Origin of the sequence: Rhodoferax sp. (assembly GCF_010365055.1) — a bacterium.
Taxonomy (GTDB): Bacteria; Pseudomonadota; Gammaproteobacteria; order Burkholderiales; family Burkholderiaceae_C; genus Rhodoferax.
Window position 1 is genome coordinate 1 of sequence record NZ_JAAFHA010000023.1, and the last position, 44590, is coordinate 44590.

34 protein-coding genes and 1 pseudogene are annotated in these 44590 nt (G+C 59.8%); 16 read left to right on the top strand and 19 right to left on the bottom strand.

The window, feature by feature from the left end; genetic code table 11:
- From GZ093_RS07595 to GZ093_RS07610, 4 genes are all read left to right on the top strand, one after another.
- Window positions 1-645 (top strand): molybdopterin dinucleotide binding domain-containing protein (locus GZ093_RS07595; RefSeq protein WP_296484319.1); only part of this gene is annotated, 645 nt, incomplete at its 5' end.
- Entirely contained in the window at window positions 642-986 is a 345-nt protein-coding gene (gene fdxA / locus GZ093_RS07600) for a ferredoxin FdxA (protein ID WP_296484321.1), read from the top strand. The genes GZ093_RS07595 and fdxA, both read left to right, overlap by 4 nt.
- Entirely contained in the window at window positions 983-1756 is a 774-nt protein-coding gene (locus GZ093_RS07605; protein WP_296484324.1) for a ferredoxin--NADP reductase, read from the top strand. Before fdxA ends, GZ093_RS07605 begins: the two co-directional genes overlap by 4 nt.
- Window positions 1757-2250: 494 nt before the next feature.
- The gene (locus GZ093_RS07610) at window positions 2251-3984 is read left to right on the top strand and encodes an FAD-dependent protein (RefSeq protein WP_296484325.1); all 1734 of its coding nucleotides are present in this window, start codon (window positions 2251-2253) and stop codon (window positions 3982-3984) included.
- 13 nt (window positions 3985-3997) lie between these two features.
- Here GZ093_RS07610 and asnS read toward each other — a convergent pair whose 3' ends face one another.
- The 9 genes from asnS to GZ093_RS07655 all read right to left on the bottom strand — a co-directional run bounded on the left by asnS (window position 3998) and on the right by GZ093_RS07655 (window position 12975).
- On the bottom strand, window positions 3998-5419 hold the full coding sequence (gene asnS / locus GZ093_RS07615; RefSeq protein ID WP_296484328.1) for an asparagine--tRNA ligase: 1422 nt from the start codon (window positions 5417-5419) through the stop codon (window positions 3998-4000).
- A gap of 300 nt (window positions 5420-5719) precedes the next feature.
- Window positions 5720-6349 carry a LysE family transporter gene (locus GZ093_RS07620; RefSeq protein WP_296484332.1) on the bottom strand — a complete coding sequence of 210 codons (630 nt, stop codon included), beginning with the start codon at window positions 6347-6349 and terminating at the stop codon, window positions 5720-5722.
- 10 nt (window positions 6350-6359) lie between these two features.
- Window positions 6360-7235: a protease HtpX gene (gene htpX / locus GZ093_RS07625; RefSeq protein ID WP_296484335.1), complete on the bottom strand. Its 876-nt coding sequence runs from the start codon at window positions 7233-7235 to the stop codon at window positions 6360-6362.
- A gap of 104 nt (window positions 7236-7339) precedes the next feature.
- Window positions 7340-8149 (bottom strand): DUF3025 domain-containing protein, encoded by an 810-nt coding sequence (locus GZ093_RS07630; RefSeq protein WP_296484338.1) that lies wholly within the window; start codon window positions 8147-8149, stop codon window positions 7340-7342.
- Entirely contained in the window at window positions 8146-8958 is an 813-nt protein-coding gene (locus GZ093_RS07635; RefSeq protein ID WP_296484341.1) for an NYN domain-containing protein, read from the bottom strand. Before GZ093_RS07635 ends, GZ093_RS07630 begins: the two co-directional genes overlap by 4 nt.
- On the bottom strand, window positions 8955-9998 hold the full coding sequence (gene pyrC / locus GZ093_RS07640) for a dihydroorotase (protein WP_296484342.1): 1044 nt from the start codon (window positions 9996-9998) through the stop codon (window positions 8955-8957). The genes GZ093_RS07635 and pyrC overlap by 4 nt, the downstream gene beginning before the upstream one ends.
- Window positions 9999-10034: 36 nt before the next feature.
- Window positions 10035-11033, bottom strand: coding sequence for a LysR substrate-binding domain-containing protein (locus tag GZ093_RS07645; RefSeq protein ID WP_296484344.1), 999 nt, complete (start codon window positions 11031-11033; stop codon window positions 10035-10037).
- A 216-nt stretch (window positions 11034-11249) separates the two neighbouring features.
- Entirely contained in the window at window positions 11250-12260 is a 1011-nt protein-coding gene (locus GZ093_RS07650; protein ID WP_296484347.1) for an aldo/keto reductase, read from the bottom strand.
- A 109-nt stretch (window positions 12261-12369) separates the two neighbouring features.
- Entirely contained in the window at window positions 12370-12975 is a 606-nt protein-coding gene (locus GZ093_RS07655) for a hypothetical protein (RefSeq protein WP_296484355.1), read from the bottom strand.
- A gap of 194 nt (window positions 12976-13169) precedes the next feature.
- On the opposite strand from GZ093_RS07655, the gene GZ093_RS07660 reads away from it, so the two are divergent.
- On the top strand, window positions 13170-13808 hold the full coding sequence (locus GZ093_RS07660) for a hypothetical protein (RefSeq protein ID WP_296484359.1): 639 nt from the start codon (window positions 13170-13172) through the stop codon (window positions 13806-13808).
- Between the two features lie 90 nt (window positions 13809-13898).
- Here GZ093_RS07660 and GZ093_RS07665 read toward each other — a convergent pair.
- Window positions 13899-14171: pseudogene (locus tag GZ093_RS07665) on the bottom strand (metal ABC transporter permease); the annotation flags it as partial.
- A gap of 99 nt (window positions 14172-14270) precedes the next feature.
- Between GZ093_RS07665 and GZ093_RS07670 the strand changes: the two are divergent.
- Both GZ093_RS07670 and GZ093_RS07675 read left to right on the top strand, forming a co-directional pair.
- Entirely contained in the window at window positions 14271-15083 is an 813-nt protein-coding gene (locus GZ093_RS07670) for a 5'-3' exonuclease H3TH domain-containing protein (RefSeq protein WP_296484361.1), read from the top strand.
- A gap of 201 nt (window positions 15084-15284) precedes the next feature.
- On the top strand, window positions 15285-16472 hold the full coding sequence (locus tag GZ093_RS07675) for a hypothetical protein (protein ID WP_296484363.1): 1188 nt from the start codon (window positions 15285-15287) through the stop codon (window positions 16470-16472).
- A 313-nt stretch (window positions 16473-16785) separates the two neighbouring features.
- On the opposite strand, the gene GZ093_RS07680 is transcribed toward GZ093_RS07675, so the two are convergent.
- On the bottom strand, window positions 16786-18603 hold the full coding sequence (locus tag GZ093_RS07680; RefSeq protein WP_296484365.1) for an ABC transporter ATP-binding protein/permease: 1818 nt from the start codon (window positions 18601-18603) through the stop codon (window positions 16786-16788).
- A gap of 35 nt (window positions 18604-18638) precedes the next feature.
- Between GZ093_RS07680 and GZ093_RS07685 the strand changes: the two genes are divergently transcribed.
- Window positions 18639-19076 (top strand): acyl-CoA thioesterase, encoded by a 438-nt coding sequence (locus GZ093_RS07685; RefSeq protein ID WP_296484368.1) that lies wholly within the window; start codon window positions 18639-18641, stop codon window positions 19074-19076.
- Window positions 19077-19170: 94 nt separating this feature from the next.
- On the opposite strand, the gene GZ093_RS07690 is transcribed toward GZ093_RS07685, so the two are convergent.
- From GZ093_RS07690 to GZ093_RS07700, 3 genes are all read right to left on the bottom strand, one after another.
- Complete coding sequence (locus tag GZ093_RS07690; protein ID WP_296484373.1) at window positions 19171-20442, bottom strand: MFS transporter; 1272 nt, start codon at window positions 20440-20442, stop codon at window positions 19171-19173.
- 18 nt (window positions 20443-20460) lie between these two features.
- Entirely contained in the window at window positions 20461-21417 is a 957-nt protein-coding gene (locus GZ093_RS07695) for an aldo/keto reductase (protein ID WP_296484416.1), read from the bottom strand.
- Between the two features lie 284 nt (window positions 21418-21701).
- Window positions 21702-22517, bottom strand: coding sequence for a crotonase/enoyl-CoA hydratase family protein (locus GZ093_RS07700; protein WP_296484375.1), 816 nt, complete (start codon window positions 22515-22517; stop codon window positions 21702-21704).
- A gap of 131 nt (window positions 22518-22648) precedes the next feature.
- Between GZ093_RS07700 and GZ093_RS07705 the strand changes: the two genes are divergently transcribed.
- From GZ093_RS07705 to GZ093_RS07730, 6 genes are all read left to right on the top strand, one after another.
- The gene (locus GZ093_RS07705; RefSeq protein WP_296484378.1) at window positions 22649-23524 is read left to right on the top strand and encodes a branched-chain amino acid ABC transporter permease; all 876 of its coding nucleotides are present in this window, start codon (window positions 22649-22651) and stop codon (window positions 23522-23524) included.
- Window positions 23521-24597 (top strand): branched-chain amino acid ABC transporter permease, encoded by a 1077-nt coding sequence (locus GZ093_RS07710; protein WP_296484381.1) that lies wholly within the window; start codon window positions 23521-23523, stop codon window positions 24595-24597. The genes GZ093_RS07705 and GZ093_RS07710 overlap by 4 nt, the downstream gene beginning before the upstream one ends.
- Window positions 24598-24605: 8 nt before the next feature.
- Window positions 24606-25442 (top strand): ABC transporter ATP-binding protein, encoded by an 837-nt coding sequence (locus tag GZ093_RS07715; RefSeq protein ID WP_296484384.1) that lies wholly within the window; start codon window positions 24606-24608, stop codon window positions 25440-25442.
- Window positions 25439-26236: an ABC transporter ATP-binding protein gene (locus tag GZ093_RS07720; protein WP_296484386.1), complete on the top strand. Its 798-nt coding sequence runs from the start codon at window positions 25439-25441 to the stop codon at window positions 26234-26236. The genes GZ093_RS07715 and GZ093_RS07720 overlap by 4 nt, the downstream gene beginning before the upstream one ends.
- Window positions 26237-26327: 91 nt before the next feature.
- Window positions 26328-28184, top strand: coding sequence for a long-chain fatty acid--CoA ligase (locus GZ093_RS07725; RefSeq protein ID WP_296484388.1), 1857 nt, complete (start codon window positions 26328-26330; stop codon window positions 28182-28184).
- 119 nt (window positions 28185-28303) lie between these two features.
- On the top strand, window positions 28304-29482 hold the full coding sequence (locus GZ093_RS07730; RefSeq protein ID WP_296484391.1) for an ABC transporter substrate-binding protein: 1179 nt from the start codon (window positions 28304-28306) through the stop codon (window positions 29480-29482).
- A 122-nt stretch (window positions 29483-29604) separates the two neighbouring features.
- On the opposite strand, the gene GZ093_RS07735 is transcribed toward GZ093_RS07730, so the two are convergent.
- The 3 genes from GZ093_RS07735 to GZ093_RS07745 form a co-directional block, all read right to left on the bottom strand.
- Window positions 29605-30228, bottom strand: coding sequence for a hypothetical protein (locus GZ093_RS07735; protein ID WP_296484394.1), 624 nt, complete (start codon window positions 30226-30228; stop codon window positions 29605-29607).
- Window positions 30229-30317: 89 nt separating this feature from the next.
- Complete coding sequence (locus GZ093_RS07740) at window positions 30318-38600, bottom strand: filamentous hemagglutinin N-terminal domain-containing protein (RefSeq protein WP_296484397.1); 8283 nt, start codon at window positions 38598-38600, stop codon at window positions 30318-30320.
- Window positions 38597-40273, bottom strand: coding sequence for a ShlB/FhaC/HecB family hemolysin secretion/activation protein (locus GZ093_RS07745; protein ID WP_296484400.1), 1677 nt, complete (start codon window positions 40271-40273; stop codon window positions 38597-38599). Before GZ093_RS07745 ends, GZ093_RS07740 begins: the two co-directional genes overlap by 4 nt.
- A gap of 401 nt (window positions 40274-40674) precedes the next feature.
- Here GZ093_RS07745 and GZ093_RS07750 point away from each other — a divergent pair, with 401 nt between their 5' ends.
- Entirely contained in the window at window positions 40675-41277 is a 603-nt protein-coding gene (locus GZ093_RS07750; protein ID WP_296484403.1) for a response regulator transcription factor, read from the top strand.
- Window position 41278: 1 nt separating this feature from the next.
- Window positions 41279-43069 (top strand): hybrid sensor histidine kinase/response regulator, encoded by a 1791-nt coding sequence (locus GZ093_RS07755; RefSeq protein ID WP_296484406.1) that lies wholly within the window; start codon window positions 41279-41281, stop codon window positions 43067-43069.
- A gap of 104 nt (window positions 43070-43173) precedes the next feature.
- On the opposite strand, the gene GZ093_RS07760 is transcribed toward GZ093_RS07755, so the two are convergent.
- Window positions 43174-43662, bottom strand: coding sequence for a thioesterase family protein (locus tag GZ093_RS07760; protein ID WP_296484410.1), 489 nt, complete (start codon window positions 43660-43662; stop codon window positions 43174-43176).
- A 10-nt stretch (window positions 43663-43672) separates the two neighbouring features.
- Window positions 43673-44590 (bottom strand): acyl-CoA dehydrogenase family protein (locus GZ093_RS07765; protein ID WP_296484411.1); only part of this gene is annotated, 918 nt, incomplete at its 5' end.

The following is a 44590-nucleotide window of genomic DNA, read 5'->3' on the forward strand; positions in this document are numbered from 1 at the left end:
ACATGGCCCTTGGCGGCCAGCCGCATATTCAATCTCTTTGATTCCCAGACACAGCCACTGCGCTGTGGTCAAGATGGGTTGGCCGCGTGCTTACTCATCTTTGCCCTGAGCAAATATTCCGATAGCTGGAAGGCGGTGCGCCTGCCGGACAACAAAGTCAATCTCTGCATTGAAGAGATGCTGGCAGAGCTCGAAAGCCTGGACTCCAAGCTACCGCACAAGGACCCGCTCTACCCGTTCATCCTGTCTTCCGGTGAGCGGCGCAATGACACCAGCAATACATCCATCCGCAATCCGGACTGGCACAAGAAAGGTGATTTTGGAATTTTGCGCATACATCCGCACGATGCCGGCGCCTTGGGTTGCGGCGAAGGTGATTGGATCACGCTCACGACGCCACGCGGAAGTGTGCAAGCGCCAATTGAACTCACCGACGAACTCCAGAGCGGCCACGTGTCCCTGCCCAATGGACACGGCATTGACTACCGCCGCGCCGATGGAACGCTGGACCGGCGGGGCGTTTCGCTCAACGAACTGACCAACACCGCCGACAGGGACCCGTTTGTAGGAACCCCTTGGCACAAGTACGTGCCGGTGCGCCTCGAAAAAGCAATCAACCCAACAAATGAAAGGAGCGTCGCATGACCCTCGTCGTGACTGAAAGCTGCATTCGGTGCAAGTACACCGATTGCGTGGACGTGTGCCCCGTGGATTGCTTCCTGGAGGGCCCCAATTTCCTAACCATTGATCCCGATGAATGCATCGACTGCGCGGTCTGCATTCCCGAGTGTCCGGTCAATGCCATCTATTCCGAAGAGGACGTGCCCGCCGACCAACGCCACATGACCGCACTCAACGCCGAACTGACCAAGCTACCCACCTGGAAGCGCATCAGCACGCGCAAGGCACCGCTGCCAGATGCACCAGAGTGGAAAGACAGGACCGGCAAGCTCTCACAACTGACCTACGAACACACACAAACATGAGTGCGTTTCTGGAAGAAACCGTATTGAGCGTTCACCACTGGACAGACCGGCTGTTCAGCTTCACCACCACGCGGGACACGAGTCTGCGCTTTTCCAACGGGCATTTCACGATGATCGGCTTGCGGGTCAATGACAAGCCGCTACTGCGTGCCTACAGCATCGTCAGCGCCAACTACGAAGAGCATTTGGAGTTTTTGAGCATCAAGGTGCAAGATGGTCCACTCACCTCGCGCCTGCAGCACATCCAGGTGGGCGACAAAATTATCGTAAGCCGCAAGCCCACTGGCACCTTGTTGATTGACTACCTGCTGCCCGGTAAAAACCTGTACCTGCTGGGCAGTGGCACTGGATTGGCCCCGTTCCTGAGCGTGGCGCGCGATCCCGAAACCTATGAGCACTTTGAAAAAGTCATTGTGGTGCACGGTGTTCGCGAAGTCTCCGAACTGGCCTACCACGCGTACTTGAAGACCGAGTTGCCTCAGCATGAAATCCTGGGTGAGATGGTGTCCAACCAGATGTTGTACTACCCCACGGTGACCCGCGAGTCCTTCGAGCACCAGGGGCGCATCACCACATTGATGGAAACGAACCAGATTTCCAAAGATTTGGGCTTACCACTGCTGGACCCCACTCGGGATCGCATCATGATTTGCGGTAGCCCTGACCTCAATAAAGACATGCGGGCCATTCTCGAAGCCAAGGGCTTCAAGGAAGGTAGCACCACCACGCCGGGCGACTACGTGGTGGAACGCGCCTTTGTCGAGCAGTAGGGGACTCCGTGCTACCGTTTCATTACACCCATGTCCAAACAGCGTCGACCGGATAGGCTTTCAGCGAACGATCCATGGTTACCAAGACATCACTCCGTTGCAGGCAGCGCAGTGGTGCGTGCAAAGTGCGCCGAAATTTTGGCCTGAATTTCGGCTGTAGGTGATCGCCATGTCCGGTATCGAGCGATTCTGCGAGTGGCCGGAGTTGACCCATTATGTGAGATCACTTGGGCCAGTCCAATGGCCGCAAACGCAGCGAAGGAGCTGGTCAAGGCGGAGCCTCACCGGCCACAATGGGCACCAAAAGCCAGTGAAATTTGTAGCCAAGGGCTTTTACAGCCCCCCGACACCGCAACGAATAGGGGGGCTTGGGCTGGGGGCCGATTTCTGGGCCTTTGACAGTATGAGGTTCCCGGCCCAAGACTGCGTGGCCGACGCAGCTCTTAAAATCTGCACCCTCTGCTTGATAAACACAAGCCAAAAGGCGCTGCACCATGATCCGACTCTCCGAACTCAAGCTCGCGCTTGACCACACGCACGACGGCCTCAACGCGCTGGTACTCAAAACCTTGGGCGTGGCAGCGACTGATGTCACCGGTTGGCAGATTTTCAAACGCAGTTTTGATGCCCGCATGGCGCAAGTGCGGGTGGTTTACCTGGTTGATGTGACGCTGGCCGACCCGGCGCTGGAACAGTCGCTGCTGCAACGCAACGCCAGCAACCCGCACATCCAGCCGACACCCGACATGGCTTACCACCTGGTCGCCCACGCGCCAGCCGATCTGCCACTGCGCCCGGTGGTGGTGGGCTTTGGCCCCTGCGGCATTTTTGCGGCGCTGTTGCTGGCGCAGATGGGCTTCAAGCCGATCGTGCTGGAACGCGGAAAAAAGGTGCGCGAACGCACCCAGGACACCTGGGGCCTGTGGCGCAAGCATGTGCTCAACCCAGAATCCAATGTGCAGTTTGGCGAAGGCGGGGCCGGCACCTTCTCCGACGGCAAGCTGTGGAGCCAGATCAAAGACCCGCGCTATTTGGGCCGCAAAGTGATGGAAGAGTTCGTCAAAGCCGGCGCGCCGTCCGAGATTCTGGTCGATGCGCACCCACACATTGGCACCTTCAAGCTGGTCAAGGTGGTGGAAAACCTGCGCGCACAGATCATCACGCTCGGTGGCGAGATTCGCTTTCAACAACGCGTCACTGACATGCGGGTGGAGAACAGCGCACAAGGCCGTCAGGTGCGCGGCCTGACCGTGTTGGACCAGGCCACCGGCCAAAGCTACGAGCTACGCGCTGACCAGGTGGTGCTGGCGCTGGGCCACAGCGCGCGCGACACCTTTGCCATGCTGCATGAGCGCGGTGTGACGATGGATGCCAAGCCGTTCTCGGTCGGCTTTCGCATTGAGCACCCGCAAAGCGTGATCGACCGTGCCCGCTGGGGCCGCCACGCTGGCCACCCCAGCCTGGGCGCGGCCGACTACAAACTGGTTCACCACGCGCAAAACGGCCGCGCGGTGTACAGCTTCTGCATGTGCCCCGGCGGCACCGTGGTCGCCGCCACCTCCGAGCCAGGCCGGGTGGTGACCAACGGCATGAGCCAGTATTCGCGCAACGAGCGCAACGCCAACGCCGGCCTGGTGGTGGCCATTGAACCCCTGGACTACCCGCAGGACGATGCCGCATTCATACAGGCCTTTGGGGCTGTAGCCGGCGCCGCGTATGCACTTGAAGCTATTGAATTAAGAGCAACGAATGCGCAGGCTGTGCATCCGCTGGCCGGCATCAACCTGCAGCGCCAGCTTGAATCAGGGGCCTATGTGCTGGGTGGCAGCAACTACGAAGCGCCCGGTCAACTGGTGGGTGAGTTCATTCGGGGGAAGGCATCGAGCACCTTCGGCTCGGTGCAGCCGTCCTACCAACCGGGCGTGAAACTGGGTGACTTGCACCCCGCCCTGCCCCATTACGCCATTGCGGCCCTGCGCGAGGCGCTGCCGGCGTTTGGGCAGAAGATCAAAGGCTTTGACATGCCGGACGCTGTGCTGACAGGGGTGGAAACGCGCACCTCGTCGCCCTTGCGCATGCCGCGCGGCGACGATTTCCAGAGTGTCAATACGCGCGGACTCTACCCAGCTGGCGAAGGCGCCGGCTATGCCGGGGGCATCTTGTCGGCCGGTGTCGACGGCATCCGGGTGGCCGAGGCTGTGGCCAGGCGCCAGCACAGCGCTCAGTAGCTCTCCGTCACGCTCAGTAGCGCGCGTGGCCCGGCGTTCTGGGGAACGGAATCACATCGCGGACATTGGACACGCCGGTGATGTAGGAAACGGTGCGCTCAAAACCCAGGCCGAAGCCCGCGTGCGGCACCGTGCCATAACGCCGCAGGTCACGGTACCAGCCGTAGTGCGCCGGATCGAGCCCGCACTCCACCATGCGCCGGTCCAGCACGTCCAGGCGCTCCTCGCGCTGCGAGCCGCCAATGATTTCGCCAATGCCGGGTGCCAGCACATCCATCGCCGCAACCGTTTTTTCATCGCTTGATAGCCGCATGTAAAACGCCTTGATCTCTTTCGGGTAGTTCATCAGCACGGTCGGGCCGTTGACGTGCTTTTCAGCGATGTAGCGTTCGTGCTCGGACTGCAGGTCGATGCCCCACTTGACCGGGTAGTCAAACTTTTCTTTGGTGTTCTCCAGCACGCGGATCGCCTCGGTGTAATCCATGCGCACGAATTCGGATTTGACGATGTGCTCCAGTTTCGCAATCAGGCCTTTTTCGACCCGCTCCTCGAAGAAAGCCATGTCGTCAGCGCGCTCAGCCAGCACCCGCGTGATGATGTATTTGAGCAGTGCTTCGGCCAGCGTGGCGTCGTCGGCCAGATCGGCAAAGGCGATCTCCGGCTCGATCATCCAGAATTCGGCCAGGTGGCGTGAGGTGTTGGAATTCTCGGCGCGAAAGGTCGGGCCAAAGGTGTAGACCTTGGACAGCGCCATGCAGTAGGTCTCTACGTTGAGCTGGCCCGACACGGTCAAGAACGCCTCCTTGCCAAAAAAGTCCTGCGAAAAATCAATCTTGCCGTCGGGCCGCTTGGGCAGGTTCATCAGGTCCAAGGTGGAGACGCGAAACAGCTCGCCGGCTCCTTCAGCGTCCGAGGTGGTGATGATCGGCGTGTTCACCCAGCAAAAAGCCTGCTCGTCAAAGAAGCGATGAATCGCCGACGCAATCGTGTGGCGCACCCGGGTCACTGCGCCAAACACGTTGGTGCGCGGCCGCAAATGGGCGACCTCGCGCAGGAACTCCATGCTGTGCGCCTTCGGTGTGATCGGGTAGGTGTCGGGATCGTCCACCCAGCCGACCACCTTGATGGCGCTGGCCTGCATTTCAAAGGGCTGGCCCTTGGCCGGTGAGGGCACGATCACGCCCGTGGCTTCAAGCGCGCAGCCGGCCGTGAGCCGCTGCACCTCGTCGGCGTAGTTGGCCAGCGTGTTAGGGGCCACCACCTGCACCGGATGAAAGCAGGAGCCGTCAGACACATTGACGAAGGACAGGCCGGCCTTGGAATCGCGGCGGGTTTTCACCCAGCCTTTGATGGTCACTTCGGCCTCGGCCGGCCCCAGGGACGCTTTGCCGGCGAGGACGTCGTGACAGCTGACCGAAGGCGAAGAATGAGACATGTTGGAGCCCTGCAAGAATTCGTGGTGAGGTGGTCAATGGTACCGGCCTTCGACCCACCCGCCCAGCCAGCCTGCAAAGAATGCAATGCCATTCTGACAACCTGGAAGCCATGGGTCACCCGCGCATCACCCTGGCTTGCCGCTCAAAACTTCAGAGACAAATCAGGCTCTAGCCCGCGTGCCATAAGCGTCATTAGCTATCACTATTAATAGCCCATGAAGTCTTTGCTTGAACAAGATCAGGCATGGATCAGGACGCTGGCTCTGGCGCTAGCGCAGTCCCGTCGGCGTGATGCCCCCTCAGCCGGCCCGTTTGAACAGCGCCAGCAGGGACCCCGCCAGCACAAACAAACTGCCAAAGGTGCGATTCATGGCGCGAATGTGGGAGGGGTCTTTCAAGGCACCCAGCACCCTGGCTGCCAACGCGGTGTAACCCGCCATGACCACCATGTCGGTGAACGCCAGCGTGGCACCAATGGTCAGGTACTGCGGCAGCAGCGGCTGTGACAGGTTCATGAACTGCGGCACCACCGCCAGCAGAAACACGGTGCCCTTGGGGTTGACCACATTGATCATCCAGGCCCGCAAAATCATCGAGCGCTGACTGACCGACATGCCGGAATCAGACACTGCCACCATGGGACGCGCCGGGGCGCGCCACTGCGCAATGCCCAGCCACACCAGATACGCCACGCCCAGCCACTTGACGACGGTAAACGCGGTGCTGGAAGCCGCCACCAGTGCACCCAGGCCCACACCGACGATCAGCAGTTGCGTCCAGATGCCCAGCACCAAGCCAAAAATGGTGACATAGCCGCGCTTGAAACCATGGTTCAAGCCGGCGCTCATCGAGGCAATCGCGCCCGGCCCGGGCGAGATACTGATAGCCCAGGAAGCGGCGAAAAACGCCAGCCAGGTGGAGAGTGCCATGCGGCCCGGCTCAGAGCGGTGCGCTCTGCAGCGCCGCAATGCGCTCTTCGATCGGCGGGTGGGTTGAAAACAGCTTGCCGATGCCACCGGCGATGCCCATGGCCGACATGCTCTTGGGCAGTTCAGCGGGCACCATGCCGCCCAAGCGCGCCAGGGCATTGATCATCGGTTGCTTGCGGTTCATCAGCTTGGCGGCACCCGCGTCGGCGCGGAATTCACGGTGGCGCGAGAACCAGGCGACGACCATCGCGGCGGCAAAGCCGAGCACGATGTCCAGCACAATCGTTGTCACCATGTAGCCGATGCCGGGTCCGCTGGAGCGCTCGTCGCCCTTGCGCAGGAAACCGTCAATGGCGTAGGCGATGACGCGGCTCAGGAACACGACAAAGGTGTTCATCACCCCTTGAATCAGGGCCATGGTGACCATGTCGCCATTGGCCACGTGGGCGATTTCATGGCCGATCACGGCCTCAATCTCTTCCCGCGTCATGCCCTGCAGCAAGCCCGTTGACACCGCCACCAGCGCCGAGTTCTTGAAGGCACCGGTGGCAAAAGCGTTGGGCGCACCGTCAAAAATGCCGACTTCCGGCATGCCGATGCCAGCGGTGGTGGCCAGTTTGCGCACGGTCTCCACAATCCAGGCTTCGTCCACGTTTTGCGGCTGCGTGATGATGCGCACGCCCGTGGTCCATTTCGCCATCGGCTTGCTGATCAACAGCGAGATGGTGGCGCCACCAAAGCCAATGACCATGGCGAAGCCGAGCAAGGAACCCAGGTCGAGTCCGGCCGGGGTCAGGTAACGGTTGACGCCCAGCAGGCTGGCCACGATGCCCAGCACCGCCACCACCGCCACATTGGTCAAAACAAACAAGAGTATCCGTTTCATGATTTTTTCTTTCTAAGAGGGCTCAAACCAGCGAACCATTGGGAGGGATGTTAGGGGCGCCGCGCGCGATTTCAAGACTTTGGCGCCGCAATGGCCCATGAAGTTTACGGGCATTCAAGAGCGGCCCCGGCCGATCCGGCGGGTCCGGCCTGGGGCAGGCGAAACACGCTGGCGTCGGCATAAAACGCCGGGTCTTCGTTGGCGCCGCACCAGCCGGGCACGCCCATCACTGGCAAGTGGGCAAACGGCTTGGCCGCCAACTTGTCGGCCGTGAGGTCCTGCGCCAGCCATGTATCGATGTCCGCTATCAAATGACTAGCTGCTTGCGCCCGGTAGACGTGGGCTGTGATCGCTTTTCTTGGTGAAACCAGCTTTTCCAGCAAGGCGTGCCCGAACAGCAGCAGCTGCGCCTCTCGCCACAGCGGGCGCAGTTCAACAAACAGACGCTGCCAGTCTTTGCGCACCAGCGCGTCCCACAGCGCATCCGGCGCCTGCAGCAGGGCGGCGTTCTCGTCAAACACCGTCAAGCTGTCACGCGTGGGCCCGCGCACCGGCTGGATGCCGCTGTGCGCAATCTGCGCGGCCTGCAGTTCGTTGAGCCGCGTCTTCGTCAGCGGAAACTGCAGCCAGCACAAGCCATTGAAGAAGTCGTGCAAGCCGTCCCGTGTCGGCACGCGCCCCGTGTCGAAAATGTGCTGCTCGTAAGCCACGCCGGTGGGTAGCTCGCTTTGTGGCACGAAGCGCACCGGGAACCGCGCCAGCGATCGCGCGGCCAGATTCAGGGCCTCGGGCTGGGGTTCGCCGTCTCGTACACGCTGCGCCAGCGCCTCGCCCGCTGCCCGCCACGGCGCGAGCCAGGGTGCGGTCCAGTCAATGTCGCCTACCGCTGACACCGCAGCGGGCAGGCCGTTCATGTCACGGCCAACGCCAGAAAATGCTGCTTGTCGCGCACACTGACTCTGGACGTTCCTTCGTCACGCAGGTCGAAGACACCTGTTGCGGCCAACAGCTTGCTCAGTGTGGCATAGCCATAGTTGCGCGAGTCGAACGAGGCTTTGTTGCCGATGTGAGTACCCACCGGACCGACCCCTGCCCAGCCATCTTCGTCCTCGCACGCAATGACGGCGCCCCGGAGCAAGCTGAGAAGCTTGGTGTCTTTTCGCAGTTGTTCAGTGGGCACGCGCAAGGGCTGCGATAGTTTGGCCGGGGCTGCGCCGACCTCCGTCGAAACAGCGGGGGCGGTCGCGACAGGCATATCAATGCCATCGACAGCACCCAGACGGTCAAGATATAGGAATCGGGAGCATGCGTTGACAAAGGGCTCGGGCGTTTTCTGGGCGCCAAATCCGTAAACGGCCGCCCCCTTGGCGCGCAAGTGCATCACCAGGGGCGTGAAATCTGCATCCGACGAAACGATGCCGAACGCATCCGGCTGATCGGTGTACAGCAGTTCCAGCGCATCGATCACCATCGCCATGTCGCTGGCATTCTTGCCTTTTGAATAGTCAAACTGCTGCATAGGACGGATAGCGTGCTCGTGCAGTTTTTCCTCCCAGCCCTTGAGTTCGTTCTTTTTCCAGTTGCCATAGGCTCGGCGCACGTTGGTCACGCCAAAGGTGGAAAGCTCGGTCAGGATCGCGTCGATCTTGGCGGCAGGCGAGTTGTCCGCGTCAATCAGCAAGGCAATTTGCGGTTCGGGCCGTCGCGCCTCGCGTGCACTCATACAAGCCTCCACGGCAGCGTTTCGCCCGCGCCCAAAGGCTTGAGCTCGGCGTCGCCATAAGTAAAACGCTCGGGCGGCGTCCACTCCTCGCGCTTCAACGTGATGGTGCCAGCGTTGCGCGGCAAACCATAGAAATCGGCGCCGTTGAAACTGGCAAAAGCCTCCAGCTTGTCCAGCGCACCGACCGAGTCAAACGCTTCGGCATACATCTCCATGGCGGCGTGCGCCGTGTAGCAGCCGGCGCAGCCCGACGCGTTCTCTTTCAGGTGGGCCGGATGCGGCGCACTGTCCGTGCCCAGAAAGAACTTGCTGGAACCACCGGTGGCCGCGGCAAGCAAGGCCTGGCGGTGAACTTCCCGCTTCAACACCGGCAAGCAGTAGTAGTGCGGGCGAATGCCGCCGGTAAAGATGGCATTGCGGTTGTAGAGCAAATGATGTGCGGTGAGCGTCGCGGCGGTGAAGCGATCAGCGTCCCGCACGTACTGCGCAGCGTCGCGGGTGGTGATGTGCTCGAACACGATTTTCAATTCAGGAAAATCATGGCGCAAGGGGATCAACTGCGTGTCAATGAACACCGCCTCACGGTCAAAAATGTCAATCTCGGGCGCGGTCACTTCACCGTGCAGCAGCAACAGCAGGCCCGCGCGCTGCATGGCCTCCAGCGTTTTGTAGGTCTTGCGCAGGTCGGTCACGCCTGCGTCGCTGTTGGTGGTGGCGCCGGCCGGATACAGTTTGACCGCCACCACGCCGGCATCCCGCGCACGCTTGATTTCATCGGGGGGCAAGTTGTCGGTCAGGTAGAGCGTCATCAGCGGCTGGAACTCAACGCCGGGTGGCACCGCGGCCTGGATACGCGCTTGGTAGGCCAGCGCGGCTTGCGTGGTGGTCACCGGTGGCCGCAGGTTGGGCATGATGATGGCACGGCCAAATTGAAAGGCGCTGTGCGGCACCACCGTGCGCAGGGCGTCGCCATCACGCACGTGCAAGTGCCAGTCATCGGGCCGGGTCAGGGTGAGGGAGAGAGCTTTGGCTTGCGTCATGGTCGGTATGGTTCCAAATCGGCCGGTGGGATCGAGCTATTGCGGCACAACATCGGTCGGATCCTTTCGGCCCTGCGCCAACAGATAGTCCCACAAGGCTTGCGCAGCACTCTTGGCCACGCGCTCAGCGGATGGTGCCGTCCTATGACCCCCAACTTTGCCGCTTTCCTTGCTCAAGGGCCGTTCCCGGTAGACCCGTATCTCCATCGTGATCTGCAGACCTTTCAGGTCCAGCGGCACCGCACTCACCAGTCTTCTGGCGCTTAAATCCTTCTTGACAGCACTAAAAGGCAAAAAGGCGATGCCATGGCCTTCCAGTGCCATCGCCTTCAGGCCTTCTGCCATGTCGGTCTCATAAACGCGGTCGAAATGAATGGCGGTGTTTGATTGCTTGAGGATCAGGTCCACCATCTGCCCCAGATAGGCGCCAGGCGCATAACCCAGGTAGGGCAAGGGCTGACCGGCGCGCCCTGGCAACTGAAACATCGGAGCACCGTCGGCATCCGGCTTGGAATAAGGTGCCACCACCTCTTCACCCAGACTGACCATCTCATAACGATCCGCATCAAGCTGGAACGGCTGCGACGGATGATGGTAGGCAATCAACAGGTCGCAACTCCCCTCCACCAGACGCATGACGGCGTCGTGCACATTGAGCGCAATCAGGCGGCTTTTGATCGGGCCAAATTGTTGCCGCAATGCCGATACCCACGCCGGAAAAAACGTGAACGCCAGTGTGTGTGGCACGGCGAATTCAATCACATCCTGCCCGACGGAGGTATGGCCGCGCAGCATCGCGCGCGTGCTTTGCAGGGCCTGCAACACCTCCAGCGACTGGTCATAGAGGGTTTCACCGGCCGGGGTGAGGCGGGTCGGGTAGTTGCTTCGATCCACCAGATCGGTGCCAGCCCATGTTTCAAGCGACTGAATGCGCCGCGAAAACGCCGGCTGCGTGACGTGACGCAGTTGCGCGGACCGGCTGAAACTGCGGGTCTCAGCCAAACTGACGAAATCTTCCAGCCATTTGGTTTCCATGGGCGGCAATTATGCGCGATTTGCATGGGTTGACCCCGCTCTGTCGGCCCGCCTCGGTGAAGAGCCAGCAGCATCGCCGTGCCACGGACGCCATATATTTTGATAGCGGCTCAATGAACGTCGACGGGGGCCAGCGTTAACTTTCATCAAATATGTCCACTGAAACCCAATGGGCTGAGCAGCCCCGTCAGGTGAAAAATCGATGCACGCGCCGTGCTATCGCGCCCGGCGTACCCGGCCATTCAAGGGATAGGCCGGGTCGGTGTAGCCAGGGGTGGAGGGGTGGCCCGGTTGAACCAGCCCATCCACCAGCGCCTCGTCCTCGTCGGTGACCGCATAGTCCAGCGCGGGCAGGTAGTCCTGCCACTGCTGGAGCGTGCGCGGCCCGGCTATGACCGAGCTGACCGCCGGGTTGGCCAGCACCCAGGCGGTGGCGAACTGCGCCAGGCTGATGCCCCGGCTTTCAGCATGGCGCTTGAGCTGCTGGGCAATCAGCAGCGACTCTTCGCGAAATTCGGTCTCCACCATGCGCTGGTCGGCTCGGCCAGCGCGGCTGCTCGGGTCTGGCGTCTGCCCCGGCGGGTACTTGCCAGTGAGCACGCCGCGCGCGACCGGACTGTACGGCGTCACGCCAATGCCGTAGTGGGCACAGGCCGGCAACACCTCCACCTCGGGCATGCGGTTGAGCAGGTTGTAGTAGGGCTGGCACACCACCGGTCCCGGCATACCAAGCTGGGCCGCCAGGCGCATCAGCTCGGCGATGCGCCAGCCGCGGAAATTGGAGACACCCCAGTAGCGAATCTGGCCGGCGCGCAGCATGGCCTCCAGCGCGCGCAACGGTTCTTCCAGACTCATGCCGTTGAAATCACGGTGCAGGTACAGAATGTCCACGTAATCGGTTTGCAGGCGCGCCAGCGAAGCCGCTACTTCGCGCAGCATCCAAGTGCGGGAGTAATGGCCTTCATTGACCCGGTCTGACATGTTGTTGCCGAGCTTGGTGGCGAGTACCCAGTCATGGCGCTGGCCCTTGAGCAGCTCGCCCACCATGGTTTCAGACGCGCCGTTGCTGTAGACATCGGCCGTATCGATGTAGTTCACACCATGGGTGTGGGCATCGGCCACGATGGAGGCGGCCTCCGTTTGATTGGTCTGATCGCCAAACATCATGGTGCCCAGGCACAGGGCGGAGACTTGCAGATTGCTTTTGCCTAGACTGCGGTATTGCATAGGGGGGCCTTTTGGTTGATGCGTTGATGTCGATGCTAACAACAGCTGGTCAGATTCAAAAAAAACGGGCCTCAACGACACCAGTGGCGGCGACGCCATCAACCCAGCCTTAGCGCCCAACCAAGGCGTCGTAGGCCTGCCGCGTCTCGGGCGACACAGACTCAAGTAGCTGCGCATACGGTGTTTTGTGGCGCATCAGCATCCGGGCCGAGGCCACCGTTTTGGACCGGCAGAACCAGTGGCAGGTGTGCTGCATCAGAAACAACTCGGCCGACAGGGTGAAAGCCTTGCTTTTTTGCGTCAGATGGCGGCTGTTTTGGGCTGCTTGGTCAATGCCTTCGGCGTGAATTCGCAGGGCCTGACGCAAATCGAACGTGCCGTCTGGCAGCAGCCTGTCGACCCAGGGAATCGCCAACGCCAACCGGCTGACCCGCGTTTGCGCCTCATCGACGAGCGAAAACTCAGCCACAAAACGATTGAACTGTTCACACAGCGTCAGCTCAGCAGCGTCCAACATGTGCCAGATCTGCGCCTGGCGCTCGGGGTCGACCTCAGACAGCGCGCGCAGGTAGCCGTCCGTCAGGCTTTCCATCAGCTTTTCAATCTGGTATTTGCCCAGATAACTTCCCAACAAGGCAATGCGTCTGCCCTGCTCACGCGACTTGATCATGTAGCCGCCGATGGCAAGCAAGGTTAATAGTACAAGTAGTTCCATGGCGGGATGCGCAGATTGTTTGACAGCGGCTTGAGTGTAGTGGCGGCCCGGCCTCGGCCAGCGCGACGATTGCGACGATCAGGCATCACAACTCCTGTAACACTTTCATTGGGTAGCGGCAAGCCCGCGCTTGACAAATGTCAACTGGCTCGATCGTGAATTCATCACATGATTGTCCAACAGGAGAGATTCAAATGAAGTTCCTTGCTGCTATTCTGAGTTCGTCGATTCTGGTCGCCTGCGGCAGCGGCGGCGGTGGCTCGGATGCCCCCGCTTCACCAACCACTGAGTCGCCAACCACTCCGTCGCCAGCAATTGAGGCGCTCGCCCAATTCGAGGGCGTGTGGCGGGAAGACTGCAATGACCATATGCGAGTGACGAAAACATCCACGGCGACGAGCGGCACCACCTTCTCTGTCGTTACCAGAGAGGACTACTACGACAACGCCGACTGCACCGGTGCCTTGGTCGCAACCGGTAGCTACGGTGTACCCGATGAAACCGTGACGTACGCGCCCACTTTGGCAAACGCCTCGGTCACATTGTTGACAGGCGAGAATATCCAGGCCGACGTTGCTCCTGCAACTTCAGTCGCAGCCGTTGCAACCTTCACGGTCACGGGTAGCGGCGTGAAGGCTACAGAGCTTGTCGGCACGACGCTGTTCGCACGCATTGAGTACGCCAACGGCGACTACTTAGTCATGACGCACCCAGGGTTAGGCGGCCAGACTACCTATGGTGCGTTCCTAATACGCAAATATGAGTTGCTCGCCCTCTTGCCGATTGATGGCTTCACGAACTCATTTAAGGTCCGTCATCGGTACACTCGATAATTCACTTACTGGACACGCCTCTGCAAGCGTTCGGGCCGAAGCCATTCGGCGCCTGCCCGAGGTCGGCAACAGGCCAGCAGCCTTGCAAGACTACTCCGAGCTCTGCTGCAGCGCCCACATCTGGGCATAGCGGCTATTGGCCGCCAGTAGCTCGGCATGCGGACCCCGCTCGATGATGCGGCCAGCGTCCATCACCAGAATCTCGTGCGCGTCCACCACCGTGGATAAACGGTGCGCAATCACCAGCGTGGTCTTGTTCTTCGCCACGCTTTGCAGCTCGGCCTGAATGGCGCGCTCGTTGGCCGAGTTCAACGCCGAGGTGGCTTCGTCAAAGATCGAAATCGGCGGGTTTTTCAGCAGGGTGTCAATGGCTTACTATGACCGCTGGCGCCCCCAACGTGGGCTGAGCGACGGGGGTCACCTTCGTCTCCGTGAGAAATTTCAAACCGACGTGATCACACAATGTCCCTGCTAATTATTGATGCGCTGAACATCATCAGGCGTATTCACGAGGCGATCCCCGAGCCAGACAGCGCGGAGAAGGTCGCGGACACCCTCAAATCAAGCCTGAGCTCGTTCAAGCGCGCACTCAAGACGCACAGGCCCACCCACGCGGTTGCGGTCTTCGACCATGGAGGTCGCACCTGGAAACATGATCTCTATGAGGGCTATCAAGCCAACCGCAAACCCATGCCGCAGCCCTTGCGCAATGGCTTGCTGACCATCCAGCATGAATTGCATGACATGGGTTTGCACTGGATTGCTGTTGAGGGCATCGAAGCGGATGATGCCATTGCCGCGCTGGTCGATAAATGGTGCAAGGCCAGGTCAGAGCGAGCCATCATTTTGTCGACGGACAAGGACTTTTTGCAGCTGCTCAATGACCAGGTCTGTATTTACGACCACTTCAAAGACGTTTGGCGTGACTCAGCTTATGTGCAGGAGAAATTTGGTGTCACGCCATCGCAGATGGGCGATCTGCTGGCCCTCATGGGTGATGCGGTGGATGGCGTCCCCGGCGTGGACAAGGTCGGCCGCAAAACCGCAGCCACGCTGCTGCGCATCAATGGCAATCTTGACCGGCTGATCTCCAACGCCGACAAGGTAGGGGGCCAGGTTGGCGCCAATCTGCGCAAGGGCATTGAGATCGCCAGGCTTTCCCGACAACTGGTTTCATTCAAGACCGATGCACCGCTTGGGTTGACCTGGAAGATGCTGGCGCAGGTTCGGGTACCCACACCCCCTTCTCACACCATGACCGAGAGTTCGCCTTGAGCACACGGCAAGCGGAGTCCCATGGTCAGACCGTAGGCCTCACCCATGACCGACATAGTTTTGCAGGTGAATACCGGCTTCAACAACCTAAAGCGGACCTTCAATTTGGATTGAAATGCAAGGCGTTCGGACGGGTGTCAGTCAGCGTTGCGAGAAGATCATCTATATTCAGCCCACTAACACATTGAGATAAGGGAAGAAATGAACAAAGATGAGTCCGTGCCTATCGTGGCTGTTGAATCAACATCGAACGCCTCAGTGAAGACCGCAAGAAAGAAGGCTGTTACAGCGAAGAAGCCAGCAAAAGCTGTGAAGTCTTCACTTGGCAAAGGTTCGGCACGAGCAACTAAGGTGAAGCCAGTTGCGCCCAAATCCAAGCGGGAGTTTCCCCACTACTCCCTTGAAGAAGCGCGCAAGATCCCCGACATAATCAAAAATGTCAATATGGGCAATCCTTGGGCACCCGGCGAAATCGTAAATGCTCTTGGTGTAGGTAAAGGGAACAATTTTTTCTACTTGACCACCGCCTCGCGCGACTACGGGTTTACCGTCGGCACCCGCGACACAAATAAGATTGAGTTGACAGAGCTAGGCCGACTACTCGTGTATCCAAAGTCGGCAACTGAAGCGTATAGCTCCATCGTTAGCGGCTTCCGAAATGTCGAGCTATTCCAGAGGGTATATGACTATTACCAAGGCGAGAATTTGCCCGACATTCAGTATCTGAAGAACACACTAAAGACAGAATTTGGTATTGCTGAGTCGTTACAAGACGAGTTCTATACGCTGTATCAAACGAATCTCGCATACATGAAGTCACAGGGCACTGAGTTGGACGTTTCCTCGGGAAATGCTCAGACACATTTCAGCGGGCAGGCGGGCAACACATCGATTATTCTCGGCGAATCAAAAAATGCTGGCCATTTAATTGCGTTCGTAGCCATGCCATTTTCCGAAAAGTCTAAGGAGCACGCAACAGGATATTTTGATGAGGTTCTCAAGCATCTCATCACCCCAGCTGCCGTCAAGGCCAACTTCAATGCAAGAACAGCGAAGAAGGCTGGCAGCGAAGTTATTCAGTCAACCATTGTGAATGACCTCGACACCGCAGATTTAGTAATCGTTGATCTCACCGAACATAATCCCAATGTCCTGTTCGAACTCGGGATGCGGATTGCCTTCAATAAACCTGTTTGTTTGATTCGCGCAAAGGGAACCGCACCGATCTTCGATATTGATCACATGTTGCGCGTTTATGACTACAACCCGAGCTTATGGGCATCAACGCTGCTGACAGACGTACCAGCACTATCTGAGTTCATCACTGAAACGTGGAAAAATAAGGACACTGAGCGCTCGTATCTGAACATACTACGCGAGAATAAATAAGAACTGCGTGAAGTGATAAAGCGTGCGATCAAGCCATGTCTGGTGTGACTCGATATTGCGAATGTCCAGTTAGCTACACCAGCGACAGTCAGTCAAAAATACTGGCAGCCGCTTCCGAATGGCCGGTATGAAAGAGCAGCGTCGATGGACGGCATCTGGTCGTCAAGAGCCATTCGCAGGCCGAAACACTATGACGCGTGACGCTGCCAACCCGGCCATCAAGGGAATAGAAATCCCTCATCCAATCCACTATTATTTAAATAGCTGCTCACGCATATTCCACGCTGGCTAGAGTCATAAAACACCAACAAACCTACTCAGCCGTCGATTGCTGCAGCGCCCACATCTGTGCATACCTTCCATTCGCCGCCAGCAACGCCGCATGCGTGCCCCGCTCCAGAATCCTCCCGGCGTCCATCACCAGAATCTCGTGCGCGTCCACCACCGTGGACAGTCGGTGCGCAATCACCAGCGTGGTCTTGTTCTGCGCCACGCTTTGCAGCTCGGCCTGAATGGCGCGCTCGTTGGCGGAGTCCAGCGCGGAAGTGGCTTCGTCAAAGATCAAAATCGGCGGGTTCTTCAGCAGGGTGCGGGCAATCGCCACGCGCTGCTTTTCGCCGCCGGACAGTTTGAGCCCACGCTCGCCCACCATGGTGTCGTAGCCCTTGGGAGTGGCGCTGATGAAGTTGTGGATGTGGGCGCTGCGTGCCGCCTCTTCGACTTGCTCGCGCGTGGCACCGGGTTTGCCGTAGGCAATGTTGTATTCCACCGTGTCATTGAACAGCACCGTGTCTTGCGGCACGATGCCGATGGCCTGGCGCACAGACGCTTGGGTGACCTGCTTGATGTCCTGCCCGGCAATCAGAATCTGGCCCTGCTGCACGTCGTAAAAGCGAAACAACAGGCGCGCCAGCGTCGATTTGCCCGAGCCCGACGGCCCGACCACCGCCACGGTCTTGCCCGCTGGAATCTCGAAACTGATGTCGTGCAGGATGGGACGCGCCGGGTCATACGCAAAATCGACGTGGCTGAATGTGACATTGGCGCCATCGACCCTGAGCGGTTGCGCACCGGGCACGTCGGCAATCTCGCGCTCGCGCTCCATCAGCGTGAACATCTTGTCCAGATCCGTCAGGCTCTGCTTGATCTCGCGGTACAGCACGCCCAGGAAACCCAGCGGAATGTAGAGCTGGATCATGAAGGCGTTGACCATCACCAAGTCACCCAGCGTCATGTGACCCGCCACCACGCCTTGCGTTGCGCGCCACAGCATGGCGACCAGGCCAGTGGCGATGATGAGTTGCTGGCCGGTGTTGAGCAGACTCAGGGTGCGCTGGCTCTTGAGCGCAGCCAGGCGGTAGTTCTTCAGGTTCTCGTCATAGCGTGTGGCCTCGAACTCCTCGTTGTTGAAGTACTTGACGGTCTCGAAATTCAGCAGCGAGTCGATCGCCCGGCTGTGCGCCTTGGAGTCGAGCTCGTTCATGACCTTGCGAAACTGGGTGCGCCACTCGGTCACGGTCACGGTGAAGCTGATGTAGAACACCAGCGCAATGATGGTGATCAGGGCAAACCAGATGTCGAACTTGACCGCCAGGTAGGTCAGCACCATGGTCACTTCGATCAGCGTCGGGATGATGCTGTAGAGCGAATACGAGATCAGCGAATTGACCGCGCGCGTGCCGCGCTCGATGTCGCGCGTGAGGCCGCCGGTCTGGCGCTCCAGGTGAAAGCGCAGGCTCAGGGCATGCAGGTGGCGAAACACCTGCAGCGAGATCGTGCGCGACGCGCCCTCGGTGGCTTTGGCAAACACCAGTTCGCGCAACTCGGCAAACAAGGTGGTGGACAAGCGCAGCAAGCCGTAGGCCAGCAGCAAGGCGGCCGGCACCACCAGCAAGGCGGTGGCGTCGATGCCGCCCTTGGGGTTCATGGTGTCGATCAGCTGCTTGAGCAACAAGGGCACACCGACGTTGGCGGTCTTGGCGCCCACCATGAACGCCAGCGCCGCCATCACGCGGTACTTGTATTCCCACAGATACGGGAACAAGCGCTTGAGCGTGGCCCAGTCTGAGCGGGTGGCGCCGGGGGCGGATGCTGAAGGGGCGCCGTGGTAGGCGGATGAATGGCGGCTCATGGGGGACAATCTGAAAAACTACCTCGATTGTGCCCATGTCCACCGCCCCGAACCCAAACACCCCTAACAGCCGCGCGCCCAGCGTGCAGTTGCCCACCGACCAAGAACTGGTGCTCAAGGTCATCCCGATGCCTGGCGACTGCAATGCCAATGGCGACATTTTTGGCGGCTGGGTCATGGCCCACGTCGACCTGGCGGGCTCGGTGGTGCCGGCGCGCTATGCCGGCGGGCGCATGGCCACGGTGGCGGTGAACGAGTTTGTCTTCAAGCACCCGGTGCGTGTGGGCGATATTCTGTCGTTCTTCGCCAAGTTGACGCGCATCGGTCGCACCTCGATCACGGTGAAGGTGGAGGTCTTTGCCGAACGCTATGGCTCACAGGGCGAGTACACCAAGGTGACGGAAGCGTCCCTCACCTATGTGGCCATTGATGAAGCGGGCCTGCCGCGTGAAGTGCCTAAAAGGGCAATTTGATATTGCTATATATTAAATAGCTTTCTACCTATATTCCACGGGGGCCAGAGCCCGTTTTATATCTTGACTGCGGCGGCGTGCCCCATGACAAGCTTCAGTCATGCGCAGGCGCCGTCGACCGCCCCAGGCGCCAACCGAGCAAGCCCCACACCACGGCCACCGGCACGGCCAGCAGCGCAATGGCGCCGGCCGCCAGGCCGAGCGCGGCAAAGCCGGCGTAGAGCCAACCGCTGACAAGGTCGCCGCCGCGGTAGACGGCCGCGTCGATAAAGGCCTTGGATTTGTAGCGTTGTTCACGGCTGACACGCGTGAACAGCACCTCGCGCGCCGGCTTGGCGAGCGCGTGGCGGCTGCTGTCGTAGAGCACCCGAACAATCATCAGCGCGCTCAGTGTGACGACCGTCGGTGCCGCGCCAAGCGCCAGGAAGCCAAGCGCCGCCACGGCCGGCAGCAGCGCCAGCGTCAGGCCGATACCGAGTCGGGCCAGGATGTGCGCGGTGAAAAATGCCTGCGTGACGATGGTGACCGCATTGACCGCGAGATCGATGCGTGCCAGAAACGCCCGGCGCAGTGCACGGTCAGAGATCGCCTCGCCAAGAAGGTGTGACTGCACGAAATACAGGATGGTCGAGGCGAAAGTCATCAGCAGAATCCACAGCGCAATGTTGCGCAGCGCAGGGTCGCGCAAGACCGGCACAATGCCGCTCCAGGCGCTGCCACCGATGCGCGGCTCGGGCTCGCGGTTCAGTGTCTCGGGCGCGTGCGCGGCGCGGCGGTCGAGCGCGCGGGCCAGCCAGCACGCACCTTCCAGCGGTGGCACCGCCAACAGCAGCAGCAGAAACACCGGCAGCTGCGAGGCCAGTGCGGCGGTGCTGGCCGAGCCAACGACAGCGCCAAGCGATGAGCCGACGGCGATAAAGCCGAACAGTCGCTTGCCTTGTTCGTCGCGGAACAAATCGACAATGAAGCCCCAGAACACGGTGACCACGAACAACGCAAAGACGCTGGTCCACACGTAAAAAATCCGGTCAATCCATGGCCGTGCCGACTGTGGCAGCAAGGTGAGCGCGGCATAAAAGCCGATCAAGTTGACGGCAAAAAAACGGTTGGCCAGAGGAATGAACACGGCCCGCGGCCACCTTGACACCGCCGCCGAATACAGCGGCACGGCCAGCAGCATGACGAAAAACACCGCTGTCCACAAGAATTGCAGGTTGCCCCGGTCGGCGGCGCCGATCTCATCGCGCACCGGTCGCAACAGGTAGTAGGCGAACAGGATGCAAAACCCGTAGGCGGTCGCGAGCAGCAAGGGCACGGCTTCGCCCGGCCGTACCGGAGCGGCGCGTTGGAACAAGTTGGCAGGCATCGATGCGCCGTCCACGACTCAAACGCTGAACAGCTCGGCGTGGCGGCGCCAAAAAGCGGCATCGGGAACGTGACCGGCACCGGCACGGGCGTTGTCGGCCATGTGCTCGGGGCGGCTGGTGCCGGGAATCGCGCAGGTTACGGCCGGCTGGCTGAGCACAAACTTGAGCAACAGCTGCGCCCAGCTGGTCGCGCCGAGCGCGCCCGCCCAAGGTGGCAGCGGCCGGTCGCGCAGGCGCCGCAGCAGCCCACCGCCGCCAAAAGGCCGGTTGATCAGCACCGCCATGCCGCGCTCGGCGGCCAGGGGCAATATGCGCCGCTCGGCGTCGCGCTCATCGAGCGAGTAGTTCAGCTGCACGAAGTCAAAACGCTCGGCGCGAATCACAGCTTCGAGCTCGCCGTAGGCAGCGGCGGTGTAGTGCGTGATGCCGAGGTAGCGAATCCGGCCGGCCGCCTTCCAGTCGCGCAGCGTGGCGAGCTGGGTGCGCCAGTCGACCAGGTTGTGGATTTGCATCAGGTCGATTCGCTCGGTCTGCAGGAGGCGCAGCGATTCATTCATCTGGCGCAGGCCCTCGGCGCGGCCGCGTATCCAGACCTTGGTTGCGACGAACGCTTTGGCGCGGCTGCCCGCGGCGGCCAGCAATTCGCCGGTGACCGCCTCGGCGCGACCGTACATCGGCGAGCTGTCGATCACCGAGCCACCGGCGTCAAACAAGGCCTGCAACACGGCGGGCAAACGGCAGTATTCGTCAGAACCGGGAGCTGCGTCGAAGCCTTGCCAGGTGCCCAGGCCGATGACGGGAAGCGCTTCGCCGCTGGCCGGAATTCGCCGGCTGAGCATGGGTGTCGTCGACAATTTGGTACGTGACTCCGGCGCCAAGGGTGCCGCGACCTGGGCGCGTAGCGGGCCGCTAACGCCGGTCATCGCCAGCGTGGCGGCACCGGCGGCAAAGCGCAGGAACTGCGCGCGGCCAATAGCGCCGAACCCGCAGGACGCAATGAGTTGATCAGGCCGAGCGTTCATGGGGTCTCCCGGATTCAATGGCACCCGACACAGCGGGCAGTGCCGGGTAAGACTGCAGAAGCGGTGGCTGAGTTCCCTGGCACCGCCTGTTTGTCACGCAACGCGATTGCACCCGTTTGGGCGAGTGGCGGACAGGCAGTTTTTGCAGAAGCCAGCGCCCAACAGACAGCCGTACGTTTACTACGATTTATATAGCTGCTTGCGCTTATTCCACGCGGGCTAGAGGTCAATTTGGCCTAAAACTCTCCGTGCCGGCCACCGCCGGCAGCAAAGCGCACCGCTCCCTGTAGACCATCATCAATACATTGCTTGCCACGCTCCCACTCCTGGTGCAGGGCGTGCGGTAGCGGCAAGTCCCACTGGGTGTAGGCGCTCATGCGGTCGGCCAGCATGGTCTTTTGTGGAAAGCTGGCCAGTTGCTGCGCCAGCACCAGCGCCGCTTCCAGCGCCTGGCCCGCAGGCACAACACGGTTGCACAAGCCCATTTGCAGTGCCTCGGCCGCCTCCACCTTGCGCCCGGTCAGAATCAGGTCCAGGGCGTGTCCCATGCCGATCAGCCGGGGCAGCCGCACGGTGCCGCCATCGATTAACGGCACACCGAAGCGACGGCAGAACACGCCAAAGTAAGCGTCCTCCTCCATCACCCGCATGTCGCACCACAGCGCCAGCTCCATGCCACCGGCCACGGCGGCACCGCTGACGGCGGCAATCACCGGCTTGGATAACAGCAGGCGCGATGGCCCCATTGGGCCCAGTGGACCGGGGGGCACACAGTCGTCCGGCAAGAACGCCAGCCCTGCCAGCGGGCTCTGCTGATCTGCATCGGCCTGCTGCGCCAGGCGGGCACCGGCCTGCAAATCCCATCCTGCGCAGAAGTGGCCATGAGCACCATGAAACACGGCCACCCGCGCATTCTCATCGGCCTCAAACGCCAGAAAGGCCGCATGCAGCTCACGGGCCGTGCTCGCGTCCACGGCATTGCGTACATCGGGACGATTCAGCGTCACGACGGTAATGGCGCCGTGGTGGGAGATGTCAACGGGTTTATTCATCGCGACATGATGACGGGTTTTTGCGATTAATTGTGCTCAGCTGTCGCCAGCCCGACAGGGCGTCGGTAAAAACCCTGTCGGTCTTCGCCCGCATCGCCGGTATAAACAAGGCTTCGTCAACAGGAGACAAAGTGCAGCTTCTACAACTGGTGATCAGCGGCATCGCACAAGGGTGCATTTACGGACTGATCGCATTGGGCTTCGTGCTCATCTACAAAGCCACCGAGACCGTGAGCTTCGCCCAGGGCGAGCTGATGATGCTGGGCGCGTTCGGTGGCTTGGCGGGCATGACGATGCTCGGCTTTCCGTACTGGCTCTCGGTGCTGTGCGCCATCGCCGCCATGGCGCTGTTCGGCGTGGTGCTGGAGCGCCTGGTGATCCGCCCGATCCTGGGGCAACCGGCGTTTTCCATCGTCATGCTGACCATCGGCATTGGCTATGTGGCGCGCGGGCTGATCACCATGATTCCCAATATCGGGACCGAGACGCACATGCTGCCGGTGCCCTACAAGGACGAGATCTGGCAGCTGGCGGGTCTGGTGCTCAACGTCGAGCAGATGGTGGTGATTGGCGCCACCGGCGTGCTGTGCACGCTGCTTTACGCTCTGTTTCGTTACAGCAAGCTCGGCATCGCCATGCAGGCTGCGTCGCAGAACCAGCTGGCCGCCTACTACATGGGCATTCCGGTCAAAAGGCTCAACGGCATTGCCTGGGGCTTGGCCGCAGCAGTGGCCGCCATTGCCGGCCTGCTGCTGGCCCCCATTACCTTTGTGCATGCCAACATGGGCTTCATCGGCCTGAAGGCCTTTCCGGCCGCCGTGGTCGGCGGCTTCGGCAGCCTGCCGGGCGCCATCGTGGGCGGCTTGATCATCGGCATTGTGGAGTCGCTCTCGGGCTTCTACCTGCCCGACGGCTTCAAGGACACCGCCGCCTACATCGTGGTGCTCATCATGCTGGTGGTCAAACCCAACGGCTTGTTCGGCGAGAAATTGAGCAAGAAAGTATGAGATTCATCTTCAAGACCGATTACGGCCAGGACGTCAACCTGGCCAAGCACGGCGGCCACCTCTTTTGGTACGGGGCTCTCCTGCTGACGCTGCTGCTGGCACCCTGGCTGGTGCAGGAGTACTGGCTGGCGCAACTGACCTTTGTGCTGATTTATGCGATTGCGGGCCTGGGCCTGATGCTGCTGGCCGGGTTCACCGGCCTGTTCTCGCTCGGTCACGCCGCCTTTCTGGGCGTGGGCGCCTACACCCAGGCGGTGCTGACCAACATGGGCCTGCCGTTTCCATTGGCGCTCGCCTGCGCTGCCGGTCTGTCCGCGGCCGTGGGCCTGGTCGTGGGCTTGCCGGCGCTGCGGGTCAAGGGCATCTACCTGGGCATCGCCACGCTGTCCTTCGGCTTCATCGTGGAAGAAGTGCTGGCGCGCTGGGAGTCGGTCACCGGCGGCAATGCGGGCATCCACATCAAGAAGCCGGACATGTTCGGCTGGACCTTGAACACGGGCGAGGAGTTTTATTTTCTGTGCTTGGGTCTCACGGTGCTGGCCACGCTGGGCATCTTGAACCTGCTGCGTTCACCCACCGGGCGCGCCTTTGTCGCCATCCGCGACTCCGAGATTTCGGCCCAGAGCATGGGCATTCACCTGGCCTATTACAAGACACTGTCCTTTTCCCTGTCCGCCGCGCTGGCGGGAATAGCCGGCGCCCTGTATGCGCACCAGCTGCAGTTCATCTCACCCGACCAGTTCAACATCCTGCAGTCGATCGACCTGTTGCTGATGATCGTGATCGGTGGCGTCGGCTCGGTGCATGGCGCCTTTCTGGGCGCCATCTTCCTGATCACCATGCCGCAGGCCATTTCCATGGTGAAGGACTATTTGCCGCCCGCCATCGGTCAGGCGCCCGGCCTGCAGGGCCTGGTCTATGGCGTGGTACTGGTGGTCTTTGTGCTGTTCGAGCCAATGGGGCTGTATGGGCGCTGGCTCAAGATTCGCACCTATTTGCAGATGTTCCCTTTTTACCGTAAAGGCATGTTCAAGCGGCAAAAATCCTTCCAAAAATCGGATCGGCTGAAATGAGTATTGCCATGAACCCATCCCCTGCCCAACCTGCGTCTCAAGCCCTTTTGTCGGCCAGGCAATTGAGCGTGCGCTTCGGCGGCGTGCTGGCGGTCAACAACGTCAGTTTTGATGTCAAACAAGGTGAGGTCTTCACCCTGATTGGCCCCAACGGCGCGGGCAAGACCACCGTGTTCAATTTGATCAGCCGCATCTACACGCCAACCGCTGGCGAGATCGATTACCTCGGACCGCAGGGGATCATCCGGCTGACCGATCAGCCACCACAAAATGTGGCTGGGTTGGGCATTGCGCGCACTTTTCAGAACATCGAGCTATTCGAGCACGCCACCGTGCTGCATAACCTGCTGATCGGTCGCCATACACAGCGCAAAACCGGACTCTGGCAAGACCTGTTTTTCACCCGGACAGCACGCGAGGCCGAGCTCAAGGCGCGCGAAAAAGCCGAAGAGATCATCGAATTTCTTGATCTGCAGCATCACCGTGACTCCATGGTGGCGGGACTGCCTTACGGCGTGCGCAAGGTGGTTGAAGTGGCGCGGGCCTTGTGCACTGAGCCCAAGCTGCTGCTGCTCGATGAACCCTCAAGCGGCCTGAATGTGGAGGAGACCGACGACATGGCCTTCTGGATTGCCGATATTAAAAACGATCTCGGCATCACGGTGCTGATGGTGGAACACGACATGACACTGGTCTCCAAGGTTTCCGACCGCGTGCTGGCGATGAATCAGGGCGAGGTGCTCGCCATGGGCACGCCGCGTGAAGTGCAAAACGATCCTGGCGTGATCGAAGCCTACCTTGGCTCGGTAGATGACGTGTCTTCTCTGCGGAGGCAAACGGCATGAGCAACACGCCTCCCCCCATCAGCGATCAACCCGTTCTCAAGTTGCTCAACGTCGAGAGCGCGTACGGCCCGATCAAGGCGATTCGCGGCGTCAGCTTGCAGGTGCGGCGCGGCGAAATAGCCACTGTGCTCGGCTCCAACGGGGCCGGCAAAACCACCATCTTGAAGACCATCTCGGGCATCATCGATCCGCGCAAGGGCTCGATTGAGTTCAAGGGCACCAACATCACGGCGCAAGACCCAGCCTACATCGTGCAGCAAGGCCTGAGTCATGTGCCCGAGGGGCGCGAGGTGTTCCCGTTGCTGAGCGTGCACGACAACCTGCTGATGGGCGCCTACACGCGCAAAGACAGCGATGCCGTGGCCAAGGACATGGAGGGCGTTTACGGCTACTTCCCGATTTTGCGTGAGCGTGCCAACCAGAATGCCGGCTTGTTGTCAGGCGGGCAGCAGCAGATGCTGTCGATCTCGCGCGCCCTGATGGCCAACCCCGACCTGATCTTGCTGGACGAACCCAGTCTGGGCCTCTCGCCCAAGCTCACCAAAGAGATTTTTGAGATTGTGGTTCGCATCAACCGTGAACGCGGCACGACCATTTTGCTGGTCGAGCAGAACGCCAACATGGCGCTCAACGCGTCCGACTATGGCTATGTGCTTGAAAACGGCCGCATCGTGATGGAAGACACCTGCGCGCGCCTGCGCGAGAAGGACGACATCAAGGAGTTCTACCTCGGGCTCAAGGAAGACGGCGTGCGCGGTGAGCGGCGCTGGAAAAAGAAGAAAACATGGAGGTAAGTATGAACGCGACGCAGAGCCGCCTCAAGCAAGTGAAGGCCCCCTCGGGGGGCAGCGCCGTCAACGCAGTGACAAGCGTGGGGGCGATGACGTGACTCAACTCTGGGATTTAAGCGACATACAGCCCAACCGCGAGATCGTGATGCCGGGCGAGACCATTCCGGCGATGTTCTGGCATGCAGTGAAGCAGCGCGGCCCCAATGTCTGGCTGCGCCAGAAGCACTTGGGCCTGTGGCGCGCACAGACCTGGGACCAGACGGCGACGGCCGTGAGCGAGATCGCAGGGGGCCTGATTAGCCTGGGTTTTGCTAAGGGTGAGTGCGCCTCAATCCTGTCCAACACCGTGGTCGAGTGGGTCTGGGCCGACCTCGCGGTGCTGTCTTGCGGCGGCGTCTCCAACGGCATCTACCCGACCGATGCGACGTCGCAGGTGCAGTACCTGTGCGAGGACTCGCGCACCACATTCCTGTTTGTGGAGGACGACGAGCAGCTGGACAAAGCACTGGAGGTGCGCGACCAGTTGCCCGGTCTGCGCAAAATTGTGGTGTTTGACATGGAGGGGCTGCACGGCCTGGAAGATGCCAACATCCTCAGTCTGGATGCACTGCGCGCGCTGGGACGCACGTATCTGACGCAGCACCCGAATGAACTACAGCAGCGCGTTGACGCCTGCCGACCCGAAGACCTGGCCATTCTGGTTTACACCTCCGGCACCACCGGCAAACCCAAGGGCGCCATGCACCTGCACGCCGGGCTGGTCTACACCGTGCGCGGCTTCAACACCCTGATCGCACAGACCGAGCAAGACGAGCGCATGTGCTTTCTGCCGCTGTGCCACATCGCCGAGCGCATGGGCGGCGAGTACTTTGGCCTGTACACCGGCACCAAGCTCAACTTTGTGGAAAACCCGGAAACCATCCCCGAAAACGTGCGCGAAATCGCGCCCACGGTGTTTACCGGTGTGCCACGCGTGTGGGAGAAGTTCTACTCGGGTGTCATGATCTCCCTCAAAGAGGCAGGTAAGGTGCAGCAGGCCGCCTACGCCTGGGGCATCGGTGTCGGCACCGAGATTGCCAATCGGGTGCTGGCGGGGCAAGCCGTGAGCAGCTGGCTCAAGTTCAAATTCCAGGTGGCCCAGTGGCTGGCCTTGAACAACGTGCGCAAGCTCATCGGCATTCACCGTGCCCGCTTTCTGGTCACCGGGGCGGCGCCGATCTCGCCGGACTTGGTGCGCTGGTACCTGGCCCTGGGCGTGCCCATGCTCGAAGTTTGGGGCATGACGGAGACCTGCGGCGCCTCCACTGGCGTGCCGGCAGAGCGCATGCGCCCGGGCTCGATCGGGCCGGCTGCAGCCTTCAACGAGGTGCGACTCGACCCGGCCACCGGTGAAATCCTGGTGCGCGGAAAAAACGTGTTTGCCGGCTACCTGAACCTGCCGGAAAAGACGGCGGAGACCATCGACAAGGATGGCTGGCTGCACACAGGCGATGTAGGCGTGATGGACGCCGACGGGTACTTCCGCATCACCGACCGCATGAAGGACATCATCATCACGGCCGGTGGCAAGAATGTGACGCCGAGCGAACTGGAGAACGACCTGAAGTTCTCGCCCTACATCACCGATGCGGTGGTGATCGGCGACAAGCGGCCTTACCTGACAGCCATCATCATGATCGACCAGGAAAACGTGGAGAAATTTGCCCAGGACCAGGACGTGCCCTTCAGCAACTACGCGTCGCTGACCCGCTCACCTGAGGTACAGGCGCTGATTCAGGCTGATATCGACCGGGTCAACCTGAAGTTTGCCCGCGTTGAACAGATCAAGAAATTCTTCCTGCTGGAAAACCAGTTGACGGCAGAAGACGAAGAGCTGACCCCCACCATGAAGCTCAAGCGCAAGCTGGTGGAGCAGAAATACGCGGCCCAGATTGACGCCATGTACCGTTGAGCGCCAACATGGGCATTGCGGGTTTACGACAACTTGACATTTATCGGGCGGCGTCAAGAATGCAACAGGTTCAGTTCGTATTCTTGCCCATTTTTTCTTTAACCAAACGGAGACAACCCATGAAATTCAAAGCAACGGGCGTACTGGCGACACTGGCCCTGGCCAGCACCCTGGCTACGGCCCAGCAGGGCGTCAGCCCGACCGAGATCACGCTCGGCACGATTCTCGACTTGTCGGGCCCGCTCGCCGGCTTTGGCAAGCAGGCGCGCCTGGGCATGCTGCTGGCAGTCGATGAAATCAACGAACAGGGCGGCGTGAATGGCCGCAAGCTCAAGCTGCTGGTCGAAGATGATGGCTATGACCCCAAGAAGGCCGTGCTGGCAGCGCAGAAACTGGTCAACCAGAACAAGATTTTCATGATGATGGGTCACATTGGCACTGCGCAGAACATGGCCGCGATGCCGGTCCAGTTCGAGAAAAACGTCATCAACTTCTTCCCGATCACCGCCGCACGCGAAATGTACGAGCCCTTCCACAAACTCAAGTACTCGTTTGCCGCCACCTACTTTGACCAGATGCGTCGCGCTGTGCCGCAAATGGTGAAAGACAAGGGAGCCAAAAAAGTCTGCACCATTTACCAGGATGATGACTTCGGCCTGGAAGTGATGCGCGGCGGCGAAGCCGGCCTGAAAACCATCGGCATGGAATACGCCGAGAAGACATCGTTCAAGCGGGGGGCGACCGATTTTTCCTCCCAAGTGGCGAAGATGAAAGCGGCCGGCTGCGAGATGGTGGTGCTGGGTACCATCATTCGCGAGACCATCGGCACCATCGGCGAATCCCGCAAAACCGGCTTCAACCCGACCTTTTTGGGTTCCAGTGCCGCCTACACCGACCTGATCCACAAACTCGGCGGCAAAGCGATGGACGGGCTGTATGCCATGATGACCGTGCAAAACCCCTACACCGATGAGGCGTCACAACCGATCCGGTTCTGGGCCAACAAGTACAAGACCAAATTCAATGAAGACCCGGCCGTGTTCTCGGTCTATGGCTACATCATCATCAACACGTTCGCCAATGCAGCCACCAAAGCGGGCAAGAACCTGACCACCGACAGTTTCATCAAGGTGATGGACACGCTGACAATCCCCACTGATATCTTTGGCAGCGCGCCGGCCACCTTCTCACCCACCAAGCGCCTGGGCAGCGACGCCTCACGCCTGTCGCAGATCCAGGACGGCAAGTGGAAGGTGGTGGGGCCCTACATGACGGATGCCGCGCCCGCCAAGAAATAGAAACTTCCCCAATTAGACAAGGCCACCCTCGGGTGGCCTTTTTCTTGCACCTACTCTTGTGTTTTATCCACTGAGCGTTGCCGGCTCAGCGGGCTACAGAAGTCGCACGAACGGCCTAAACATCAGTGCGACAAGACCTCCATGTCGGGCTTGTCAACGTTCGCCACCATCGAAAACCTTAGCTGCGCAGACCCACGGGGGCTTACAACAGTCTCGGGCGTGGCAACAGATGCCAGGCCAGGCTGCCGCGCTTCCAGCGTGTAGGACACACCATTCAGGCGGATCTCAATGCCACCGCCCGCTGCGTCTTTGCCAAAAAATACCAGCAGCACGCCCGGGGCCAGCACATGACCGCGGGCGACGCTGAAAATCGGCCAGCGGTACCCGACCAGGTCGGCGGCCAGCAGTTGGGCAGCCTGTGTCAGTTGCGTCTGTTGCGCCTGTGTCGCCATGCCCGTAACCAACCAGTACACATTGACAGCAATGAGTTTTTTGCTCGCCGCACCAAACACATAGCTGATGGTTGCCGGGCCAGGGCCTGGCGCAAGCTCGGGCGCTACCATGGTGAGCACGCGGGTCTTTTGAACCGGATCAATCTCGTCTTTTAAACTGCCCAGCGTGTGCGGGTAGTCCTGGGTGATGAGCCCTTTGACCTCGTCAACACTCATTCCAAAATGGGCATTGCCGTAGCCCCTAACCGTGTAAGCGCCGGCGTGCAGCGAATAGGTTTGCGGTTGCCCTGTCATCGACAGGGCAACCAATTTCTCTTGGGCGAAAACCTGACAAGAGCCCGTTAGCAAGGTACTGGCTAACAAAAAGTTAAGGATAGGTTGCTTCATCGGTTTGCAAGGGTCGTGGAGTTACCGTTGACGACAAATTTGAGGCCGAGCGACTCTGCTGTTTGCAGGATACCGCCCTCCATATCGCGAACTTGTCGATTGAAATCATTGGCGTGAGCGTATCTGATAGCCGCAGCCGGGTCGGTCTTGAGCAGTTGAAGCATCGTTGCCTGTGCGTTTTGTTGGTAAGCGATTAAATTTGGGTACCCCTGCAACAACGCTTCGAAATTTTGAAGGTCCCATTCCATCCCCCAAATTGCATTCTTGTCATACTTTTTCCAATCAGAGTTCTGTTGCATAAACGCCAGTCGACGCAGCGGGTCGCCCTTCAGACTTTCGGCCGTTCTAAATGCGTCGCCAACCGGGTCTGGCTTACTTGACCCACCAAAAAGATCGGTGAGCGGTTTAAATGCATCTTCAAGGTCACCAACGATATCGCCGAGGTCGACCTTGAAATCCAGTTTCAGGTTAAACCCACCGATGCCAAGTTTGGCACCCAGGTTCATGGACACCGAAAGTGCACCATCAGAATACCCCGCACTGGCACCGCCCGAACCGCCCACTGAGCCAGGCGATACCAATGTGGCTGTTGCGTCCGCACTTCCAACGCTGCCGGACACCCCAAATTGACCGGTCGCAGACGCGCCAACGCCAGCAGAAAGATCCCCACCGGTCGAAATTTTCCCATCTTTAACAGTGGCGGCACCTTCGCCTTTGGCGCCTGCGTTTACTTCGAGTGTGCCTTTGCCTTCAACATCGCCCACGGGGCCAGCCGATCCGCCACCGCCGCCCTCCACATTGGCACTCGCCGAGGTTTCGGCGCTAACTTTCGCGCCATCCTTGCCCACCGACACATCGGCACTTGCGCCTGCCTTGCCGCCGACCGAGACAGAGCCAGCACCGAAGTCTGCAGTCAACTTCGTCTCGGCATTGGCATCAGCCTGTGCGCTGGCTCCCGTCGCACTGGCGCCCGCCGACGCGCCGGCAGACGCTTTGGATTCTTCACTCAGTGTGGCGGCGCCAAGCGTCGTACTTGTACCGGTCTGCGTTCCCGTCCTGGTACCGACTTCGACTGACGGTAGCGACGGCCTTGTGGCGCGAGGGGGTGGCACGGGCGGGTCGTAGTGCGGCACGGTGGGCACGGACATCGTGGCGGTATCGCGCATGCCAAACCGGGTATCAGCAAAAACGTCAAGGGTTCCAACGTCATTTTTCCCGTAGGGACCGCCAGCGTATTGGTAAGAGGAGATACGGTAATTGGCCGCATCTTTGCCAGACAGTTTTGTGACACTGAAGCTGTAGCGCCCCTCAGTCAGGTCGGACAGGTTGAACACGTCGTTACCGTTTGGGTCACTGACGTCAACGATGGGCTGTACATCGTCTCCATTGATCGGCGTGCCTTTCGGCCCCCGCAACGTGGGGATGCCCGGCTTGCCAATGAACCCCGGCCCTGGCAGGTAGATGGCACTGCTTGTCGTATAGGTGAGCCACATCGGAACAACCTCCAGCTCACCGGTCTGACTTCGTGCTTGATCTATCTGGTAGTTCTTTGCGTAGGCGCCGGTCAATCCTGACACCTCCATACGATACTTGCCGAGCGGCGTTGTGGCAGTCATGGCGCTACTCACGCCATTGGCATCAATCACGCCTATCGTGCCCTTCACGCCCGGCTCAACGTTCCACGTCGAACCGACGAATTTATTATCGTCGAGCACCCCGTTCAGCGTGACCAAGCGGTAGTTGAGAGGATCAGGTTCCCAAAGATCAAAACATAGCCCGGAACACACGGCATAGTTGCCATATTGCGCATTTCTATCCCTCACAGAATAGGTGATGACCTTGGGCAGAACGTTCAGAACGAGTGGGGTCTTCATGGGCGGCAGCACGTAGTTGCTACTCTGCGCGCCTGCAAGACCACCGGTTGTCACCGGCATTGTGTACGCGCCAGCATTCAGTCTTTTATTGTCCGGCTGATCGGTGAATGAGTAAGTCTTTTGATCGGCCCAGAAGGTTTTGTCGGGGGTCAAGGCCCGGTCCGTCAGCGATCCGATCGTTGCGGTCTTGATATTCACATCGTCCCACGGGAACATGCCCGACAGCGTTCCCACATTAATGGGCGTGGTGGCACCGTAAGTAATCGTCGATGCCGCTGCCGGTTGCCAGGTCAATTCACGTGGAAGGACTGTCACCAATTGCGTGCTCGGCATATCGTAGTTGTGAGTGGGCCCATATCTGGCGCTGAGGTCTAACTGATACATGCCGGCGTTGAGATATCCATTAACCAAGGTGGGCACACCATAGATGCGGCTAAAACTGGTCGTGTAACCCAGTCGGTCCCCGCCGACGCCCTGCACCTCCAGAGAGTCCCAGTAAACCTTATCGCCGTACGTAACCTTCCTGTCAGCTAAACCGGTCAAGTTAAACTTGGCCACATCAATGCGGCCGAACGTCTTGGGCACTAATATATAGTTGCGCGACGAGGACCCCGACAGGTCGGCCCAGATGTCGTAGGAGCCAGCTTCTAACCGTGCACCGTTAATGTCCAGCCGAGGCGCATCGCTACCGTATACCCACGATTGCGCTTTAGGCGTGACTTGAACATTGTCACCAGCCAATACGCCCGTGAGGGCCATATCCTTTGTTATGTAATCACCGTAGGTAATGGAGAAGATTTCAGTATCGGCAACCACTGTCAGCGGCTTGGGCTTGATTTTCAACGATCCAAAAATATTAGGGTAATTCGGATAGTTGTATCTGGTGAACTGACTCTGCGCCCCAACGATCCAGTAATTTCCTGCATCCGCCCCTGTATTTCCGGCTAATCCAACGTAGTAGCGATCCGCTGGTGTCCGGGGATCCAAAACGAAGTTTGCATTGCCATCAATTGATATCTTGGTGCCCAACGAGTCGCCGGGTAATACGCCTGACAGCACGGGGATGGGCATCCCGGCCTGCTCGCCATAGGTGCTAGACGCATCAGAAAACTGGGCTGTGACTCTCTTGGGGCTTACTATAAGTGTCGTCTCAGTTTTTCCTGGAATAACGTAGTTACCAGCATCCACGCCAGTGAGCCCGCCTTTCATGACAACCCGGTATTCCCCCGCAGCTTGTCGCTCTGCCAGCCGCGCGACATTGCCTTGAGGCGTGACATATTCGGCTGTCGCGGTTACCTGGTCTACATTTCTTAGGGGAAAACTGAAGAAGATGTCAAACGTGTCGCCCAGATTCAAGTTGACAGCCGGTACTGCACCGGCTGTTGATCCGTACTCAACCTCATTGTGGCTGTAAATAGCTTGGCTGTTACCAACGGGCGAGACCTGCAAAGGCCTGGGCAAGATGGTCAGTGTCTTGTCGGTATTGCCGGTTGCGGCCAGAACATAGTTCGGCGACGACAGCGCACCGCCAGTCCAGCGATAAGTCCCGACCGTATATGCGCCCGATGTTGAGACCGGCAGCGTCGGCGAGTTCACCTGAAGGCTGACATCGTCGCCAGCCAAAACGCCAGACAAGGTGCTGACAACACCTGAAGTGACAACGCAGCCCGCCGCCCTGCATAGTTGAGTGCCAGGTGTTTCGAAGCCTGTATAAAAATCGGCGATACGGTGAACCTCGCCGTAAGTCACGGTATCCGCGAGGAGTTGATCCCACCAGTGGATTTTCAGCTCGTACGTCAGCGGCTTGGGTGCAATGTCCAGCGTCCCGCTGGTTGAGCCAGTTGCCGCGATGGTGTAGTTACCCGCTTGTGCACCCGACAGGCTGGGTGTAATCAACGCATAGCTGCCTGCGGCTTGCCGCTCAATCGGCAGCAAGCCGGTAGCGAGTGTGGTCGCGCCCGGCAGCACTGTATCGCCAGCCAACACGCCGCTTAAAGTACCCGCTTCGAGCACGGCGGCGCTGCCGTAAGTCGAACCGGCATTGACTGTGTTGAACGTAATGGGTTTGGGCGCGATCGTCAGCACACCATTGGTATTGCCGGTGCTGGCCACCACGTAGTTGGGGTTGCCGCCAGTCAGTGCCGTGACCTGTGCGGTATAGCTGCCAACCTGGCTGCGCTCTGTCAGCACAACAGGGGCTGAGGCCACTTGGTAGCCTACGGTTGCAGTGCCCACGCTGTCACCCGGCAGCACATTGCTGAGCACGACAGCACCGTCTTGTGCCAGCGTTCCGTAGACGGAATGGGTCGGCGCGACGGTGTAGGTGAGTGGGCGCGGCCCGATGTTGACCGCCCCCATCGTGTTGCCCATGGTTGCAAGCGCATAGTTGTTCGCCAGTGGCCCGGTTAGCGACGTGACACCAACGCCGTAAGTGCCCACTGTGGGTCGTGCAAGGGCAGCGCCGTTTCCGTCGAATGCGCTGATGCTGCTGGCGACACTGTCACCGGGCACCAGGCCGCTGAGCGTTGTTGCATTGGTCAGTGCATTGCCATAGGTTCCTGTGTTGCTGGCGACTGCCCAGGTCAAGGTCTTGGGTGCAATCGTGAGTGCGCCAGTCGTATTGCCACTGCTGGCCAACATGTAATTGTTGGCAACACCATTACCCGTCAATCCATGGATGCCCAAGGTGTAATAGCCGGCCGCCGTGCTTGCGTTGAGTGCCGCAGCGCCGTTGCCAATGGCGACGACCGGCCCCGCGGCAACCACATCGCCGCTGACAATGCCAGACAGGTTGGCAGTGGGTAGAACAGCATTCGTGCCATACGTGCTGCTTGCTGAAGCCAGTGAAAATGTGACAGGCTTGGGTGTGATGGCAACCTGGCTTGGCGTGTTACCAGACGCGGCCAAGGTGTAATTCGCGGTACTGGCACCCGTCAGTGCAACCAAATCGACACCGTAGTTGCCCACTGGAAAGGCACCGCTTTCACCCGCCAGATTGAAAGAGAGTGGGTAGGTAATTCGTTGGACCGCGCCAACACTGTCAGTGCCAACAATGCCATTCAGCGTGGGCGAAGGCAAGCTTAACTGCCCGTACACCTGCGAGGAGTTGCTGCCGCTATAGGTCAGTGTCTTTTTGGCGATTGACAGTGACCCATAGTTGTTGCCACCCGCCAGCACATAGTTGCTGCTGCTCGCGCCGCCCAGGCCGGTCACCACCGCCGAATAATTGCCTGCAGGTGTCGTCGGGGTGAGCGTGACCGGCGCGCCAGACAAAGACGCGCCAAAAGTTCCTGTGACCGTATCTCCCATGAGAATTCCGGTGAGCGTGGGGGCCTCCAGCGTGGTCTGCGTACCGTAGGTGCTCATGACCGGAGAAGCGTTGTAGGTGACCGCAACCGACTTGGGGTCAACCACATACTGGCCCGAAGTATTGCCGGTTGCCGCAACCGCATAATTGCCCGCCTTACTTCCGGTGAGACCGGCCACGTCGGACGCATAGGTACCCGCTGGCAGCCTGTCTGTCAAGCTGACCGCTTGACCGGCAGCGTTAAGTGCAACCACGGGTACCACATCGTCACCCGCAACAATGCCGCTCAGGCTGGCTGAAGGCATGATGCCGAGCGAGCCGTAGGTTTGACCGCCACTGCCGGCGACATAGCTAAGCGCCTTCGGCGTAATGGCCAGTGTGCTGCCTGTCACACCACTCAGGTCCAGGGAGTAGTTACTGGCCTTGGTACCAAAGAGACCCGTCAAGCTGAAGTTAGATAGTCCTGCAGCAACGGTTTCAGCAAAACCAAAACCCACGCCGTTATTGGCCATGTTGACACCAACCGTGCCGTTGAGCATCGCTACCGGGTTGATGACATCGCCATTCACTACACCGGTAAGGCTGGTAACTGCGGCAGGTGAACCGTAGATGTAGGCGCCTGCTGACACGGTCGGTGTCACGGTACGCGGAGTGATAGTCAGTGCCAGGGTGGCCGGCGCCAGGTCAATGAAATAGCCACTGGTGAGTCCACTCGCGAAAGCCAGACTATTGGTCGCTGACAAGGTGAGGTTATTGCTACCCGCCGAAGCAAGTACCCCTGGTCCAGCGACAGCAAGCGAGTTGGTGCTCAAAATCACCCCCAAGGCATCGGGTGCCACGGTGGTCGCAGAATGCGCCGCAACGTGCAGTTGTGGTGTCAGTGCCAATATGTCGGCAATGACTGGGTCGCTGTCACCATAAGTCCGCGTCAGAGTACTGAGGGGGCTGTCGCCAAGTCCCAGTCGCACAGCATCGCTACCAAACAATTGTCCAAAGCGCGTTGTCACGCCGTTTTCAATAAATTTAATACTCTGTTCACCGCGGATGGTGCTGCCGGTCTTCTCATCGGTCCAGGTCACGCGTTGCCCACTCAGCGACAGCACGGGATTCATCGACGCGACCTGCAGATTGCCAGTCAGGCTGAGGGTTTCGTAGACATTAATGTCGCCCGTCAGCAGTATCTGCGTAGTGCCATAGGCAGGTGTTGCCGTTGGCGAGATCGCCGCCGTCAGGCCGTTGCCGTTGAACTTGCCGAGCGAAATACGATCAACCTCGCGGTTTGTATTGCCCGCGCCGTCGGCCAGGGTCAGCGACAGCTTGCCGTTGCTGTTGATAAAGTTGGCGTCACGTACGTTGATTTCAGCAGCACCGGCACCCCGCTCGGCATCCACCACGCCATGCGCCGCCGTGTCGTTGGCCACGATGTTCCAGTTGCCATCAGCCGTGTTGAAGGTGCCGCTGAGCATGACCGAGCGCCCAGCCGACAGATTCAGGTCGCCACCAGGCGTGGTGGGCGTTCGCGTCACGAAGCTGAAGTTATCGAGCCAGCTGATGTCCTGGCTGGCCTGCAGGCTGACGGTGACCCCCGTGCTGAGCAAGGCGGTGAGATCGGACTCCAACAGATGGGTGATTGCACCTGGCGTGGAGTAGCTGTAGTTGCCAGCCGCGTCGGAGGGGACGAGAGAATCACGGTCGATCACGATGTCTTGCGGATCGATCAACAAGTGACCACCCTTGCCCAAGTCAATGTGCTTGAGCGCAACCGATTGCACCGTGGACTTGGCAGATACCTCTATGGCGCCGCCTGCTAACGCGCCACGCGCCGAGATGGCCCCTTGCATCGCGGTGGTGCTGTCGCTCCAGACGATGGCGGTGCCGCCCGTTCCCGCCACGCCGGTGGCAGAAACATTGATGTTGCTGGCGGCGTCTACAAGGGTCGTTGTGGCGTTGGTGATGGCGGTCGTATTCCCAAAGCGTCCTGCAAAAAGCGCTGCGTTCGCGGCGTCGCCTGGCTGCTCGCGTCCGCCTTGAAACGCCCCGCCCAAGCGGACCAGACCGCCACGCTCGGTGCCGGTAGCGCTAAGTGATGCGCCTTCAAGGACGACATGGGCGCCCGTCACGTCAATGCGTCCCCCCAAGGTGTCGCCATCAGCGGTCAAAGCGCCCGTGACGCGCACGGTACCGCCCGGCCCCCCTTCCAGCACAATGGCGCCGTTCTTGCCGGACACGCGGCGGGCACTGATTGCGCCGGGCATGTTCACCGCCTCGCGCAAAGCCTGCCGCACGGTGGAGGCCTTGAGCATGACGATGCCGCCATTGGCTTCAATGACACCGCTGTTCGTCACCAGGGCTTGACCATCGGCGCCAGCCGCGCTGGTCGGCAGCATCAGCTGCAGAAAGCCATCGCCACTGAGATCCAGCGTAGCCGCCTCGCCCGAGCCAAGAGCCACTTTGCCCAGCAGGGCACTGATCAGCCCTTCGTTGGCGACCGTGCCACCCAGCAGCCCCACCGTGCCACCGGGGCCCGTAATGATCTGGCCACGATTAAGGACGGAACCACCTTTGCCACTGAAAAGATACTTGCCACCCATGAATGCGTTCTCATCCATGCGTAATGTCGAGGCAATGAAGCCAGTGCGCGTGTCCACCAGACCTGTCGGTGTAATGGCAATGCCATTCTGATTGATCAGATAGACCGTACCATTGCCTGTGAGCGTGCCGGCGATCGTGGAGGCGCTATTGCCGGTCACGATATTCAGGGTTGCGGCGCTTGCATTGGGCTGGGCAAAAGTCACCCGGTTGCCTTGGGCGATGCTGAAGTTGCTCCAATTAATGACTGCCCGCTGCGTGCTCTGATTCACCAGCAAAGCACCTTTCGCGGGTGTTTGCACCTTGGCCGAGCCTGCCGTCACTTGTGCGCCAGCGGGCAAGTCAAGGGCCGAAGAGGCCATGGGTAAGGCCGAAAGACCCAGCGACGCTAGCGCACCGATTACGCGTTTGCGCGCCGAGGCAGATTTGCCATGTCCTTTGGAAAGCTCGGAAACGGCAACCCAGGCGTTGGACACCCGGCTCCAGACAATGCGGTAGTGGTGATTCAAAATTGCACCTGCCCTTTGACAAAGAATTGGTTGTCGTTGAAAACGGAGGGATCGGACTCGTGGCGGCCATACTCCATCGAGAAGTTGACGTTTTTCAATTGCATGCGCAGGCCAAAGCCGAACGCTATGCCAAGTCCGCGGCCGGTTCCTGTGGCAAGCTGGCTTGTGGTCTCGCCTGCCGCGCCAAAGACATAGGGCGCAAGATTCGCATTGGCTGAACTCACTTGCCAAGTGACGGGCCGCGAGAACTCCTGGCGCAGCATCCAGCCGCCATCGTCAGAAATTGAACCCGAGACAAACGTTGACAGCGCGTCCTCGCCGTCGAGGCTGAACAACTCACTGCCTGGCAGCACGCCCTTGAGGGCCTTTTGCACACGCAGTGATGACTTGGACTGCACGCCCAGGGTGAGCGGCTGCTCATAGGCCACATTGCCTTCAAATTTGATAAAGGTCGGATCTGCATCCGGGCGAGACATCGCGATACCACTGGTGGCTACATCTGCCTTCGTGCGGGTGCCAATGCCCGATATCCCACTGGAAAGAGTGGCACCGACATTGACACGTCTTGACAGATCGAATGACTTGCTCCAAGCCGCCCCCACACGCGCTACGCGCAGTTGGTCCTTGTCGAGCACAAACGCACCCAGGCTCGAGCCATCGGCGGCTGTCAGCTCAAACTCGGGCAGGGTGTCGATTTGACTGGTGGCGTCCAGCGTTGCGGTAATCGTCAGTTCTTCCTGGCGATTGAGAATCAGCGGGTAAATAAGGCGCAGGGTGGTGCGTTCGAATTTGCTGAGGGTTTGGGGAACGCCTGGCGGCGGTACAGGCTGGCTGACCGAAGCCGTGTATTCGGGGTTGATTGCGAGGCCATTGTTCCCCAGCGGGATGATGAAACCGCCACCGGTAACGCGTCTCGGCGCGTCACCGTTCAACGCGGCACTCAAGTCCTGCCCGCCCGATACATTGGCATAGACTTGCATGCCAACGCCGATAGGCTCATTCAGGGTGAGCTGCAATGTAGTTTGCCAAGGTCCCAATGCGTTCGAGAGTTGGTTGTCTGCCGAAATCGATCCACTGGCGCGTGTGAACTTGCCGTCCAGCGTCAACACGACGCCGCCAGGCTCGGCGCCCGCCGCCATGGTGCTGCGCATTTCCAGACCAGGTGAGCGCCCTGCAATCGTCAGGGCGCGTTCCAGCGCATCGCCGCTCAGATGGCGCTGGCCGACCAAGCGCTGCATGACGGTCAATACACGGCGGCGGGAGCGTTCATCCACGGCGCTGGCATCGATGCGTTCAACGAATCCGTCGAGCACGATCAATTGCAGCGTGTCACCGTCCTTGAGCGATTGCGGCGGCAGCAAAACACGGACCAACGCATAGCCTGCTTCGCGGTAAAGCATTTCGATCGATTCAGCCAGCTGGTAGAGCTCAGCCACTGACATGCGTTGCGTTCGAACCTGTGCCAACAGCACTTCGGTGTCGGCTGCGAACTCGGCAAATCCATCCTTGACGGAGACATCGCCAATCCGCACAAACAGCTCCTGTGCATTTGACGGCACTTCGGCGGGCGCCGGTTGCGGCAGGCCAACAGGCGGTTTGGCTGGCGTTTGCGGCCGCAGGTCGCGTGGTGTGACGAGTGGCGCTTGCTGGCCGGAAACCAGCAGTGGTGTCAAGCAGAACGGCAGGACCCATACCAAGCGCAACACAGCGTTGACAGGACAACGTAAGAAAGCGCCAAAAAATGGATGTTTATATGGCATGCATTCGGACTGACTTTGGGAAGAAAAGGCCAGGGAATCACTGAATTTTTGAGTCGGCAACATGTGAAATTTCGCTTATCCGAGTGGTGCTGAAGTGGTGTTTGGCCTGCGCCGGGTCATGTGGCGACTCACATCTGAGTCACAGCCTCGGCTGGCTCTCTGTGCCGTGATCTTCCGTGCCCGGGCCATGTGTCTATCCGTACGAATTGATTGAGGTCAATTCTTAAAGACCCACTGTACGAAACATGACGCCTCTTTGAAATGGTCCATCTGGACCAGACGCCGCGGATTGATTGGGTGGTTTAATGGCCGCCATGACTGCGCCCCGCCTCTTGCTCATTGACGATCACGCCATGTTTCGCACCGGGCTGAGTCTGGTCATCAGCAGCGCGATACCCGGGGCTCTGATTCTTGAAGCGGGTTCATTGGATGAAGCGACAAGTAGCGCGCCCGATGATTTGGATCTGGTGCTGCTCGACATCAGACTGACAGGCTTGAGTGGGCTCGAAGGCTTGGCCCTGCTCAAGCGCAAGTGGCCACTGGTGCCAGTGTTGATGTTGTCGTCGCAAGATGAGCCCGAGACCGTGCGTTTGGCGTTAGCGCGCGGTGCTATCGGTTTTGTATCGAAGGCTGAGACGGGTGACAAGATCGTGGCAACGATCCACGCGGTGTTGAAAGGGAACTTCCCGAAACTGGGCGCCTCGATCGAGAACATGACGCAAAAATGCTTGACCGCGCGCCAATGCGAGGTCCTTGATCTGCTGCATCAAGGGCTCTCGAACAAGCTGATTGCACGAAAACTGACACTTTCTGACAACACCGTGCGTCGCCATGTGCAAGACATACTTCAGTTTCTTGGCGTGGTGAGCCGCGCTGAAGCGGTGTTTGCGGCGCGTCAGCAAGGTCTGATCGACTGACATGAAAAATTATCCGCTACGCCTGGCCGACGGGCGCGTTCTGGTGCAGCAGCTGCATCTGATGTTGAGCAATGTGCGCACCACCGTGCTTCCCGTTTTTGTGGTTTCCCTGTGCATTGTCTGGACCTTGTCCACCGAGTCCAATGCGATGTATCTGCGCCTCTGGGCTGGCGCCATCATCTTGTCGAATCTGAACTGGTTTCGCTACGCTCAGCGCCAGCTTGCATCGGGATTGACTCAAGCACAGGCGCCACAGGTAGTGCGTACGCTGACTGTGATTAATCTTGTGGGCGGCTCCTTGTGGGGGTCTCTGGTGTGGATCACCTTCGACACCGTGACGCTGGCTGGCGGTGTTCTGGTGTTTGCCTTGATGGCGGGTATGGCGGCAGGGGCCGTTTCCACCCAGGGGCCGATACTGCGCTTGTACCTGGCCTTTCTGCTTTCCCAAATGGTTGTGGTCGTCAGCAAGCTGTGGTTCATGAGTGATCCGGCTCAATGGAGCCTGGGCGGGGTGATTATTTTGTATGCCCTGGTCATGCTCGGGCAGGCCGCCAACCTGGCCCGATTGGTCCGCTCGGCCATTGACTTACGCTTTGAGAACCAGGAGCTATTGGAGAAGTTGCGCCAAGAGTCGGCGCTTTCCAAGGCCGCACAGCGCGAGGCTGAACAGGCCAATGCCGCCAAGTCCAAATTTCTTGCTGCCGCCAGTCACGATTTACGTCAACCCATTCATGCCCAGGGCCTGTTCCTGGAGGTGCTGTCGCGCTCGGAGCTAAGTCCCCAGCAACGCGAGCTACTGGCCAGCGCCAGTGCAGCCAGCGAGGCATCGGCCGAGATGCTCAACACGCTGCTTGATTTTTCACGCATTGAGGCCGGCGTGGTTGAACCGCAAGTGCGGGCGTTCGGGGTACAAACGCTGCTCAACAAGATTGAGCGCGAGTTTGTCCAGCAGGCTGATGCCAAGGGCCTGGACTACCGCTCGCGCGAGAGCGCACTGGTGCTGCGATCTGACCCGGCCCTGATTGAGATGATTCTGCGCAATTTGATTTCCAACGCGATCCGCTACACCGTACACGGTGGCTTGCTGGTGACCTGCCGACAGCGGGCAGGTGAAGCGGTGCTGGAAGTCTGGGACACGGGTATAGGCATTGAGCCAGCGCAGCAACGTGAGGTCTTTCGCGAGTTTCACCAGTTGGGCAATCCAGAACGTGATCGACGCAAAGGTCTGGGTTTGGGCCTGGCCATTGTGGATGGCTTGGCCCGCACACTGGGGCACCCGTTGTCATTGAATTCCAAGATGCAGCAGGGCAGCGTATTTAGGCTGGTTGTACCCATTACGACAGCCACTGTGCCGCTTGAGCCGGCCTTGCCGGAGCAAAGCAACCACGCGAGGCTGAATGTGCGCGTGCTCTTGATCGATGACGAAGAAAGCGTGCGTGCTGGGATGATGCACCTGCTTCAGGATTGGGGCTGCGTCTGCGAGGTTGCAGCGAGCATTGAAGAGGCATTGGCTCTGGCGCGCATTCATGCACCCGAGGTGGTCATCAGCGACTACCGATTACGCGAGCAGCGCACCGGCGTCGAGGCGATCCAAGCGCTGCGTGCCTTATTGGGAGACGCTTTGCCAGCCCTGCTGATTACCGGCGACACCGCGCCTGATCGACTGCGCGAAGCACTGGCCAGCGGCATAACGTTGTTACACAAACCGGTTCCGCCGAGCCATCTGTACCGTGGACTGGTGACGGCACTGCCGCCGCAAATGATGTCAAGCGATGCATTGATGCCTTGTTGAGCCCACTGGCAAACGCGCTACATGCTATATTTAGAATAGCTGCTCACTCATATTTCACGGGGGCTAGCGGCTTATTTCTAAATCATTAGCCTGACTATTGGGCGTTACGACACGATGTAAGCGCCCGAACCGGTCGACAGCAGCTTGCCGTCAGCACCCAAAAACTCCATCCGGGTCGACGCCACGCGTGAGCCCAGCCGCATCACTTCGGCGCGCAACTCAAAGTACTCGCCAATGCCGGGGCGCAGGTAATCAATACGCAAGTCGATAGTGCCGAGCTTGGCAAAGCGGTGGAGTCGCTGCATGGGGGGTTCATCCATGTGGCGCGCCCCAATGGCGGCCATCACGGCCAGGCCGCCCATGGCGTCAAGGCCGGCGCTGATGACGCCGCCATGGATTCGGTTGAAGCTGAAATGCCCAATGAGCTCGCGCTTCATGTCGATGCGCGCGCGCACCTGGTTTGACTTGAGGGAGGTGATCTTCAGGCCCAGCACCTGGTTGAAGATGATCATCTCTTCAAAGACTTTTTTCAGTCCAGTGACAAATTCTTCTTCGAACTCGACTTCTTTCTCAAGGGCAATGCGTTGGATCATGGGCTGATTCTCACAGACCGAGCTGACGCGAGGCCAACTCTTTCATGATTTCCTCGGTGCCGCCGCCAATCATCATGACCTTGACCTCGCGATAGATGCGCTCGCAAGCAACACCGCGCATGAAGCCCATGCCGCCCAGAATCTGCACGCCCTGGTCGGCGCAGAACTGCATCGTCTGCGTCGCGTGGTTTTTCAGCAGGCAGACCTGGGCGACCCACTCAGTGCCCTTCGCGGTTTTGTCACCCGAATCAGCCCGGCTTGAGACGGTATGCAACCAGGCGCGGGTGGATTCAATGCGCATCTTCATGTCCATCAGCTTGTGGCGAATCACCTGATGATCCACCAGCGCGGTGCCAAAGGCTTTGCGCTGGCGCGCCCAGGCCAGTGCCTCGTCATAGCAACACTCTGAAAAACCCAGCGCCATCGCCGCCATCGACAGGCGCTCGCCATTGAAGTTGGTCAAAATCATCTTGAAGCCGGTGCCCTCGTCACCCACCAGATAGCGGGCCGGCACGCGAACGCCCTCAAAGTGCAGCTGTGCTGTGTCGGAGCAGAGCCAGCCCATTTTCTTCAACGGGCTGCGCGACAAGCCCAGCGCATCGCCCGGCACCATCAGCATCGAGATGCCGCCCGGGCCTTTGTCTTTCAGGTTGGTACGCACCGCCACCGTGAACCAGTCAGCACGCATGCCCGACGTGATGAAGGTCTTGTCACCGTCCACCACGTACTCGTCGCCCTCACGCCGCGCCGTGGTGCGCAGCGCAGACACATCGGTGCCGCCACCGGGCTCGGTGATGGCGAGTGCGGCAATTTTTTTGCCTTGCATCACATCCGGGATGATTTCACGCTGCAAGGCCGCGCTGCCATGGCGCATCACCGGTGGCAGCCCGATGTTGTGGCTGAACAGGCTGGCCATCAGCCCGCCGCT

Coding starts and splice junctions, on each gene's coding strand:
- GZ093_RS07755 (WP_296484406.1), top strand. CDS start 41,279: ATGAAAAATTATCCGCTACGCCTGGCCGACGGGCGCGTTCTGGTGCAG.
- GZ093_RS07735 (WP_296484394.1), bottom strand. CDS start 30,228: ATGACAGGGCAACCGCAAACCTATTCGCTGCACGCCGGCGCTTACACG.
- GZ093_RS07710 (WP_296484381.1), top strand. CDS start 23,521: ATGAGATTCATCTTCAAGACCGATTACGGCCAGGACGTCAACCTGGCC.
- GZ093_RS07620 (WP_296484332.1), bottom strand. CDS start 6,349: ATGGCACTCTCCACCTGGCTGGCGTTTTTCGCCGCTTCCTGGGCTATC.
- asnS (WP_296484328.1), bottom strand. CDS start 5,419: ATGTCTCATTCTTCGCCTTCGGTCAGCTGTCACGACGTCCTCGCCGGC.
- GZ093_RS07605 (WP_296484324.1), top strand. CDS start 983: ATGAGTGCGTTTCTGGAAGAAACCGTATTGAGCGTTCACCACTGGACA.
- GZ093_RS07630 (WP_296484338.1), bottom strand. CDS start 8,149: ATGAACGGCCTGCCCGCTGCGGTGTCAGCGGTAGGCGACATTGACTGG.
- GZ093_RS07715 (WP_296484384.1), top strand. CDS start 24,606: ATGAACCCATCCCCTGCCCAACCTGCGTCTCAAGCCCTTTTGTCGGCC.
- GZ093_RS07670 (WP_296484361.1), top strand. CDS start 14,271: ATGTCCCTGCTAATTATTGATGCGCTGAACATCATCAGGCGTATTCAC.
- GZ093_RS07720 (WP_296484386.1), top strand. CDS start 25,439: ATGAGCAACACGCCTCCCCCCATCAGCGATCAACCCGTTCTCAAGTTG.
- GZ093_RS07760 (WP_296484410.1), bottom strand. CDS start 43,662: ATGATCCAACGCATTGCCCTTGAGAAAGAAGTCGAGTTCGAAGAAGAA.
- GZ093_RS07700 (WP_296484375.1), bottom strand. CDS start 22,517: ATGAATAAACCCGTTGACATCTCCCACCACGGCGCCATTACCGTCGTG.
- GZ093_RS07610 (WP_296484325.1), top strand. CDS start 2,251: ATGATCCGACTCTCCGAACTCAAGCTCGCGCTTGACCACACGCACGAC.
- fdxA (WP_296484321.1), top strand. CDS start 642: ATGACCCTCGTCGTGACTGAAAGCTGCATTCGGTGCAAGTACACCGAT.
- pyrC (WP_296484342.1), bottom strand. CDS start 9,998: ATGACGCAAGCCAAAGCTCTCTCCCTCACCCTGACCCGGCCCGATGAC.
- GZ093_RS07650 (WP_296484347.1), bottom strand. CDS start 12,260: ATGCAATACCGCAGTCTAGGCAAAAGCAATCTGCAAGTCTCCGCCCTG.
- GZ093_RS07660 (WP_296484359.1), top strand. CDS start 13,170: ATGAAGTTCCTTGCTGCTATTCTGAGTTCGTCGATTCTGGTCGCCTGC.
- GZ093_RS07675 (WP_296484363.1), top strand. CDS start 15,285: ATGAACAAAGATGAGTCCGTGCCTATCGTGGCTGTTGAATCAACATCG.
- htpX (WP_296484335.1), bottom strand. CDS start 7,235: ATGAAACGGATACTCTTGTTTGTTTTGACCAATGTGGCGGTGGTGGCG.
- GZ093_RS07635 (WP_296484341.1), bottom strand. CDS start 8,958: ATGAGTGCACGCGAGGCGCGACGGCCCGAACCGCAAATTGCCTTGCTG.
- GZ093_RS07685 (WP_296484368.1), top strand. CDS start 18,639: ATGTCCACCGCCCCGAACCCAAACACCCCTAACAGCCGCGCGCCCAGC.
- GZ093_RS07750 (WP_296484403.1), top strand. CDS start 40,675: ATGACTGCGCCCCGCCTCTTGCTCATTGACGATCACGCCATGTTTCGC.
- GZ093_RS07645 (WP_296484344.1), bottom strand. CDS start 11,033: ATGGAAACCAAATGGCTGGAAGATTTCGTCAGTTTGGCTGAGACCCGC.
- GZ093_RS07680 (WP_296484365.1), bottom strand. CDS start 18,603: ATGAGCCGCCATTCATCCGCCTACCACGGCGCCCCTTCAGCATCCGCC.
- GZ093_RS07730 (WP_296484391.1), top strand. CDS start 28,304: ATGAAATTCAAAGCAACGGGCGTACTGGCGACACTGGCCCTGGCCAGC.
- GZ093_RS07655 (WP_296484355.1), bottom strand. CDS start 12,975: ATGGAACTACTTGTACTATTAACCTTGCTTGCCATCGGCGGCTACATG.
- GZ093_RS07690 (WP_296484373.1), bottom strand. CDS start 20,442: ATGCCTGCCAACTTGTTCCAACGCGCCGCTCCGGTACGGCCGGGCGAA.